Origin of the sequence: Okeania sp. KiyG1, assembly GCF_014132355.1 — a bacterium.
Taxonomy (GTDB): domain Bacteria; phylum Cyanobacteriota; class Cyanobacteriia; order Cyanobacteriales; family Microcoleaceae; genus Okeania.
The window spans coordinates 1-47663 of record NZ_BLZO01000092.1; the positions used below are offsets into that span (position 1 = coordinate 1).

Here is a 47663-nt window from a genome sequence, read left to right on the forward strand (position 1 = left end):
ATTTTTTCAATGAGGCTTGATTTAACTAGCACAACTCATTGGTAAATAAGGATAAGGAGGAGTAACATATTTGATATCTATTCCCGTCTGTGGATTCCATTTTTCGTTAGCAAATGGCAATTTTTCATCATCTGGTGATAAATCTTCTGCATTTACCCACTTTGTGATCATTTCTTCAGTAGGTAGTAATCCCTCTTTTTCTTCATCTTCTTTTTCAATATTAGGGCGTGGAGGATAAGGAATTGATACTTTGTAGTAAGGGGGATTAGGTTTATCTTGACCTGCCTTCTGAATCTCTTCTATAGTACCTATAAACTTATCCCAAACTATCTCAAAACTGTACAAACAAGATGCTTCATAAGTAGACAAAATAGGATTTAATACTCTTCTATAACTACCATCAACTAGAGAATAAGCTTGTCCACAGAACAAGAGATTCAAACAGATACTTCGCCAATTTTCTTGATATGGCATGATAATCGTCTGCTGTTCCAAAGTGCTAGATGCATGGTAATTTTGCCATTCCTGATGGTCTGGCAATCTATTAGGGCTAAGAAACAATTTTGTGATAATGTTATTTTGTAGATTTTCATTGAAGATGATGGCATTTCGTGCCACTGCTTGTACACTTTTGTCCTCATCCTCTAATATTGTCTTGTCTTGCCAAAATTTTTGTATGTCTTCTTCTGTTTGCCACGTCTTGGAAATCAATTGAGATAGTTTTCTTGATTGAAGAAGTCTTCGTATAGTAAAGTACTGATTCATAAAACTATCATTTGCTTTCGGAGATGTTGGCCAGGGCATTATTTCATCCATATCTACTCCCTCACTAGGCAAATAGTCTATATCTTCTCCTAGCTCTGGTAATTTTTCTTTTAAGAATTTTTGGGTACCTGTATATACTGTTGTCTTTATTTTTTGATTAACGTCATTACTTTTTGAACATTCAACATATTCAACTATAAGGATCTGATATTGCATATCTTCATTTTGATTTTGATATGCTTGATTTTGATTTTTATCCTTATTGGGGACGCAAGAAAATTTTTGATGATTAGTTAAAATGAAGGGAATCATAAATATTACTACCTGCTAAAATTTTTGTGGAATCATAAACTAAAAGTAAGTTGAAAACTTGGCATTGCACAATTACAAAATGATGCTTGAGTTCAATCTCCATCATTTAATTTCTGTACATAACTAAAAACAGAGTTAATTTAACTTACTTACTGTAAGTGATCAAAACATCTGGGATTATGTCAAACAATCTTGTTCACTATCTCCTGAGATAACTTTTCCTTAAGCTCCATAGCATTTTTAATAATATATGACTAACGATCCATGTCTGGATCATCTGAGCCAAATATTAAATTGTCAGAGCTGATAAACTGAATTATCTGAGTTAGATAAGCTTCAGAAGGGCTAACCATAATATAACATTGATAGTGACAAAATTATCGTCAGGCGATCGAGTTAAGTTTACCACTTTGCTTACTTATGGCTAATTTTTTTAAGGCTTAATTTAGCAAGTACAAGTCGGTGGTAAATAAGGATAGGGTGGTAAAACATATTCTATATGGATACCGTCTTTTGAGTTCCACTTTTTCTTTGCAAATGGGAATTCTGTTGATTTTGGTTTCCGTACTATATCTTGTGAATATGCCCAATTTTTGATTATATCGGCAGTTAGTATAGGTTGGAATACTCCATCCTCATCGCAATCTGCCTTTTCTGTTACATTAGGACGTTGAGGGTAAGGAATAAACACTCTGTAGAAAGGGGGTTCATTCTTTCCTACCTGCTTAATATCTTCCATAGTCCCTACAAAGCTGTTCCAAACTACCTGGAAACTGAATAAACAAGACGCTTCATAAGTAGACATAATGGGACTCTTTAATACTTCTATATATCGATCGCCTTTTTTGTAATAAGCTTGTCCACAAAACAACAAATTCAAACAGATATTTCGCCAACTTTCTTGATTTTTCTTGATAATCATTTGACGGTCAGATTTAGTTGCTGAAGATTCAGACTTAGTACGATCTGGCGGTCTATTAGCACTCAGAAATAGTTTCCTAATAATCTTTAATGTTAATACTTTCTCTTCCTTTATTTCAGTCTCTTGGTTACTACTAATTGTAGGGTCTACTAATGATTTTTTTTCATCAATGGTAGCCTCTATTTGATCGTCCCTGAGCCATGTCTCAGCAATCAATTGAGATAATTTTCTAGCTGCCAGAAGCCTCCGCAAAGCATGATATTGATTGATGAACATCTTATCATCTATGCTTTTTTTCTTAAACTTCATCACTGCCTTCATATCTAATCCCTCATGGGGAAAATTGTCTATTTTTTCATTTCCTATTCCTGGCAACTTTTCCTTTAAATATTTTTTAGTTCCTGTATATACTGTTGTTTTGATTCCGAGATGAGAGTTATCATCTTCTTCCACTAAAAGAATTTGGTATTGAAAATTTTCCCCCTGAGATAAATTTGGGGATAGAACTTCATATCCAGGTAATTTTTGATTATTGGTACTATCTAAATCGAAAGGCATCATAAATCTTACCGAATAATTAAGGTTTAAAGCCTCTCCTTTAAAGGAGAAACAAGAAAAAAATTTCCGTTTATTCAATCCTCTTCCTTTTAGGGAGAGGTAATTATTAATTATTAATTATTAATTATTAATTATTAATTGTTTAATACCTCCTCAAATTGTTATTTAATCATCAAAAAAGACCAGTCATTTCAGCGAACTGTTATAAGTTCTCGCTATCTCTAGCTTAAAACTTATAACTTTTCCTTAAACTCAACAACATTTTTTACCACATCTGGCTGATGATTAATATTATGATATAAGTTATATCATATTTTTGACTTTTTAATGTAAATTTTTGTATTCTTTGTCCAACCACCATAACCAATAGGGCAACCAACCACAACCAGATTCTAAAAATCCTACCTGCAGTTTTGACTGTAGTCCAGTAGGGTGCTTTAGACCGCTATCATAACGCACAATTAACCATTTTATCAATGTGTCAGTTCGCTACTACTTAAAAATTATTGGAATAAAGATTTAAGAGTTAAGATTTTTAATATTAGTTAAATTCACAAAATTGGAGAAGTATAAAGCTTACCAGAGAAGACGAAAATATTTATAATAGTATCAAATAATTGTCAAGTATTAATATATAATTATGCCCGCAAAAGACATTTTTCATGATGTTGTCAAAAACGCCTTAATCAAAGAAAGTTGGACGATAACTGATGACCCTCTTTTTTTAGAATTCGGAGGAGTTGATATGTATGTCGATTTGGGTGCAGAAAAACTTGTTGGTGCAGAAAAAGATGGAAAAAAAATTGCTGTTGAAATCAAAAGTTTTGTTCGACAATCCCTAATTTATGAATTTCATAATGCTTTGGGGCAATTTATTAACTACCGTACAGTATTAAGGAGAAGTCAACCAGAAAGAACTCTCTATCTAGCTGTGTCTGAAGATACTTATGAAAGTTTTTTCACTCTTATATTTGCTCAAATAGTTGTTGAAGAAAATCAAATAAAATTAATCATATACGATCCCAATAGGGAGGTAATTGTGCAATGGAAAAATTAGCTAAATATCGAGCAAATATCAAAAGTATTATTACCGACTATAGTCAATATAAACCATCTTATGGAGATATAGAAGTTCAAGTTGTTTTTGATGAAGAACGGGACCATTATCAACTTATAAATGTAGGTTGGCATGGTAATAGAAGAGTACGGGGTTGTGTTTTACAAATAGATATTAAAAATGAAAAAATCTGGATACAACATGATGGTACAAAAATTGGTATTGCTAGTGAATTGGTAGATTTGGGAGTGCCACCATCAGATATTGTTCTAGCTTTTCACGCACCCTATAAACGCAAATATACAGGTTTTGCTGTGTCTTAGAAACGTTTTGCTCCGCAAACAGCAGTTCAGCAATCAGCGTTCAGCTTTTTAGAGGATATCTGAAACGTTTTTGATACTGAATTTTGCCCCCTAGCCCCCAACTTTGGGGGAACAAGAGTCAATTTGCTTCTAAAAGTCCCCCAATTTTGGGGGATTTAGGGGGCTTAGATGTAGCAAATGGGACTTCTCAGACAACCTCTTAGAAGGGATCTTTTACCCCTCCTAAAATTAAACGACTTAAGTTAACGTGGGAATCTGCATCTATAATTTTGTATCCGTTCAGCTAGGTAAATCATACTTACAATCCTAAATCTGATTTTGCAACTTCAGCCATAGCTAATAATTTTTCCTCCCACTTTTTCCCTACATTATTTTGTTGTAAATATTCTGTCAAGGAACCGTTCTACTAAACTTACCCAAACTTACCCATGCGTGATTACATAAGCTTTGGAGTTAGCTTCCTGCTTCACAGAAGACCACTGACCGCAGTCTGCAACTTATCTTCTCCACAGGCTTAAATTCGCTTGGAACTCAAGCTACTGATACACATAGTTTTTCAGGTTGATAGCAGCATTCAAATCTCTATCAGTTTTAAAACTGCATTCACTACACTCATAAGTTCTCAAGTGTAACGGCATTTTCTGTTGATGCCCACAGTTTGAACATATTTGAGAACTTGGATAAAATCTATCAGCTATGACTAATTCACTGCCGTACCATTCACATTTGTATGTAAGTTGACGTTTAAATTCATAAAAACCACAGTCTGCTATGGCACTTGCTAGTTTATGGTTTTTGAGCATTCCACTTACATTCAAATCCTCAATTACTATGGTGCTGTGGTTTTTAGCTAACCATGAAGTGAGTTTATGTAGAGCGTCTACTCTGATATCGGCTACTTTTTTGTGGACTTTTGCTAGTTTTTTTACTGCTTTGCGTCTGTTTTTGGAGCCAATAACTTTTTTACTGACTGCACGTTGATGACGAACTAATTGTTTTTTTGCTTGTCTGTAGGCTTTGACATTGGCAAATTTACTACCATCAGAACAGGTTGCTAATGTATTTATGCCTATGTCTACACCAATAGTTTCTTCAACTTTTTCTGTTGGAGCTGGTTCAATATCATATTTAAAACTGATGTACCAACTATCTGCTTTTTTTGATATTCTGACATTTTTTACTCTGCAATTCGGTAAGATTTCGTATGTTTTTACTACTCCTATTCTGGGTAATTGTATGTAGTTCCCTTGAATAATCTTAATACTACCTTCTAAATAAAAATTGTCTTTTCTACCTTTTTCTTGAATTTTGGGAATCCACGGCTCGGAATAGTTAGAAAGTTTTTAAATGCCCTTTCTAAATCTCTTAATGCTTGTTGTGGGGCACATTTAGACACCTCATAATACCAAGGATTAACTGATTTGACTTCAGCTACTAAACGTTTATGGAGGGTGATGGCGCTTGGGCGTTTTTTAGTTTCTTCGTACTCTTTTATACAGGTTGCTAATCCCCAGTTATAAGCATGACGGGCTACACCTGCGTGTTTAGCAAGTATTGTTTTTTGGTAATTGTTAACTTTTAATTTGGTCTTGATTGATTGCATTTTAACTGGTAAGCCATAGAAAGAAAATAAAGTTTTTAGGTAGTTGTTTTAAGGAATATTATAATGTATTATAGCAGGTAATCAGCATATTTTTAATACTTCTTAACATTTGTCCAACTTTGTCCAATTATTCGGCTTCAGTAGTTAGCCCCATCCATTTGACTGTAGATGTAACTGAGTTGCAATTTGATGTTTGCAAATTGTGCGACGATAAATCATATCGGCACAAGTACAACCAGTATTATTCACTTCAGCAACGGTTCCTTTCATCGGATTTCTAACTACAGCACTAATACCAGTTAATTCGACTTCTAACTTTTCTAATGCTGCCCGATTATATCGTTCTAGAAAAGCATGAATTTCTGGATAAACAATCAAATACTTGCCATTTTCAGTATTAATATTTATGCCAGAATGCTGAAAATTATAACTTTTTATTTTACCTATATTACGCTGTTTAATTTGCAAAAAACAGAGTAAACAATTGAGAAATTGAGCTTTAGATAAAAAAGTGCTGCACCGTCCTTTTGATGTTCTATAAATTATTTGGGGAGTATTACTAACCCCAACAGTTTTTAGACATTCAATTTTAATTTCTAATGGTACTAATGGCTGAATTTCTGAAATTATTTCATTGGGAAAATGATTGGGTTGAATACCAACATAACTAACCATGATATAATCCTCTTATGACTTAATTTTTTGACCCAGGCACTCTATGAAATAGCTAATTCAGGTGAGTGCCTTTTATATTACAATTATACTTCAGTTTTTAGAAATCGACAACCTATATAAATCAATCCAGACAAAGAATAGAGGTATTACTACAAAGTTGGATAGTAAGGTTTTTTGAGGACACGGAGAGGGGGAGACACACCAGACGCGGGCGTTGCTGAATTGAAGTATGAATGCGCGATTGTTTGCTTCTGGTCCACGCCCCCTAAATCCCCCGTTCAACAAAAAGCGCAGCAACATCTGGCTTCCCCCTTTCCAAGGGGGACGGGAGGGGGATCGCGGGGGACTTTTAGAGTTTTATTCCCCCCAATTTTGGCTTGCTCGGCTAGCTCTGCATCATACCCATAATTAGCAACGCCCAGACGCGGAGAGGGGATGTCACCGTGTCACCGCGTTCCCGTGTCTCCGTTTCCTCATGGGGAGTACAGGAGTAGGGAAAATGGAACATTTTTGATACCTACAGGACTTCCGCAAATTGACTTTTAAACCACCATATGTAGGGGCGAATGGTATTCGCCCTCCCTATAACTAGAGTCTCTACGTAAGTCCTGACCTAATTAAGGGGATTTGATATAATTAGAAGTTACGCATAAGGTGCGAAAAGTTAGGATTTGAGATTGCTTTCTGTTCCGGAATGCTCCGCAAACCCTGTGGATCGCAATGACGGAAATATGTTGTACTGCGTAAGTCCTAATAATAACTACAGGAATTACGCATAATGTGAAAATATACGCTACTTGTAAGGGCGAATGCCATTTCCTAACGGAATGCTCCGCAAACGCCCCTACTGGATATGGTTATTTTGCGTAAGTCCTGAACTGATAACTGATAACTGTTAACTGATAACTGAAATGACCACAGCCATTAAACCAAATCTTCTTAGTGAAGACGAAGCTTTATCCTTATTAGAAACAACTGTAAAAAAATCTGAGGCAGAGGGTATTGTCGTCACTCTGAACAATGACGAATCATCCCTAAGTCGCTACTCAGAAAATCAAATTAGTCAGAATATTACTAAAACAAAATTTGAACTCAATATTACCAGTTATTTCGGAACTCGCAGCGCCACTGCCTCCACTACAGAATTAGACTCGGATGCCATTACAGCTACTATTCGCAGTTCGGAGGAACTCGCCCGCATTGCTCCACAAGACCCAGAATGGGTACCACTACTGGAACCTCAAGAATATGAAAAACGTACTCCCGCTTTTGATGAGTTGACTGCTACTATCTCCCCACTAGAGCGAGGAAAAATAGTACAACAAGTATGTGCTATGAGTGCCAATGCAGGAGTTGATGGCTCCGGAACTCTGAGTACAGATACATTTTTAGGGGCGATCGCTAACTCAGTTGGGTTACGCGCCTATAGTAAATATACAAGAGCAGATTTTAGTTTTACGGCAAGAATTGAAAATGGCTCTAGTTGGAGTCGTAGCACTGCCTGGGGAATAAACCAACTACCTACTGAAACTCTAACGGAGGAATTGATAAACCGTGCTTTTGCATCTCGCCAACCTAGAGAAATTAGTCCTGGTGTTTATCCTGTGATTTTCAGTGGGGCAGCTTTAGCCGATCTATTAATTTGGCTAATATTTAATTTAGATGCACGGGCGGCAGATGAGGGGCGATCGTTTATGTCGCGCACTGATGAAACAGGTAAACCAGTGGGCAACCGAGTTGGGGAAAAAATGTTTAGTCCTTTAGTGCAGATGCAGCGCTATCCAGGACATCCTTTGTTGCAGTTGGAGACTTTCTCTAATGATGGGTTGAGTAATCATTATCTGGAAGTGATTAAGGATGGTGTACCACAGACTTTATCTTATAGTCGTTATTGGGCAACACAAAAGGGTAAGCAACCCACGGGTTATATGTTTCCAGTGGTAATGGAGGGTTCTGAACAAAGTTTGGCTGATTTAATTGCCCAGACGGAAAGAGCTGTTTTGGTAAATCGTTCGTGGTATGTGCGTTATGTTAATCCTCGGACATTGGAGATGACTGGTATGACACGGGATGGTACTTTTTGGATTGAGGATGGTAAGATTGCTTATCCGATTAAAAATTTGCGGTTTAATCAGGTTTTGCCGGATATGTTGCGGGATGTGGATGCGGTTAGTCAAGTACAACGTTATGGTGATAGTGTTTTGCCTGGACTAAGAGTAAAGGCGTTTAATTTTAGTAGTGTGACTGATAGTGTTTGATTAGGAGTCAGGAGTCAGGAGGGAAGAGAATTTAGAGGTTGTCTGAGAAGTCTCATTTGCTACATCACTCGCCCCCGCGCATCCCCCAATTTTGGGGGACTTTTACCAGCTAATGGATTTTTTTTCCCCCCAGAATTGGGGGTTCGGGGGGCAAAATTCAGTATTACAGCGGTTTTCATTTGGGTAGACCACAGTAGGGACGTTCTATGGAACGTCTCTACAAGGTTTTGCTTGTGAAGATGTGGTTGATCAATTTGAAAAACGCTGTAAACAACTTTTCAGATATCCTCTTAGCTAAATCGCTCTTGAGCCTCACGTCATAATCTGTGATTTGACGTGAGATGAATCGGCGGTAAATTAATGGGAGGAGATGTCCCATTAATTTACAAATTTTTATGTTATCATCGAATTATGCTGGTTTGAGCTAATCGCCGTCAGTAATGAACCATGAAAATTTAATAGGATATGGGGTTGTTTGCCCGAATTCCTAGTCAACCGTGGGAAAACGTAAAATCTTATTGCGGAACTAGGTGAGCAGTTTTTTATGTGCAAAAAGAGCGGTGGGGCATCCCGTTTTTAAAGCTCGTGGAGTCCGACGGGATACCGGGACTGTGAAACGAGAAGCTCACACTATACCGTCAGGTTAGTGTGGGAGTATGTCACAAAGATGTCTGATAGACATCTCCAATAATACAAAATAAAATTAATTATTGTACAGAAATCATTAATTATTTCTGCCTACTACCCTACTTCCCTGCTCCTGAAAAAGACTTTTTCAGCAAACCCTAACTATGGAGACTTCTGGTGATATAGCAGATTTATGATTAAGATTAAGTAGGTAAGCATAAATAAACCCAACAAGTTTGGGGCGGGTTTTTAGGACTAAATTGAAAATATTAAAGCTTTCGGCTAAACCCGCCCCTACAATTTTTTTAACGTTTAATTAGAGCTACTTACTTATCATCTGTAAATCCTGTTTTACTTTTGTTATTTAATTACTTTTTATAGCCTTTAATTCTTGGCGAAATGCCTCTAATTTTTGTTTATCCTCAGCACTCATATTTTCCTTATTTTCCAACTCTAAAATCTTTTTAGCTAGGTCTAATTCCCGAACTGGATTCCAGATTTTATCATTTGCTTGAGCGAAGCCAGACCAACCATGAGGTTCGAGAACTTTTGCTTCTTTATAGTTATAGAAAAAGTTGCGAATTTTCTGTTTTAAATCTGCTGGTAAATCTTGACGATAAGCAATTGGGTCACTAGGAATTAAAGTAGAAGTCCAGATAGTTTCTATATTAGCTCTTGCTTTTGGATTTGTTTTTTGGAGTCGGTCTAAAGCTTCATTATTATTAGTAGCTACATCTACTTGATTATTGGCTATTGCTAAAGCTGTTGCTTCGTGACTGCCGGAAAAAATTAAGCGTTTAAATGCTTTTTTGGGGTCAACTCCGTTTTGAGCAAAAACATAGTAACTCGGTACTAAAAAACCGGATGTAGAGTTCGGGTCATTAAAAGCAAAAGTTAAATTACTTGCATTTTTAATCACATATTTATCGCCTCCCATTGCTTTAGCTTGAGCAACTATAGGATTATCTTTGTTAGTAATTAAATGAGAGTAATAACCTTTACCACCTTCTGTATCTACTACCTGGGCAAATGCTTCAGCTTTAGCACGTGCTGCTGCTTCAATATAGGATTTTCCTCCATACCAAGCTAGGTGGACATCCCCAGTTCGCATGGCTTCAATTACTGCTACATATTGAGTCACATAAAATGCTTTAACTGGTAAACCAATAGAATCAGAAAGTGCTTTGATAAATGGTTCCCAAATTGGTCTTTGATTACTTTGAGATTCAGTGGAAATAATGCCAAATTTTAGTACTTTTACCTGAGCTAATGTTTGGGGTGAGAAAGTTAAATTAGCTAATTTTGCTCCGGCTAAGGATAGAGCAAATAGAGATGAATTTTGAACAAATTTACGTCGGTCCATAGGGTTCTTTTCTCTGGAAGTATTAGTAGTTGTCAGTTATTTAAGCTATCAGCCATCAGCTATCAGCTATTAGTTTTGTGTTTTTTCAGAGACAGATTTGTCCGTTGATCGATTATCCTATATTAATGTTAAGTTTTGGTTAAGTTTATTTTAGAGAATTTTGGGTTAGAAATTAGCGATCGCTACGAGACAAATAATAGCCATGAAACAGCCCCCTAAATCCCCCAATCCTGGGGGACTTTTAGAGTTTTATTCCCCCCAAATTTGGGGTGCTAGGGGGGCTTGCATCATACCCGGAATCAGCCACGCCAGGTGATGGAGTTGCTCAATTGAAGTGTGAATATGCGTGGTAAAGCCCCCTAAATCCCCCAAGATTGGGGGACTTTTAGAATTTTATTCCCCCCAAAATTGGGGGCTAGGGGGCAAAATCATTTGAAGTATGAATGCGTGATTGTTTAGTTCTGGTAAAGCCCCCTAAATCCCCCAAGATTGGGGGACTTTTAGAGTTTTATTCCCCCAAAATTGGGGGGCTAGGGGGCAAAATCATTTGAAGTATGAATGCGTGATTGTTTAGTTCTGGTAAAGCCCCGAAATAGGATCATCTCAAGCCCCCTAAATCCCCCAAGATTGGGGGACTTTTAGAGTTTTATTCCCCCCAAAATTGGGGGGCTAGGGGGGCAAAATCATTTGAAGTATGAATGCGTGATTGTTTAGTTCTGGTCAAGCCCCCTAAATCCTCCAAAATTGAGGGACTTTTAGAGTTTTATTCCCCCCAAAATTGAGGGATTTTTAGAGTTTTATTCCCCCCCAAAATTGAGGAATTTTTAGAGTTTTATTCCCCCCAAAATTGGGGGGTTAGGGGGGCTTGCATCATACCCTACAGATGGTGTATAATTCAATAGTTTGCCTAATTCCAGATAATAGAAAATGCCATCCTACTCCCCTCTAGACTAAGGGGTAATTTAGATGAGTAATCAGGTAAGTACAAAACATCCGATCCTTGACTACATAATTACCATAAATATCTCTATCGATGAGCTTTCGTTGCAAAAGACTTTTCAATACTTCTTCAACTGAATACTTCATAGGAATCATCAAGTTTTCTACCTCAAAAGTAGCAGTTAGCTTTTCAAGTGTTACAGAATTATCATTTTCTGCAAGCACTCTCAGAACTTTTGCCTCATCAACACTGAGGTCAGAACACCACTTTTCAAAAATAGCATTTCCCACATCCCTGACAGTTGCTTGCAAAGCTTTCTCCCAAATGTCAATTTCTACATATCTTGACAGATGATTACTGAAAAGGTGATAGCAGAGTAATTGCATCTCGAATGGATGTCCGCCAGAATATTTTAATATATTCTGCATGACTTCTTGACTGAATGAAACTCCTGTTCCAGCAAGAGACTCTCGGATGGTTTCTTGAACTTCTTTTTCAGTTAAGGATGTCAGTTCGACTCTAGACAAAAAGTATCTAGAGACGGGATGGTGTTTTTGGACAGATGTTATCTCTACCCAATTTGTGGAAGTTGATGCCAAACCTACTAGAATTTTAGTTTCCATAAGTGAATCTGTTAGTGCTGATTTTAATGTCATCAAAATCTCTGGAACTGCTGCCAAATTTTCTAGGTCGTCAAGCAGGATAACAAATACATCGGTTTTTTCTTTAATGTCTTCCCATAGTTTGCTGAGAGTGTCTCGTAAAAAAGCTTTAGGTGATATTATGTTCTGGTTGTTCTTGTTGCGCTCAACTTTTAATCCAGTTCCTAGTATATTAATTTCCAGAGCGCTTAAGAATTCAAGCACTTTCTGAAACCGCTCAACAGGGTAAGGTAGATCGTGTAAAATACCTTCTACTATGATACGAGCAACATCTAGTAAATTTGAATCTGCTTGAATGGGTTCGATGGGAACAATACATGAAATATACCCACGACTTTGACATATTTTCTTATATTCCCTCAGTAATGTTGATTTACCTATTCCCCAATCACCAAGAATCAGGAAATGTTCTCGATATTTACTATAAATTGCTCTATTGAGTTTATCTTCAAAAAATTCGAGTTCCTGTGTTCTGCCGCCAAAAACAGTAGGTTCCAAACCTGTCATTGGTGTAAAAGGGTTTCCAACTCGCCTGATTTTCTCGTTACGAGTATCTATCGCTCTTTGAACTGCTGATACTAACTTATCTTCAACTGCTGTGGGAGATTTTTCTATAAAATCAAACACACCTTTGGTTAAAGTTCGCCTTGCTAATTCTACATTTCCATAAGCAGTGATCACAATAATAGGACGAAGTGGATCGAGGTCTACTGACTCATCTATTAATTCTAATCCTCCCATTTCTTCTCCAGATGAACCTGGTATTTTCAAATCAACAATTAGAATTTCAAACGGTTGAGTTCTTAGTTTTTTAAGTGCTGGGATAACTGAATCACATTCCTCTATTTCTATGGGCGATTTAGAGTCTAAATCCTGTGGTGTACTAAAATTCAAAGATTCTAATCTGATTCCACGTTTTAAAGACTTAACATATCTTTTGAGGGTATCTCTATTATCATCTACAATTAATATTCTCAATAGCATAATTAATAACTCCAAGAAAATAAAAATTTGTCAAAAAGTTAGATTTTAATTTATATATTTGTCTATATTTTATAGCATTTATCATCTTGATGAGGTAGATTTACGATCCCCCTAAATCCCCCTTAAAAAGGGGGACTTTGAAATCTCCCTTTAAGCAGTTCCCCCCTTACTAAGGGGGGTTAGGGGGGATCTAAAACTGTATCTCACAAATAGCATTTCTCATCAAGATGAGGTACATTTACGATCCCCCTAGCCCTTAAAAAGGGGGACTTTGAAACCTCCCTTTAAGCAGTTCCCCCCTTACTAAGGGGGGTTAGGGGGGATCTAAAACTGTATCTCACCAATTTGAGAAACGCTATATCAATTCAATTCTCATTAAAAAAGAGTAATAGTAGTTCCTTTTTCAGAAGATTCTAGTTTTAAATCACCTCCCATTTGATGTATGATTCGATTACTTAGATACAATCCTATGCCAGAACCATTTTTACTTTCTACAACTTCTTTAAAAGTTTATTTTTTAAATCATCGCTGATACCAGAGCCATTATCCTTAATAGATAAAGTAATTAATCCATCATTTTCATAACTGGCAAATATTTGGATTTTACTATCCGGTTTATATAATGCCTTTGTAGAATTTCCGATTAATTCAAACAAAATACTCTTGATTTGATCCGAATTTCCTAGAATAGTTTTACCCTTTATATTTTCTTGTATCTTGACTTCCATATCTATATTTGAAGGTAATCTGTTTCTAGACAAAGACTCAACTTCAACTATTAGTTTTTCAATCTCAATAGCTTCCATCTGTGGCTTACCTATATTAAGATAATCCATCAACTTTTGTAGACGAATTTGGCTATATTCAAGACTTCTTTGAATTAGTTCACATTCCTCTAAAATTTCCGGTGAGTTATTGGATAAGTAGCGAATTTCTTGGTTAGAACCTCCAATATTTAGAAATTCTCCTTTAAGACTATGAACTACATCAGCACAAATTATTTTATATATTTCATGTGTTTGGTCGCTAATATCTTGTTGGTTAGAGACCTCAACTGATAAAGAGTTTTCTTCTACTAAATCTAGTGCATCTGATTCACTATATTGGAGCCAATTTTTTGTATTTTTATCATCCTTTGTCTCTAATTCTTTAATTATATTTCCAGCCTTTTTAAGCTCATCTTTAAGTTCATCTTTTGTTTTACTATCATAATCTAGACGATTTACAAAATTATTTGTACGCTCCTCAGAATTATTTATTTTTTTAGCAGAATTAATAAATGTCCTAACTACATCCACAAATCCTTGATGATCTACTACTGGTTTACTAATATAACTATCAGCACCACTTTGCTTCAAAAAATATTCTCGATCGCCTGCCATTGCATGAGCAGTCACAAAAACCACAGGTATTAATGCAGTTTTAGGATTAGATTTCAACATTTGAGTAATTTGAATCCCATCAAAAGCTTTACCCTGATAAACACTACGAGCTAGAGAAACATCCATTAAGATAATATCAATTATACCTGACTCGGCTAAAAGTAGTACCTCCTCTACATTTTCTGTATGCAACGTACAATATCCACCGCGTTTCATCAGAGTTTTTAAAACCACACGAGCATTTACATAGTCATCTTCAACAGATAGAATAACCTCATTTTTCAAAATGCCTAATTTTTCACCCTCATTAATCAGGTGTGAGAAGTTTATTCCTAATCGTGCATTAATTCCTAATAGTGAATGAAGTTTTTTCAGACGGTTTATTTTTAAAATTGAATGCTCTTTAATTTTGCACAAATATTCTATACTGGCTTTCAATTTATTAAGATTAAATGGTTTGATCAAATAGTCATCTCCTCCCACACAAAACCCTCTTATTTTATCGAGTTTATCTGAGGGTGCAGCCACCATAATTATGATTAAATGTGGAACCTTTTTTTTTAGACTAACTGATAAATCATAAATATTATTATCCGGTAAATTTACATCTAAAATAATTAAATCGGGATTAAATATCTCTTGCAATGTTAGGCAAGTATCACCATCTTCTGCAACTTCAAGAATATATCCCATTTTTTTAAAAAACTAGCAAATTTACTTCGGATAGCAGGGTCATTTTCTACTAGCAATATTTTTTTTTATCTGTTTATTATTATCAGATTGCATAATAACAATAGTTTTATTGACGTGATTTTTGTTTATGTATTATTCCAACAATTTATAAGTACAAGACTTACGCAAATTGACTTTGAAACCACCATCTGTAGGGGCGAATGGTATTCGCCCTCCCTACAAGAGTTTTGATTTTAATTATGTGGTTAACTCATTTGAAACCACCATCTGTAGGGGCGAATGGCATTCGCCCTCCCTACAAGAGTTTTGATTTTAATTATGTGGTTAACTCATTTGAAACCACCATCTGTAGAGGCGAATGGTATTCGCCCTCCCTACAAAGGTTTTTGATTTTGATTATGTGGTTAACTCATTTGAAACCACCATCTGTAGAGGCGAATGGTATTCGCCCTCCCTACAAGAGTTTTGATTTTGATTATGTGGTTAACTCATTTGAAACCACCATCTGTAGGGGCGAATGGTATTCGCCCTCCCTACAAGAGTTTTGATTTTGATTATGCGGTTAACTCATTTGAAACCACCATCTGTAGGGGCGAATGGTATTCGCCCTCCCTACAAAGGTTTTTGATTTTGATTATGTGGTTAACTCATTTGAAAAGCGCTGTAAAATGTTTTTGCTCTAGGTATATCTAAAAGTTAGGTCGTATATAATAATTTAACACAAAAATATTTCCAACAACTAAACACTTTTAGAGAAGTACTATGAAACTTTCTTACATTGCTTTTCACGCCTATGTCTCATCAACGGGACTTACGCACGGACGCTAAATAAAGTGAGGGCGAATGCCATTCGCCCCTACATATAGCCTTTTCAAGGTTAATTTGCGTAAGTCCCGATAAAAAATAATGCAATTGCAACGGAAGAAAAACAACCTACGAAGCACTACCAATCACAATATCGCGCACCCGCACAGGTACACAACTATGAGTCATTTGCGCTAGCTGCATCGGTTCCCCTTTCCCACAAATATTCGTACCGCACTGCTCCCATTCAGAAGCACTTCCCACCGCATCAACACTATTCCAAAAATCTGTAGTCATCGAATGATAAGTCACATCTTTCAACATTCCCACAACCTTCCCTTTTTTCACCTGCCAAAACGCATCTCCACCAAATTGAAAATTCCGTCGCTGTTGGTCAATAGAAAAACTACCAGTACCATCAATTAAAATCCCATCTTCAGTATCAGCAATCATTTCGTCTAAAGTAGCAGTATGACTACCACCATCAGGACCCGCTTCTAACCCCAAATTCGGAATGCGTACCATGGGTACACTCGACCAACTGTCAGCAAAAGCACAACCATTACTACTACCACGTCCAAGTCGGTAAGCTGTTTCTCGGTCTGTGAGATAATCAACCAATATCCCATCCTTAACTACATACCATTCTTGTGACTTCACACCTTCATCATCATATCCCATTGTACTACGACCACCTGGTTGAGTGCGATCGCATTTAAAATTCACCCAGGGAGCAGCATATTGAAGTTTACCCATTTTATCGGTAGTGGCAAAACTGGTACCAGCAAAATTAGATTCATAACCATAAACCCGATCTAATTCGGTGGGGTGTCCAACAGATTCGTGGATGGTTAAAAATAGATTCGTTGGCTTTAAAATTAGAGTGGAGCGAATATCCGCAGGTCCTTTAGGAGCATAAACTTTTTCAATTGCTTCCTCAGCAACCCGTTCTACTTGACTCAATAGATCGGTGGGGTTAATATGCTCATAACCAATATTCAAAGGAGGTCGTTCGTAACTGCGACTTTGAGCATCATTATTAGCAATAGCTGTACAAGTAAACCCAGGATAACTACGGTAAATTGTTTGCTCAATTAGGGAATCATTTGTAGAAGCAAATATTTTCTCTTCTTTAGTCAACCGGAGAAAAGAAGCAGCTTTTTTAACTCCTCGCTCCTCATAACTCAATAACTTCTCATTCAAATTTAGAAGTAATTCTGCTTTTTCGCCAATAGGTACTGTAAAAGGGTCAATTTCAATCGGAGTAACATAACTATCGCGGTAGGTTTCCACAGGTACTAACTTTACTGGTGTCTGTTGACAGAGACGACTACCCTTAGCAATATCTACTGCTAGAGCAACAACTCTAACTACCTCTTCTAGACTTTGGCGATGACTGGCAGCAAAACCCCATGCACCATTGAGCAAAACTCTCACCCCAAAACCAGAATTAACCTTATCTTCTAATCTGTTGAGAGAGCGATCGCGAGCTGTTAAATTCTGAGAACGATAAATACATAAGCGAATATCCCCATATTCACATCCGGACTGACGAATTAGGTCTATTGCGAGGTTAGCTAATTCTGTAGTTTGAATCTTTGCTGGTGCTTGTACCATTGTATGTTAGTCTTAATTTTATCTAATTTATAGCAGGGAACAGGGAATAGGGAATAGGGAATAGGGAATAGGAAACAGGGAACAGTAACAAAAGCTTTTCTCTGTCTCAGGTTCATCATCAACATAAGTCCTAACCAACTCGTTCCTTGCTATATTTTATATGATGCGCTATTTTTGTCCAAAATTTGGCATCCTGTAACCGTAATGGTATTGATGGAATTTGGGATAAATTACCTAATAGACATCTCCTCCAAAAGAGGGAACAGGGAACAGGGATAAATAATTGATAATTTATGGATAAGAATTGATTTTATTTTTTATTATCGGAGATGTCTAATAATCAGGACTTACGCACGGACACTAAATAAAGTGAGGGCGAATGCCATTTGCTAACGCAAAGCTGCCGCTAACGCCCCTACATACCGACTCCCCCACTACCCAAAATGTGAGAAATTAGCTATGCCCAATCAATATTTATCTCCAAAAATCTGTTAAAATCAAAGTCTTTATTAAAGTTTATTGGATTAGTAGGAACACTGGTAATGAATTTCAGTGTTACTCGGCCAGTTTTTGCAGCCTTCTTAACAGACTGGTTTTTTGACTCAGATAATAATCAACTCCAGTTTACTCTCCCATCAGGTACAGCTCCTAGTTTTTCTTTGGAAAATAAACCAGCTCGTCTAATTGTATATATTCCGAATACGGAGGTTAGTGTAGATGTGACTGAGTTATATCCGGATGGTTTGGTGCGCCGAGTTAGTCTTTCTCAAGAGCAACCAGAACAAGCAAAAGTTATTATAGATTTTGCTCCTGAAGTGGTTATCTCTACTCAACAAGTACAATTAGAACAGGTCGAACCACAGGAAAATAGTTGGCAGTTAAGTTTGCTTATGGCTGAAGGGGAATTTTCAGAGCCATCAGAGACAATAATTTCAGACCGACAGGCAACTGAGCCAGAAACTACAGAGGTAGAAAATTCTCAAACTACTGAAGAAGAGGATAATCAAACTTCTACTCAACCAAAGCAAGATAGTGTAGGTTTGTTAGACACTGCTCCGGAAGAGGAATCTCCTTTACCCAACCCAGGGCCTTCTGCGGAGCCTTCTGTACCATTTTTGGTCATTCCCACTGACAGGCCAGGTAGGTTTAGGTCTCCAGTAGTAGATGCTTTGAATAATGAAAAGCCGGAAACGGAAAGTTCTGAGGTGATAGAAACACCCACACTTGAGACTAGAGAGGAAGAAGAGACGGCTATTTCACTTCCTCCAGAGTCCAGAGAAAAATCAAAATACAATACTACAGAATCAGTAGGTGTAATTACTTTTGGAGAACCTTTGCCTGGGTCATCGGGGCAAAAACAATCTGAAGATGATATTGCCATATTAATTGAGGAAGGAGAAGTTATAAGTTTAATTTATCCATCTCAAGATGTTACATTACCACGAGATATTGAGATACAGGAAGTTTTGCTGCTCAAAGAGGCGATCGTTGACGAATCTGGTAGAGTTATAGTACCAGCTAGAACCCCTGTAGTAGGTGGTTTTGATACTACCACTCAGGGAAGTAAATTTATCGCTAGGGCTATATATGTAGATGAGCGCTTAATACCTTTTTCTGCTGAATCAGAATTACTCCGAGGCCATCCTAATGTAAATGAAAAAGTTTTGGCTGCCAGTAGTGCTGGTGGGGGGTTAGGATTATTATTGTTGACGGGTTCAGGTTTTGGTTTTCTGGCAGGAGCTGCTCTTGGTGCTGGTAGTGTTGTTCTTGCTTCTCCTCGTTCTGTTACTCTAGAAGACAATAGTATCATAGAGGTTCGTGTAGTTAAGGATTTACCTCGTTCTAGGTTTTACGAGGATATTAGCAATTTTTAGGACATAGGGTGATGGGAGGATGGAGAGATGGGGTGATGGGGGAATGGGGTGATGGGGGGATGGGGATAAAAAAACACTAGAAACAAACATCTATTGCACAGTTTTAGGTGTGTCGCCCTACTAGACTGACACAGCTAATTTTATCTCAACGTTGGTTGAAGACCCGCGCTCTCCCGTTGGCGGAGGATGGTGGCGGCAGCTATTAGGGGAGTGTCGGGATGTTTGCGCAGCATTCCGGAGGAAAAACCAATCAATTTTGCGGTGTTGCCAATAGTGTGTTAACCTTAAATAAGGCTGCTGGGCTAGCAGTGTCAGTCTGTGGAGCGACCGTAAGACCAGAAAGAGGTTTGGCCTCGGAGGCAGGTGCTACGTTAGCGCAGCTCCTCTGTCAAGAGGAAACAGAAAGTCCTGAACCGTGAGGTTTAGGAATCCCGCGCTGTCTCGTGAGAGCAGCGTCGGGAGGATGTCAAGCAGAGCAATTATTGGTACGGGGGCGGGTTCACCAGGTCCTGGGTAAAACCGGGGCGGGTTCACCAGGTCCTGGGTAAAACCATTCAGTTAACGCGGAACCCGCCCCTACCGCGGAACCCGCCCCTACCCGATGCACCATTTTAGGTGTGTCACGCCACTACTACTGGATTAACTTCTCCCTCACTCCCCCACTCCCCACTCCCCTACTCCCTACTCCCCTACTCCCTACTCCCTTAGAAATTATTTTCAGGAGCATTTCCCCCTGGCCCTAATTGATCGGGTAAGAAGAGGTTTTGAGCACTATCGTTTTGATAGATACAATTAATCTCTGGATCGTCATTAATATTTCCGGTATAACCAAAGGTATTCATTCTATTTTTACAATCCCGTACTTGCTCATTGCTGAGTAAGTTTCTTTTCTCTAGAATTGACCAGTTATTTCTACGGATGACACACCCTGGTTTGATATTTGGTTGAGATACATATACGTTAAAAGGATTGAGAGTCAAGAAAACTCTCATATTCGTTACCATAGCACTAGCTCCAAACTGTACACAAAGTTCTGGGTTTGGTACGCTGCGATCGATAAATTCACGAGAGGCCACGTTTTGGGGAGTAAAATTAGCGGTGGAGCTAAAGGCAATGCCGATGCCAATACCTAAAACAAATACTCCTCCTAAAATTGCTATAGTGGCATAGTTGAATCTAGATGGTTCGGTGGTAGTTTGAGGTGTACGTTTCATTTCAATAATTTAGAATTTAGAATTTAGAATTTAGAATTACCTCTCCTTTAAAACGAAGAGGATTGACTAATCATGAAAATTTTTCTTCTCTTGGTCGAGGGATGGTGAGGAAACCTCGCCATCCCACCCTTCGGGAAGCTGCGCTACGACCACTTTTATCCTCTTAAAAGAGGAGGCTTTCAACCGCAATTTTTCGGTAAATTATAAATAAAGTTAAGTTATCGAGCTTCTTAGGCTATGAACAATAGTGGACGAACTAATTTAGAAATTTGTTGGTTAATACTATCATAATTCGCAAATTAGAGCGTTGGAGTCAAAATTTAAAAGTCAAAAGTCAGATAACCTCCTAATTTTGATTTTTTTGATTTACTTTGTTGAATAATGTTAAGTTTTATGTTATGATTATCTGAATGTATACTCATAATGTCTGAGTGTAGGCCAAAATATATATCAAATAATATTTAGCTATCTGTTGCCTGCTAAAGCTGAAAAAGATAGACTATCCATGACTTATATCTACAAAATGTCTGTCTATGTTTTTACAGCATTAATCTGTGTTATTATTACTTATGTCTGCTAAGACCAGAGGATTTTAGCAACGATTATGGAGTGTTTTGCACTCGACTTTTCATAAGGATGAAAACCCCAGAGGGAATCCTAAACTCAATGTACTTGAGGGGAACATTAACCTTCTTTGCCAGTAGACTTATGGACGGGTGAGTCGGAAAATTGCTTTTAGTCACCGATGAAGAGCGTGTCTAGGATTGTCTAGATTTTTAGAAGGTGAAAAGTGAAATAATAGGCAAATATTGTTCAACAAAGTTAAGTATATTTACTTTATGTCTAGCCTGAATATTGGTCTAGAGTAAGGTTATTATGTCGTATTAGTATTTTTTAAGCAGGATAGAGTAGTGTCTGTCGAGACTATAGAAAAGCGTTCCACTTCCACAGTCCGTAAACCTGCACCACGTTATCGTGTTTTACTCCATAATGATGATTTTAATAGTATGGAGTATGTAGTGCAGGCATTGATGAAGACAGTGCCGAGTCTAACTCAACCCCAAGCTGTCGATATTATGATGGAAGCTCACAGTAACGGTATTGCATTGGTGATTACCTGTGCTTTAGAACACGCTGAGTTTTATTGCCAAAATTTAAAAAATCAGGGACTAACTAGCACTATAGAACCTGATGATTGATTTGATTTTGACTTCTCTGTTGGTTAAAACACGAGAGATTTTAAGCGGATGTTCCGAATCGGGTTAAAACCACGATTCTCCAAGTTTCACACTTAACTGTCACCGACAATTAGTCAGTGGTGGCCGCTGATGAGCCACCTAGACGCTCTGACATACTGATGATTAATATCATATGCTTTGCGCTTACTTTTAATAATTAATCCTTTAAGAGTGGTTTTACTCAAAGAGCGAGCTATAAATCCCTATCTTTGCTGCCTGCTTGTCTGTTGCCTTGGTCTTGGTAGCGATTTATGTCCTACTAGTTTCCTTCCGACGGGAATTTCACCCCTACTAGCAAAGGTTCATCGGGACAAACCTTGTTCTTACTCCCATGAATATATTATCTCATATTTTGTGATATAGGAGATTAAAATTTCCAACTTGTTTTGATCCATCGGCTGAAGTCTGACGACATTTCAACTGCCAAATTCAAGGTAATATAGAAGCCGAGTTTCGACCTTAAGAAGCTCGGTTTCTCATTTCTGTAGGTGTTAGTAGTGCCTAATTTATCATTCGGCAAAATTGCAAAGTTTCCGGTTCCTATAAGAATAGGAATTTTTATTTTAACATTATTTCTGAGTTGGATACCACTGGCAGCACCAATATATTTTTTTGGACGAGATGCAAATTTGGCTAGTATATTGGCGATCGCTCTCTTATATATAGAGTTTATTATTTTGGTCCAGTTTTGGGGAAAGAAAGTTTATCAACAATCTCACCTACTACGTCGTTACGGTTTAGAAATAAGTAGGCGCAACTTTCAGAAATTTTTTCAAGGTTTAGGAATAGGTTTAGTTAGTCTGTTTGGTTTTTTTATTTTAGAAGCGCTCCTGGGATGGGTAATATGGCAGTCACCTTCAGCAAAGTTACCTCAATTTATTCTGGAAGGTTTCTTGGTATCTGTGGGTATTGGTTTTGCTGAGGAGTTACTATTTCGAGGTTGGTTATTGGATGAGTTGGAGCGAGATTACAAACCAAAAGTAGCTTTGTGGGTAAGTAGTGTTGTATATGCCTTACTACACTTTATTAAACCAGTCGCAGAAATTTTGCGGACTTGGTTTCAGTTTCCTGGTTTGGTGTTGTTGGGTTTAATTTTTGTTTGGGCAAAATGTGATGAAGAAGGAAGAAGGAAGAAGGAAGAAGGAAGAAGGAATAAGTGGATGGGGACTCAAACTCCAACCAATGAAGAAGAAAGAAGGAATAAGTGGATGGGGACTCAAACTCCAACTAATTATAAACACCGTTTAGATGGTGGGGTATTTAACCCAAAAGAAAAAGATAAATTGATTTATTATCAACAAGAATTATTGGGTTTGCCTATTGGTATTCATGCTGGTTTTGTGTGGGGTTATTACATTATTAATGTGGGTGGTTTAGTTAAGTATTCTAGTGTAGTTGGAGAGTGGATAGTTGGGATAAATGGTAATCCTTTAGCAGGTGTAATGGGGTGGTTTTTTTTAGGAGCGATCGCTTTATTTATTCAGCGAAAGTGAATTTGTATAACCTAGAATAAGGAGTCAGGAGTCAGGAGTCAGGAGTCGTATGGGAATAGTTTCAATAGCAGTTTTGAGCTAATAAATTCTATTTTTTTTCAAAGGGAGACCTCCTGCATTTGTCTTTTTTTCACGCTTATTATTCGTAACATTCTTTTTTCAAAATGGTATTAATCTAAAAATGGAACTAAAAGATAACTCTAATAATTCCGGAAAATCCAATCCACAAATCATAGCTTCTCGAACTTTTATTAACTGGTTAGAATCTGAAAAAATTAGTCTAGCATTTACAACATACCAAACTTCTAGATTACTTTTACTAGGAGTTAATTCCCAAAGTAACTTTTCTGGTTTTGAGCGTTTGTTCGATCGTGCCATGGGATTATATGCTACTCCAGAACGATTATATATGAGTTCAAAATATCAAGTTTGGCAGTTAGATAATGTTCTCCAAAAAGAGCAATTTTACAATGGTTATGATAAACTTTATATTCCCAGAATAGGTTATATAACTGGTGATTTAGATGTCCATGATCTTGTGGTTGATAATAATGATAGAATCATTTTTGTTAGTAGTTTATTGAACTGTTTAGCTACAGTTAGCCATAAAAATAGTTGTACTCCTTTATGGAAACCGCCCTTTATTTCTGAAGTTATTAATGAAGACCGTTGTCATCTGAATGGTTTAGCAATGGTAGAAGGAAAACCTACTTATGTTACTGCTGTTAGTTCTACAGATGTAATTGATGGTTGGCGAGATAAAAGAAGGGATGGTGGTTGTGTAATTGATATTGCATCAAACGAGATTATTCTGAGTGGTTTATCTATGCCTCATTCTCCGAGATTTTATCAAGGAAAATTGTGGTTATTGAACTCGGGAAGAGGTTTTTTTGGTGTAGTTGATTTAGACAAAGGTAAGTTTGAACAGATAACTTTTTGCCCTGGTTATTTGCGGGGTTTAGCCTTTTGGAAAAATTGGGCGATCGTGGGATTATCTAAACCAAGGGATATGACTTTTTTAGGTTTAGAATTAGATGAAAATTTATTGGCTAAAAATATAGAACCGCGTTGCGGTTTGATGGTAATTGATATTAATACAGGTTGTATAGTTGAATGGTTGCGCTTAGAAGGAGTAATTACAGAATTATACGATGTCCAGGTATTGCCAGGAATTCAACGACCAATGGCTTTAGGATTTCAAACAGATGAAATTAGTCGTCTATTGACTTTAGACCCAATGGAATTTCTTCTGGAAAAAGAATAAGTTAAATCTAATATAAACAGGACTTATACTAAATTAAAAAAGAATGTTACAAATAAACTGGCTAGTAAATAATTAATAATCCACCTAAAACCTAAAACCTAAAACCCAGCACCTAGTAGCTAAAACCTACCACCTACCACCTAACACCTAGAAAATTATTTGTAGCAAACATTTATCAAATTGGTATTAGGTCTTAGGTATTGGGTGTAATACCAAATTAAAAAAAGAATGTTACAAATAAACTGGCTAGTAAATAACTAATAATCCACCTAAAACCTAAAACCTAGCACCTAGTAGCTAAAACCTACCACCTACCACCTACCACCTAGAAAATTATTTGTAGCAAACATTTATCAAATTGGTATTAGTCATCAAAAATAGATTATGTATCAATTTCTACATCAATAAATTGTAGGAACAAACGGCAGTTTGCCCCTACGCACCGATCTAATCAAAGCCATAGATTAAAAAAAATCATAAATTCTTGCCAAAATATGGCCCAAATCTTGGCGATCGCCAGACAGAAAATATAAAATATTCGTAATTTCACTGAGCATAATAAATTATTTTTCGAGATTCTTATATGGTTTTTACGGATAAATGGCTTGGCCAATCAAAATCTACTTCGAGAACTAAATCCACTAAAAAAATGTTAGTTGTGATTGACCCCCGTGTGGAGAATAGCAGTCAGTTATTTGCGGGGGTTGGTTCTGATGCTCAAGTGGTTATGCTTGAACCCGACAAAAATGGTATTGAGCAAATAACTGTAGCGCTATGCAAATATTCAGCTCACAGTCTCCACATTGTTTGTCATGGTGCACCTGGAGTTTTGTTTTTGGGTAATATTCCTGTGAGTCGGGAAAATATTGATACATATCGTGGGTTGCTCCAAGAATGGGCGGTTGAGGAAATTTTGCTGTATGGGTGTAATGTGGCAGCAGATATGGTTTTTCCTGGTGTCTCATTGCTCGAAAGTCTCCACCAACTCACGGGTGCAAATATTGCTGCGTCAACCCATCGGGTGGGAAATTCTGCTCTAGGAGGCAAATGGGAATTAGAAACTCAGATAGGTGAAGTGACTTCTGGGTTGGCGTTTTTGCCGTCAGTTGTCCAAAAATATTCCGGGGTATTTGCCGTTTCCTTCGGTAATGCAACTAACTTTCCTGTAGGCGATCAACCAGCTGGTGCTGCGGTAGGAGACTTTGATGGGGATGGCAACCAAGATATTGTGGTGGTGAACTATCAATCAGATAACATCTCAGTGTTATTTGGTGATGGGAAAGGAGGAGTTACGGCAGCACCTTTGTTTGGAGTGGGAGATAGACCTGTTGATGTTACTGTGGGAGATTTTGATCGAGACCGCAACCAGGATATTGTAGTCACTAACTCAAGTAATGATACAGTTTCCGTGTTATTTGGAGATGGCAATGGTAACTTTAGTCCAGCTAGCAACTTCTTTGTTGGCGATCGTCCATTCGGTATTGCTGTGGCAGACTTGAATGGAGACCGTATATTAGATATAGTTACAGCAAATACAGAGTCTGATGATGTCACAGTATTGTTGAGTAATGGCGATGGCAGTTTTGCTAGTGCCCTAAATTTTGATGTTGCAGCAGATAATCCCTCCAGGTTAGCAATAGAAGACTTTAATGGAGATAGCAAGTTAGACATTGTAACAACGAATTACCTATCAGATAACATCTCTATACTTTTGGGCAATGGAGATGGTACGTTTGGCTTTCCTACTAACTTTGGAACGGGGGGAAATGCAGCTAATGGAGTTGCTGTGGGAGACTTTAACAGAGATGGCAACGCCGATGTGGTTGTAACTAATCGTGACTCTGCTAACATCTCTGTGCTACTAGGAAATGGAGATGGACGTTTTGGTTTACCTACCAATTTTCAAGTTGGAGATAATCCTGAATCAATTGTTGTAGCAGATTTTGATGGTGATGGTAAACAGGATATTGTAGTAGCTAATTTTGGCTCTGATAACATCTCGGTGCTATTGGGAAATGGAGATGGACGTTTTGGTTTACCTACCAATTTTCAAGTTGGAGATAATCCAGACTGGTTAGCTGTAAGAGACCTAAATAAAGATGGTAAACAAGACATTGTAGTAACGAACGATAATTCTGATGATGTCTCAGTCTTGCTCAATACCACTAGCCAAGCAAATCCTGGTACAGGAACTTCCCGCAACGACAACCTCACAGGTAACAACCGCAACAACAGAATCAATGGCAAAGGTGGCAACGATACTATCAACGGTGCAGGCGGTAATGACACCCTCATTGGTGGCAATGGTAACGACCGACTCAACGGTGGTGGCGGCAACGATAATCTCAATGGAGGAAGGGGGAAAGATACCTTGAGTGGAGGTAGTGGCCGTGATACTCTCATAGGAGGAGGGGGTAACGACCGACTTCAGGGTAACAGCGGTAATGACCGACTTAACGGTGGCGGTGGCAACGATAATCTCAATGGAGGAAGGGGGAAAGATACCCTGAGTGGAGGTAGTGGCCGTGATACTCTCATAGGAGGAGGGGGTAACGACCGACTTCAGGGTAACAGCGGTAATGACCGACTCAACGGTGGCGGTGGCAACGATAAATTAGAAGGAGGTAATGGCAAAGACACCCTAAACGGAAATCAAAATAATGACACTCTTGACGGTGGAGCAGGTGACGATATTTTAATTGGTGGTGGTGGTCGCGATCGCTTCTTATATAATACTAAGCGTAGCTTCCGACAACGGGATATAGGTGTAGATGAAATAAATGATTTTCTAGTAGGTCAAGACAAAATAGTCCTGGATAAAACCACTTTTACCCAACTCAATAGTCGCAGAGGAACAGGTTTTAGTGTGAGTAGGGAGTTTGAAGTGGTGGATAGTCAAAGGGATGCTGCCAATAGTAGAGCATTCATTGTCTACGATGAAAGCACAGGTAATTTATTCTATAACCAGAATGGCAACCAATCTGGTTTTGGTAGTGGTGGTTTATTTGCCACTTTGGATGATGTTCCACTAACTGCGTCAGATTTTCTGATTCAAAATTAAGGAATGAAATTGTAGAGGCAATCACCCTGTGGTGGCCATGACTAATAGGGGCAAATATTGGGACTTAAACAAAATAAAGCCTGAAAATAAGCCCAAATATATATAGGCAAAGGCTTTTACGTCACAAAGGCATAAATCCTGAATTACTAGGGGTTCTAGCCATTTTTAGGGCATCGACGTAATTCCTTTGTCTAGCGTGACTTTGACTCATTTTTTCGACCAGAAAATCTTTAAGTACCACTATTACCTGGAGCGCACTTTTTTAAACCCTAAAAATTATAAAACCTTTTATTATAGGTTTTTTATTCCCCTTGTTACCTGTTGCCTGTTGCCTGTTGCTTTTTGCCTGTGCACAGCGCTATATCTTGTCTATTTCTGGCATCTAAAAATTTTAATTGTTGATACAACGTCCCAATTTTATTTAACTGAATACCTGCTGCACCTGCCATTCGTAAGGGGTTGCCAATAATACTTTCTATTTCTAAAGGTCGTCGTCGCTCATAGTCAATTTTCATGCTAGTTAAATAAGGGTTTAATTTGTCAGTATGGTCTAACATATTTTGAATATAACTATCTGAAATTTCGCACTGACAACTTTTTGCACCTTCCAATACTTCTTGCATTATTTCTGTGATTAAGTTTCTAGTATTAGTATCTCCCATCATTTCATCAGTTCGAGCATCTAGAATTACTGACAAGCTATTATAAGGAATATTCCAAACTAATTTTTTCCATCTTTCTCGGAATAAATCTTCACTCAAATTAACTTGTATTCCAGCACTTTCAAAATCCTGGGAAATTTCACGCATTTTATTTGTAATACTAGCAGGTTGATAATTTTTGGCATATTTTCCGATTCTAATTAGACCATAATCTATATGGCGAATATGACCGTAACCTATTTTATTAGAAGCAAGATTACATACTCCTCCAATTACTCTTTCTTCTCCAATAATTTTGGCTATTTCAGGTTCTGCACCCAATCCATTTTGTAAGAGTAAGACAATGTTATTGTCTTGGCATAAAGGTGGGAGTAATTCTGGTAATAAATGGTTTTGTGTTGTTTTTAATGCTACGAGAATTACATCACATTTTGGCATTTTATTAGTATTGTTATAGGCGTTAATTTTAGGGAGGGTAAAGTCGCCATCTTTGGATTCTATGATTAAGCCATTTTTGAGAACGTGCTGATAATCACTATGCAGTAAAAAATGAACTTCTAATCCTGATTTTTGTAGTTTTGCACCGTAAAAACCTCCTAGTGCGCCACTGCCAATAATAGCGTAAGTATTTTTTGACATTTTATTGATCTTAAATTCGACTCTGTTTCTATTTTATTGTAAGCATTTACTATCGTAAACTAAAAGCAATAGCTAATAGCTGATAGCTGACCGCTGAATGCTTAGATTTTATTAAATTAGGAAGAATAAAGAAGGCTGTATAAATCAATTTTTTACTGGTAAAAATATTGTGTTATTATCAGGTCAATGAAAGTCTGCTTCAATATTATGGATAATACTTTTCAAGCTCTAGAGTGCGATACTGATATTTTGATGATTGGAAAAGATACTTTTACTGTTGAACGATTTAAGGAGTTGACAGTAGAAAAAATTCAAATTTCTTTTAAGGAACAGTTTATAGTACATAAGGCAAATAATAATTTTAACCAAAACATACATAGTTATAGTATGTTTAATCTTTTCAGCAGGAATATTATTAAAATAGTTGACAAATCTGTGGAATTTAAACTAGAAAATATAGAATTAATTTTTCCTCCTGAAGGTATGGAATGTAAGGTTTTAAAATTAGGTAATTCAGAATGGCAAACAGGTAAAATGAGAATTCATGTTATGGTTGCAGAGAGTTCAGTAAGAGTTATTAAATTAGAATTTTGTTATGACGAACCACCACAACAAGAATCACCATTAGACGATATTCGACAAAGAGAAAATTATCAACAACTTTTAAATAATCAATAAACTTATTACCAGCAAACTGGAAAACTGAAAAATTAAAAAAAGTATCTAGTACGACACTACTAATGATGCTGTAAGTATTATTTAAAATTTATTGATACAGTAGATTTCATCTACAGCAGTTTTCATTTGAATAGACCGCAGTAGAAATTTTTCATGGAACATCCCTACAAGTATTATTGTTTTTAATATGTGGTTCACCAATCTGAAAAGTGCTGTAAGTTAGGTACACCAGTAGCGGATAAAATATCTGCACCACAAAAGTTTTATTTAAACCCTATTATACCATTTTCAAAAAATATTGCTACATTGGCGATTCAAAGTATTAGGTGTTAGGTGTTAGGTGGTAGGTGGTAGGTATAAGAAATAAACAGTGAAGATTTTTCAATTCCGTTAAGCATCTATATTTTACTGTAACAATCTTTCTTTGATTTGGTATTATTAATGGCGAAGTATTAAATTTTTGTACTTCATATACTTGCATTTTGCTGTATTAAACTCAGCTCTATAATTATTTTATTTTTTCAAATTTTTCAACTTTAATTTTGCTATATGAATAGTCTTTCCATTATCCACTTTTAGATTTTTCCTAAAGCAAATCTTCCTGCCAATGCTTACGAAAATATAATACAGTAGATTCCACTTTACAGCACTTTTTAGGATAGTGAGGTACAGTTTATTAATTCTCTGTTGCCTGTTGCCTAAAGCCATAAAGTTTTGTACCTCATCAACTCCAAAACTGCTGTATACGAGGAATCTACTGTAATTTATATTTATCATTCCAGCTTCAGTTTCTAGAATGTTCTGAACAAAGAAAGATAGAAAAAAATAACAGGCAAAAACAGTACTAAAACTAAAGTTATAGTGTTGATAAAAGTTATAGCAGTCGAAGGAAAGGTTAGGACAGATAAAAAATTTAAAACTCAGACAAAGCAATATTTTTCCTTCTTCCCTCTTCCTTCTGCTGTATACCAATTCCTAAAAATAATGCTCTACTTATATTCATTGTTAATTTTTGAAGAACTAGGAAAACTAAATAACCATCTCCTCATTTCATCAGATAATTTTTGCCTACTTCTACTTTGAGGATGAATACAAACGTGCTTCGTAATAGCTCTGGCAACCCACTTTTCCTCTGTTTCTTTTAAAAATACTTGATAGGAAATTTCAAACTCATCATCTCCCCAACTTTTAGGTATTAATTCAATAGTTAACTCATCTCCACAAAACATCGGGCGACGAAAATCAACATTAGCATGAATAATAGGAATAGCAATTTCCTGATTACTAAAAAAGATTTTCAGATTAATACCAAATTCTACTAAAGATGCTTCATAAGCTTCATGGCAAATTGCTAAAACATTAGCAAAATAAACTACCCCAGCAGCATCGGTATCTTGAAAATGAACTATTCTTGTATAGTAAAAAGACATTTTATAGATATAGATTTAATAGTAATACCATTTCTCTCTGAAGTTACGCTTAATAAAAGATGATAATTATCAGAAAAATCAGGTCAGGGCAAAAATTATTAAGTGCATCGTTACAAAGAAATTATATTAGGTTGAATAAAGTTTTAGGTAATAGGTATTAGGTTCAATTGAAAATTCAACTCTAATCAGTTATAGAAACCGTAAATAAAGTCATATTTTCTACACTGATAACCTGACACCTACAACTAAAGTCCCGGTAGGGAGGATAAATCATATATTTAGGAATTAGGCATTTTTGAGTTCTAGAGACTAAATATTATCTATAACGTTATAGTTTTTCTCCCTATATGTTGATTTACCTAAATTCCGAATATCTATAACGTTATAGTTGTAAACACTACATATCTATAACGTTATAGTTTTTCTCCCTATATCTATAGTTGATTTACCTAAATTCCGAGTCGCCTACCACCTACAACTAAAGTCCCGGTAGAGAGGATAAATCATATATTTAGGAATTAGGGATTTTTGAGTTGTAAACACTACATATCTATAACGTTATAGTTTTTCTCCCTATATCTATATCTATAGTTGATTTACCTAAATTCCGAGTCCCCTGCCACCTAATACTAAAGTCCCAGTAGAGAGGATAAATCATATATTTAGGAATTAAGGATTTTTGAGTTGTAAACACTACATATCTATAACGTTATAGTTTTTCTCCCTATATATATAGTTGATTTACCTAAATTCCGAGTCCCCTGCCACCTACAACTAAAGTCCCGGTACAGAGGATAAATCATATATTTAGGAATTAGGGATTTTTGAGTTGTAAACACTACATATCTATAACGTTATAGTTTTTCTCCCTATATCTATATCTATATATATAGTTGATTTACCTAAATTCCGATCGCCTACCACCTGCAACTAAAGTCCCGGTAGAGAGGATAAATCATATATTTAGGAATTAGGGATTTTTGAGTTGTAAACACTACATATCTATAACGTTATAGTTTTTCTCGCTATATATATAGTTTATTTACCTAAATTCCGAGTCGCCTACCACCTACAACTAAAGTCCCGGTAGAGAGGATAAATCATATATTTAGGAATTAGGGATTTTTGAGTTGTAAACACTACATATCTATAACGTTATAGTTTTTCTCCCTATATCTATATCTATATATATAGTTGATTTACCTAAATTCCGATCGCCTACCACCTGCAACTAAAGTCCCGGTAGAGAGGATAAATCATATATTTAGGAATTAGGGATTTTTGAGTTCTAGAGACGACATATCTATAACGTTATAGTTTTTCTCCCTATATATATAGTTGATTTACCTAAATTCCGAGTCCCCTACCACCTACAACTAAAGTCCCGGTAGAGAGGATAAATCATATATTTAGGAATTAGGGATTTTTGAGTTCTAGAGACGACATATCTATAACGTTATAGTTTTTCTCCCTATATATATAGTTGATTTACCTAAATTCCGAGTCCCCTACCACCTACAACTAAAGTCCCGGTAGAGAGGATAAATCATATATTTAGGAATTAGGGATTTTTGAGTTCTAGAGACGACATATCTATAACGTTATAGTTTTTCTCCCTATATATAGTTGATTTACCTAAATTCCGATCGCCTACCACCTGCAACTAAAGTCCCGGTACAGAGGATAAATCATATATTTAGGAATTAGGGATTTTTGAGTTCTAGAGACGACATATCTATAACGTTATAGTTTTTCTCGCTATATATAATAGTTGAAGCAAAGGGTACGGACATATCAAAAGCTTAAAACTCAGACAACACAAAATTTTTCAGTCCTTCGCTCCTTTCTTCTTCCTTTTCTGAACAATGAACAATCACTACAATAAAATTGAGTATTGTTCATTGAACATTCATCAGAATTAATTTTGTAATTAAATTAACCCTTATTTTTAATCATCATTACATCAATAATATTAGTAGCAACTGCTTCAGAAATTTCCAAAGCATTATATAACTCATTCAAAAGTTGTTCCTCTTCTTCAGCAAGGTCTCCATCTACTAAAACCAAGTCTGTACTAACAGCAAAAACTGTTTCTCTTAACTCCTTTGGAAGTTTAGCAACTGCCGCATCAAACAAAGGCTTTATTTCTTTATTTTTAATCATACCAAGGAGACGGTCTTGCATTTCTGTTTTACGTTCTTTTGAATAATCACTAAACAGTTGCATACGAGAGAAAATATTATTAATACCTTGAGATTCACTCCTAGTAATAACACCATCAGCAGCAACAGCAATTAAGGCGATAGCTGCAAAAGCTTCTGCTGGTTCTAATTGAATATCAGTAGCTTGTATTGTTGTTGTTCCTTGATCGAAAAGACCCATTTTAGTTACCTCTTTAGTGATTTTTTGACCATCTCTATGTTGGGAAAATATTAGGTGTTATCAAGTAAGTTTTAGATTTAATCTAAAACTTAAAATTTACCGAATAATTAAGGTTTAAAACCTCTCCTTTAAAGGAGAAAAAAGCGGTGGAGGGATGGATGGGTTTCCTAACCATATCCAATCGACCAAGAGAACAAAAAATTATCCTTTTAGTCAATCCTCTTCTTTTCAAGGAGGGGTAATTATTAATTATTAATTATTAATTATTCATTGTTGAACACCTACTACCTTCTTCAATACTTCTCAAAAACTGCTAAATTAGCTTTGAGAAAATCAATAAATTGTCGTGCCGTTCGCCCAGAGCGACCATTATGTCTAGTAGCCCATTGTAAGGCTTGATAATCTAAATCTTCAGAATTTAGATTGATTTTTGCCTGTTTTGCCAGATGTCTAACAATTGTTAAATAAGTATCCTGGTTAGCAGGTTCAAAAGTTAAAGTTAAGCCAAAGCGATCGCTAAAAGAAAGCTTTTCTTGAACTGTATCCCAATTATGAACCTCATCACTATCTTTTGGGCGAGGGCGATCGTTAAAAAATTCTCTAATTAAATGCCTTCTATTTGATGTAGCATAGACTACCACATTTGTTGGTCTAGCAGTTAAATTACCTTCTAAAACTACTTTGAGAGCTTTAAAAGTATCATCGTCTTCTTCAAAGGAAAGGTCATCGACAAAGATAATAAATTTTTGTGGAACATCGCGTAATTTTTCTGTAATTAATGGTAAGTCTTTTAAGTTTGATTTAGCTACTTCGACTAAACGAAGATTGCGTTGACTATACTCATTTAATAAGGCTTTTATTAAAGAGGATTTGCCAGAACCACGACTACCATATAGTAATATATTCAGGGCTGAATATCCTGCTAGGAGAAATTCTGTATTTTTGATTAAGGTATCTTTTTGAAATTCATATCCGACTAATTCTTTTAATTCAACTGGGTCGGGGTAAGTAATAGTAAGTAGTTGACCGTTACGCCATTCAAAAGCAATTGATTGGGCAAATAAACCTGTGCCATTCTGATGATAATGAGTGGCTAAGGTTTCAATGGCATCTGCCCAATTTTCTAAGTTTATTAACTTGTCGTAGATAGCTTCTTTTTGTTTTGATTGTATTTCCCAAACAATGGGAGGTTTTTCTAATTTAGCTATTGTTTGTATCCACTGACTAATTTTTTTGCCACTACATTTAGAAAGGTTTTGTAAATTTTGCAAATCGTGTTTTGCTGCTGCGATTAAAGTGGGAGAAAGGTCAGTCAGTTTTCTTTGTTGAACTTGTTTACTAAAGGGATTATCATCGTTAATAATCTGATAAATTATATATTCTTGCCAGGAAATATTTATACTAGTAATAGCTCTAAACCAGTTACTATAAGCTTGAATACATTCAAGGTCATTGACATTATTTTTAGATAGAGATTGTAATAGTTGAATAAATGTTTCACCTACTGGGTTTTTCAGAACAGACTGATATAACAACAGAGATGCTATTTGCTTTTGTAAGTTGTGAATTTCGGCGATCGCTTGATAATCTAAACAAGACATAAAAAAAGGCAAGATAAAATAAGCAGTAGAAAACAGTGATGAAAGGTTCCGTTTTTTCTATTTCGGAATTTCTTGATAAATAATTTTTGAGTGATATATCTATTACTAATTTTATAAGTTTTTTTACAAATAGTAGAAGTAAGAAAGAAGGAATAAGGAAGAAGGAATAAATATTCAAACAAGGCAAAAAAGATAGATATAACTATCTAAAATTAACGATAGCCACTATTTTTAAGTATGTCTGATCGAGAGGCACTTTGTAAGCATTCAGCCGTCAGCTATTAGTTAGCCTCCTATGGTCGGAACTGCGAACTTCAGCTATTAATTTTGGGGAAGGTAAAAATAATTGAGAAATTGAGACAGAATAAAAGTTACTGTTCAAGTCCCCTTCCTAAACCTGAGAAGTAATGAATAATTACTAATTGCTGAAGAGCGTAGTTCCTCCGGAGGAGGCTAGCAGACTGCTAATAGCTGAATGCTTACGGTACTTTTTATAGCATTCTTTTTTTAAGCTGGTATATAATCTGGTAACTATAGAAATAATTTTACTCTCTGTAGTTACCAACAACTATTTTTTTACATTTACTTAAGTTCTGACTTTGGACGGAGAAATATTTCCTAAACTACTATAGTAATTGTATTTTTGTTGTGAAAAAAACTCTGGGAATTAGGGAAGAGGGAAAAGGAATCAGAGTTTTAGAGTTTTGATAATGTCATATTGCTATATAAAGTTTACAAAAGAAACCTATCTGGAAATATCGTATTAGGTTGAATGGTTGAAACGACTATCTTTAATCCTCATTTGAGCTTCGTTAAGCAATATTAAGTTTTGATAATTTTTCTGTCTATTTTAACAAGTAGTTACATTAATCGCTGTATAAATTAATTTGAGTTTTTAGAAGTTAGTAATAATGACTATGAATATAGCAATAATAGCAGCGATCGCCTATGGTATTTTAGCCATTGTTGGAGGTATTATCGGATATCAAAAAGCAGGCAGCAAAATTTCTTTAATATCTGGTAGTGTAAGTGGTTTTCTACTAATTTTGAGTGGAATTATCCAACTAATGGGTATGAATTGGGGTTTAATATTTTCTACAGTTATTGCAACTATTTTAGTAATTACATTCATTATTCGTTTAGTGAAAACTCGTAAAATGATGCCTGCTGGATTAATGATTTTTACTGGTATTGCTGCTGTAGCACTCATGGTTTATCAAATTAGTCTCAACAATTCAGCCACAATTTAATAGGGAAGAGGGAAGAAGGAAGAGGGAGGAAGGCTGAAAAGTCTAAAAAAAACTTAAATTTCCTCTATAGCACTACAATAATTGGTTAAGACATTTTTCAATCCTAAAATCCTTTTACAGTTTGCTATTCCCCGTTCCCTATTCCCTATTCCCTAGCGCGTAGCGCTATAGATATTCAATCTTAGGTTTACAGATACATCAAGTCCGGCAATTCCCGGCCAAAGTCGGGAAAACCATTCATAGCAACGTGACGACCACAACAATAAAGTGAGGACATGATATTGAATCCTACTAAAAATATTCATTGGACTCTTACCATCAGTAATTAATGCACTCTGAATATCAAGCTCCTGAAAATAACCTGACCTACATTTCTGGGCTAAACTGAGCGATCGCCGGAATGGTAAAATCTCTCAAAGTCTCAACTTTTTCCTGAAACTAAATCGCAATAATTTCAGCCATAAGTGAAAGGAGGTTAAATGAGAAAACAAAAAATTAGTTGAAAAACCCGAACATTAAACTTAAGAGGAAAATAGTTATTATTTCTGATGGAATTTTATTGCTGTACAGCTCAATGTTTCCTACTTCTTACTTCTTCGTTGTTACCGAAAAATTCAGGTATAAATCTTCTCCATTCATGGAGAAAAAGCGGTGGAGGGATGGCGAGGAAACCTGCGCCATATCCATCAGACCAAGAAAAGAAAAAAATCCTTTTATTTACAATGAAGAGGTAATTCTAAATTCGCGCATTCTAAATTCGCGCATTCTTTAATTACTATAGCTATTATTTCTGATGGAATTTTATTGCTGTACAGCTCAATGTTTCCTACTTCTTACTTCTTCGTTGTTACCGAAAAATCAGGTATAAATCTTCTCTATTCATGGAGAAAAAAGCGGTGGAGGGATGGCGAGGAAACCTGCGCCATATCCATAAGACCAAGAGAAGAAAAAAATCCTTTTATTTACAATGAAGAGGTAATTCTAAATTCGCGCATTCTAAATTCGCGCATTCTTTAATTACTATAGCTATTATTTCTGATGGAATTTTATTGCTGTACAGCTCAATGTTTCCTACTTCTTACTTCTTCCTTGTTACCGAAAAATTCAGGTATAAATCTTCTCCATTCATGGAGAAAAAAGCGGTGGAGGGATGGCGAGGAAACCTGGGCCATATCCATCAGACCAAGAGAAGAAAAAAATCCTTTTATTTACAAGAAGAGGTAATTCTAAATTCGCGCATTCTAAATTCGCGCATTCTTTAATTACTATAGCTATTATTTCTGATGGAATTTTATTGCTGTACAGCTCAATGTTTCCTACTTCTTACTTCTTCCTTGTTACCGAAAAATTCAGGTATAAATCTTCTCCATTCATGGAGAAAAAAGCGGTGGAGGGATGGCGAGGAAACCTGGGCCATATCCATCAGACCAAGAGAAGAAAAAAATCCTTTTATTTACAAGAAGAGGTAATTCTAAATTCGCGCATTCTAAATTCGCGCATTCTTTAATTACTATCGTCGCCAAAGCTTAATAGTTCTGTCTTTACTGCCACTAGCAATACTATTACCATCAGGACTAAAAGTAACCGTATAAATTTCATCTTCATGTCCGGTCAAGGTATTAACTAAAGCTCCTGTTTCTAAATCCCATATCTTAATATTATTATCCTTACTGCCACTAGCAATATATCGACCATCTTGACTAATATCAACAGACACAACTTCATCAGTATGACCAACAATAGTTTTGATTAATTCTCCTGTTTCTAAGCTCCAAATCTTAATAGTATTATCGTAACTCCCACTAACTATTTTTTTCCCATCTGGACTAATATCAACAGACCTAATTACTCCTTCATGTCCAGTCAATGTATTAATTAATTCTCCAGTATTTAAATCTTCAATTTTTATAGTTTTATCTGCACTACCACTAACCAATTTTCTGCCGTCTGGACTAATAGCAATAGAATAAACTACGTCTGAATGATCGGGGAAGCTAAAAATTAAAAAACCCGTTTCTAAATCCCAAACTTTAACTGTTTTATCCCCACTAGCACTAGCAATTGTTTGATTATCAGAACTCATAGCAACTGACCAAACGGGCGCCCAATGTTCAAATATGCGAAATAATTCTCCTGTTTCCAAATCCCAGATAATTACTCTCCAATCATAAGTACCTGCCACTAATTTAGTACCATTATTATTCACAGCAACTGACCAAATTGGAGAATCATCTCCAGCTAATGTGTTGATAACTTTTCCTGTAGGAACTTCTAAAATTTTTACCGTTGTGTCTCTACTTCCAGTAACTAAAGTTTTGCCATTATTACTAAATTCAAGAGCGCCTATAGAAGCATTAAACCTAGACAAATCTTCAACTTGATAATTCTGCCAATTTATACCTTGTTGACAATTTTTTAAAAGAGATTGAGCTTCAGAAAAAATGCTAGATTTTTCAGTAATTAGAGTTCCTTGATTGATACATTCTTCATAGTTGCGCTCTATGTATAAGTTTTTGACAAAATTTAATTTTGCCGATTCTTGTTCTTGCTGTTGTAATACTTGTTGTTGACGTAGTTGTAAATAGTTTTGGAATTTAAGATATCTATATATAGCAAAAATTATTACAATTAAGGTGGCGATAAATCCTAAAATCAACTGCCAGTTAAAAGATGATTGTTTGTTGTTACTGCTAAATATTTTTTAAATTTAGTAAGTAGAGATTTCGGCAAGACTCTGTTTTCTATTAATTCTATATCTTCTTGAGTTAGCCCTAAAATTTGCTGTAGACGTTCTAAATTCTGGCGAGTTTCTTGATTAAAAGGATATTCTTCCTGAATGGCAGTTTTTAATGCTTGTTCATATGTTTCTCCTTTCACTCGATATTTACGGTAAGGATTTAATACTTCATCCTCAATTATTTCCGTTTCTTCCCGCGAGAGTTCTAAACTTTCTCTAAGTTCATCTAAAATTATTCTCCCGATACTAGAAATATCTCCTCGATCGCTAGCCAGACGAATAACCTCTTGCCGATAAATTTCTTGATTATCTATAGCTAAACTGGGAAACTCATTAATTTTTTTAAATCTGCTATAACTTCTGCTGCTGACTGGTAACGTTCGTGAAAATCATAGCGCACCATCTTATCTAAAATATCTGCTAGAGGGGTAGAACAATTTGTTTGGTATCGCCAAAAAATCTCTTTTTTTTCACCATTTTCATTATCTTTTAGTTTTGATAATTCGCTACTAGGTAATCCCGTAATTGCCTGAATGCCAATCATTCCTAAAGCATAAATATCGCTACTAAATTGAGGATTATATTCAAATTGTTCTATTGGCATATATTCCATAGTGCCAATCCTAGCTGTAGGATTTTGCTGACCAACATTAATTTCTTTAACAGCTCCAAAATCAATTAAAACTAATTGATTATCCGATTTTCTTCTAATTAAATTAGCAGGCTTAATATCTCGATGAATCACACTATTTTCATGCACAAATACTAAAATTTCTAGGACTTCATTAAGGATTGAAATTACTTGTTTTTCAGATAGTGGTTTACCCGGTAATATTTCACGCTCCAAAGATTGACCAGCAATAAAAGATTGAACTAGAAAAAACTCTCGATCTTCTTCAAAATACGCAAGGAGTTTAGGAATTCGATCGTGTTGAGAAAGCTTTTCTAGCATTTGTGCTTCTTTTTGAAATCGATCGCGAACGATATTAATTAATCTTTGATCGTAAATACTTGGTTGTAGATGCTTAATAAAACATTGTGCTTCTCCAGGACGACGAATATCTAGGGCCAGATAAGCATGGCCAATTTCCCCTGATTCAATAATTTTAATAATTTGATAGCGTCCATCTAAAATATTACCAATCATCGTTATTATGGTAGAGCCTTTTTTAGTTGATTATGGCATGAAACAATTTACTTATCTTGACATCTACAATTGAACAAATAGTTTGAATTAAGTATATTTTCCTGATACCAAAACTGAAAATTAGAAGCTTAATTGTAGTCCTTAAGCATTAATTGATAGAGATATGTTACTCCAGAACACAAATTAATTCCGATTTAGAAGTGTAATATATAAACCAAAATAATAATTTTGGCCACTCAAAACAAAAGCACAATTTTAACGGTGCTATTATAGATAGAAGCAAAGCTAAAATCAGGTATAGGGAGTTAAGTGGATGAGTCATGAAATAATAGCAATCAAGAGACCTGTTAGGCCAAAACAGCCTATTGATCCAAATTCTCCGAAGGAGGAGCTTCAGGAACAAACTGAGTCAAAATTAGAAAAACCAATTCCCACAAAAAATAGCCTTTCATCAAGAGCAAAAGGTACAAATGAAAGACAATTAAGAAAACCTATAAGTAAACCAGAAAGACCTAAAAAACCAGGAAAGCCAAAGCTAAAAGAATCTATCCAACAAGTTACCAATGCTAATGGAAAAGTTTTTACTTCGGGGGATAAAATTTTAGTATCAGCACCCTGGAGTGGTATGGTAGAAGCTGAAATTACGGGTTTTTATAAAAGTCCTGAAGGTTCAATCTGGGCAATTTTTCTTCCTCAAGAATCTCTACCTAAGTGGAAGTGGGAAAAAGGTTGTATCCGGGCTGAATTATTAAAACAACCATAATTAAGGCAAGACAAATATTAAATTCAGGATAATTTAGCATCTAAAAATCCTAAGAAATATAGCAGGATGATTTGGGTTATTTAGAAAATATCCTGAACAAAACTAATAGGGAACAGGAAAAAAATCTCTTGAAGAAACAGAGTGGGGAGAGGATATCTTTTACTCTTTTCTCCTGTTCCATCAAGATTCAATCAAACTAAATATAACTCTATACTAAATCTGATTTAGATAGGTTACTTCTTAAGGTAGCAAATAAAGATTTATCCAAATAGTATAACTCAAACTAATAAATTCTTTAAAGCGCTGAAAGTGTCAGTTTTTCTGGAGTTAATTCTTGAGCAAATCGGAAAACAAAATTTTCTTGTTGTTTAGTTTTTATTGTGTATTGACGAGTTTGTCTGACCTTAGCGATCGCTTCTACTGCAGAATAACCTAAAGCTACTAAACAACAAGCAGCAACTGTTCCGGTACGTCCCAATCCAGCTTTACAATGAATTACTACTATTTGTCCTTCTTTTACTACTTTCAAAATATAGCAATATGATTTTAGTTGTGAGATATTGGAGACTTTTGCTTTAGGGAATAGGGAATAGGGAATAGGGAAGAAATGAAGACATAAGAATAAGATAACTGCTATATCCTATACTTTAAAGGAACACCTCAATTCTCACATCTGATTCCTGATTGCTATATTGTTAATTAGATGAATAAACTCATCTATTGAGGTAGGAATGCTTCGATATTTAATGGTAAATCTGATATTTTTTATTCCTTGTGCTTCTGCTACTTTTCCCTGGTCAGAAATTTGTATGTCTTCTAATTCATGTTCTTCTAGAAGTGTTATTAGTATATCTATCTCATAGTCTAACCGTAGTCTTCAACAATTAATAATTAATAATTAATAATTACCGAGAATTTGTGGGTATGCGCCTACACTTTTAAGGGGATAAAAAAAGAGAATTCTGTATTTTCTTGCCTCCTTATTGCAGAGGTACTGATAACTGATAACTGTTAACGCAGTTCCTCCGGAGGAGGCTAACTGATAACTGAAATGACTTCTCCTTGAAAAGAAGAGGATTGACGCGGAGCATGAAATTTTTTTCTTTTTATCCTTTAAAATAAAGGCTTGAAACCTTAATTATTCGGTAATAAATCTTTATTCAAATCTCCATCCCAATCCAAGTGCATACCGAAATTTTTCTGACCGATAAATTGTGGTGTAAAACCTCCTATTTTAAGGGGATAAAAAAAGAGAATTCCGTATTTTCGTAGCCTCCTTATTGCAGAGGTAATGATAACTGATAATTGAAATGACTTCTCCTTGAAAAGAAGAGCATTGACGTGGAGCATGAAATTTTTTTCTTTTTTATCCTTTAAAATCAAGGCTTTAAACCTTAATTATCCGGTAATAAATCTTGATTCAAATCTCCATCCCAATCCAAGTGCATACCGAAATTTTTCTTACGGATAAATTGTGGTGTAAAAACTCCTATTTTAAGGGGATAAAAAAAGAGAATTCCGTATTTTCGTAGCCTCCTTATTGCAGAGGTAATGATAACTGATAACTGAAATGACTTCTCCTTGAAAAGAAGAGCATTGACGTGGAGCATGAAATTTTTTTCTTTTTATCCTTTAAAAGAAAGACTTGAAACCTTAATTATTCGGTAATAAATCTTGATTCAAATCTCCATCCCAATCCAAGTGCATACCGAAATTTTTCTGACCGATAAATTGTGGTGTAAAAACTCCTATTTTAAGGGGATAAAAAAAGAGAATTCCGTATTTTCGTAGCCTCCTTATTGCAGAGGTACTGATAATTGATCAATAACTGATAACTGAAATTACCTAATAATTAATAATTAATAATTAATAATTAAATAATTCGCGCCTTGAAGCCTCCCTTTTAAGGGGAAAAAAGAAATAATATTTCCTTATATTCAATACTCTCGGTTTTAACCAGAGGTAATTATCCATTATCCATTAATGAATAGGAGCTAAGGTCATACCAATTTTACCCTTTAAATTCACTACTTCTGGTGTTAAGAAATCGACATTAATGGGGTAATTGTCAGAATTTTTGAGTTGTTTAATAATTTCTATATTAGCTACAAATAAGGATTGCTATAGTTAAAATTAAATTTAATAAATTTTACCTAAAAATTAAGGTATAAAGCCTCTTTATTCATGGAGAAAAAAGCGGTCGTTTTGCTACGCAACATATAAAGCGTAGCTTCCCATAGGGTGGGATGAGGAGGTCTCGGAGCAATATCCAATCGACCAAGAGAAGAAAAAAATTCCTTTTAACCCAATCCTCTTGTTTTCAAGGAGAGGTAATTCTAAATTCGCGCATTCTAAATTCTAAATTCTTGAAAGGTCATATAATTTTTTAAACCAGTTAATAAATGTTTGAGCTTGGGGATGTTTTGGATTTAATATTCTTTCCATCACAGCATTATGTAATTGGCGACCAGGAGGATTTTGCCAAGCTAACCATGTATGAATATTAGCTTTATCAGTGTGATTTTCTATGAATGGCGCACCTTTATTTTTAGCTTCCATAACAACTGTTTGTGCATAATTCCAAAGTAGTTCTTTTTCGTCAGGAATTATATAAGTCAGAAATGTTTCTAACATTCCAGACATTTTATTGTCTGGCATCATCCACACTCCAAATTTAACACCAGAATTAGTCATAAGAATTAGACCTGTTTCTGGTAAATTTTCAGGAAAATCAGGAATACTTGGTAAACAAACATTCCTAATATTTTGCCATCTATCCTTTGAATTATCATCTGCATCAACTATTAGACCTAATGCAGAAAGTCCAGATGCTTTTAACTCTGTAGAAATTACATTTTTATTTAGTAGTTTTTCTATACCATCACAAGATTCAATATATACAAATGGTTGTTTATTTTTATATTCCCAAGGAATATCATTAGCTTCTATCAAATATGGAATAACTCTTTTATCCTCATCACCCTCTACTAAAAGTTTATTTCTGGGAGGAACAGATTTTTTTGCCATTACTAACGTACCTCTATGTCACGTTGTGCAGCAATCACAATTTCAGGTTCTGTGAAAACTACAGAAGTATTTTTATTAGCTTCTATTCTGTGAATTGTAATTTCTTCGCCCTCTAAATCTTCATTTTGAATAACATCAGCAAGACTACTCCAACAATCACTATTATGAGTAGTAGCAAAGACTTGAACATCTAATTTTTTCGCTGTTTTCCAAATAAGTTTCCACATATCAGACATTGTAGAAAAATGTAAACCAGTATCAATTTCATCTACAAGTAATACTCCACCTTGAGCAGAAACAAGAGCGATCGCTAATGCTAAAATTCGCCATATTCCTTCTCCCATACTGCCAATAGGTATAGGTTTTTTTTGGTCAGAAACTTTTACTAGAAACCCACCTCTTGCTCCTACAATTCTATTATTAGAACCGTATTTTTCAGGACCTATTGAAGCAATACGTTCAATTTTAGGTTCAATAATTTGCAGTGCTTCTAGGGTAAATGTTTCCTCTGGTGTTAAGACAATTTCATCAAATAATTGAGTAATTTCGTTAATATCCAAAGATAATGGTGTAATAAATTGAGATTTTGTAGCTGCTTTTGTAGCTTTTATAAATTGCCTTAACATAGTAATATCTATACCTCCATCAGATGATAATGGGTATCCTATTCTCGACAAATTAGATATAACTTCTTTTCTTTTCCAATCAAGCACAAAAAAATATCTTCTACTTTACCTAGTACATCACTAATTTCTTCTGAATTATCAGATAAAATTTCTTTTATATCATAATTAAATTCTCCTAAATCATCTAATTGTTCATCCAATTTATTCCGTGAATCTGTTTGTATTGAAGCAACTATATTTTTATGATTTTTATCATTAGTTCCTACTATAGAAAATTTGCTTCCTAGTGAAATTTCACGCCCATAGAAAAGGTGACGAATATCTAGCTCTTTATAGTCTTTTTTCCAGAAAAATTCTCCTCTATCAGACATTATTTTTTGAAGCTTTTCTGGTTGAAAAAGGAATATAAAAGTTGAATAGCCTCTAAAATAGAAGTTTTCCCACTATTATTCATGCCAACCAACAAATTAACTCTGCCAAGGTTTTGAAGTTCAAAAGATTGGAAGCAACGAAAATTATTTATAGTTAACGATTTCAACATATTTATTTCCTGTTCATATATATTTGAAAATAAAAAAATTAATTTTAAGACGATAGTAAATTTTCAACTTTTTGTTTGAGAATAGGTAAATCTCAATTACACCAATTTAATCAACTTAGGCTACACTACTTATCTTATACTGAAATGCGAAATAATTTTCGTAAATTACTGTAGGGTTAAAATTTTGAGGCGATAAAATCTTACTTTTGACTTTTGACTTTTGACTTCCGTAAAAGCGTTAAAGTTTTGAGGCGATAAAGTCTTACCTTTGACTTTTGACTTTGAACTTTTGACTTGCGCAAATTAGTCTAGGGTTAAAATTTTGAGGCGATAAAATCTTACTTTTAACTTTTAACTTTTAACTTTTGACTTCCGTAAATTAGTGTAGGGTTAAAGTTTTGAGGCGATAAAATCTTACTTTTAACTTTTGACTTTTGACTTCCGTAAAAGTGTTAAAGTTTTCAGGAGATAAAGTGTTACCTTTGACTTTTGACTTTTAACTTCCGTAAAAGCGTTAAAGTTTTCAGGCGATAAAGTCTTACCTTTAACTTTTAACTTTTAACTTTTGACTTCCGTAAATTAGTGTAGTAGACTGACACAGCTAAAACTGTGCAATAGATTTTTATTTCTAGTTGTCTTTATCTCTTCTACTCCCCTACTCCCCTACTCCCCACTCCCCCACTCCCCTACTCCCTAATGCACAATTTAAGGTGTGTCGGTCCAGTAGGGTTAAAATTTTGAGGCGATAAAATCTAACTTTTAACTTTTGACTTCTGACTTTTGACTTCCGTTATCGCTACAAACAACTAAAGTATAAATTCAACCTGAATCTGCTAGCAAAATATTTCGGCAGATATGAATGCCTAAATTGCCTCTGTTGCATAAATTTCTAATTTCAAAAGCATGAGCATTTTCAGCTCCAATAGCAACTTATATTTTGGCTGCGGGAAACCAAAATCTGTAATCGTAATCTCCTACTCAGCAATAAGCAATTAAATCTATTTCTTCTGGCTGAATTTTGGCTTGAACGATCGCCGAAATTGCGACAGATATTCCATATCACCAGGATGTTCATTTTCGTCAGCAATTGATGAAAATTAGAGGTAATTATTAATTGTTAATTGCTGAAGTGCCATAAAAAATTGGACACGAGTCATTTCAGTTATCAGTTATCAGTACCTCTGTCTACCTTTTTGCGCAGCATGACCTAGGAAAGTAAAGTGAATTGAAATATTGAACTTTATTTTTTTTCATCCCCTTGAAAGAGGAGACTTGAGACCTTATTTTTTTGTCAGGATGGACAACTCTATGCTACTTTCACCCGTCCTCTCATAACAGAACGTAACAACCTATCAACACTGCGACGGTCTTCTTCACTGAGGGACTCATCCAATATAGCAGCCAGAAGACCATAACGGTCTGATTGAGTTAGAGGACATTTGTCAGCAACAGAAACCATGATTTCGTTAATTGCACCGGGGAGTAATTTAATTTGAAGCATGATGATTAACCTTGAACTCTACACTTTTATCATCTTCTGTTTTTATGATTATGGTGGTGACTTGCAGTTGGAGTAAAGAGTGATTTTTCGGTATTGTCAAGAGTGAGTTACTCAACTATGACAAAGTGAAGTAGATAAGTAAATTTCGTGACTAATATCACTATTAATTACCTTTTTGACAGAGAATATTTGAGAAAATACAACTGAGTTATTTTTAGAGCTGATTTATAAAGTAAATCTTAAGCTAGTACGGTATTTTAGTAAAATTGGTAATAATTGACGAAACTTGAAATTGAGTTGATATTTAACAAAGTTACCTGTATTTTTTCTACCATAATTAGAATGAGTTTATGAACAGATTAACTCGCGATCAAATCATCACTATCATTGGAATTTTTGTGGCAACTTTTACAGCAGTGATAGTTGCTTTGATACCTGCATTTTTACCTACACAATGGAAATGTTTTCTAAGAAATAGATATTATGACCAAGAATATCAGGAATGCAAACCAAAACTGCCTGTTTTTCAAGAAAATAATGGTTGTAAACATTACTATGAATTAGTAGAAGAAGATATATCTTGGACAGAAGCAAATAGTAGAGCTAATAACAAAAATCATAGAGGAATTCCAGGACATTTAGTAACAATTATTTCACAAGAGGAACAAGAATTTATTGAGAATAGCCAAAATTTACGTCAATTGGATAAGAATAACAATGGAGAAGAAGTGTTTGTTAGAGGTAAACTAAAGAGTGCTTGGATTGGTGCTAGTGATGCAAGAAATGAGGGTATATGGCAGTGGGTAGTAGGACCAGAAACAGAAAACGGAATAACATTTTGGATAGGGAAATCCGATGGAGAACCCATCAATAATGAATACTCTAACTGGCGTGACAATATTCAACCAGATAATGGCAGAGAGGGTGAAGATTATGGTCATATATCCTTATATTCTCAGGAAGGTTTTAAGTGGAATGATAATGATGTTA

The 47663-nt window shown here is 35.6% G+C and carries 37 protein-coding genes and 3 pseudogenes; 14 read left to right on the forward strand and 26 right to left on the reverse strand.

Features of this window, described 5'->3' with window-relative positions:
* Positions 1-21: 21 nt before the first annotated feature.
* From SAGCYANO_RS21755 to SAGCYANO_RS21765, 3 genes are all read right to left on the reverse strand, one after another.
* Complete coding sequence (locus tag SAGCYANO_RS21755; RefSeq protein WP_202221982.1) at positions 22-1077, reverse strand: hypothetical protein; 1056 nt, start codon at positions 1075-1077, stop codon at positions 22-24.
* 445 nt (positions 1078-1522) lie between these two features.
* Positions 1523-2560 (reverse strand): hypothetical protein, encoded by a 1038-nt coding sequence (locus SAGCYANO_RS21760; RefSeq protein ID WP_202221983.1) that lies wholly within the window; start codon positions 2558-2560, stop codon positions 1523-1525.
* A 321-nt stretch (positions 2561-2881) separates the two neighbouring features.
* Positions 2882-3034: a hypothetical protein gene (locus SAGCYANO_RS21765; RefSeq protein ID WP_202222016.1), complete on the reverse strand. Its 153-nt coding sequence runs from the start codon at positions 3032-3034 to the stop codon at positions 2882-2884.
* A 163-nt stretch (positions 3035-3197) separates the two neighbouring features.
* Between SAGCYANO_RS21765 and SAGCYANO_RS21770 the strand changes: the two genes are divergently transcribed.
* Together SAGCYANO_RS21770 and SAGCYANO_RS21775 are read left to right on the forward strand one after the other, a co-directional pair.
* Entirely contained in the window at positions 3198-3614 is a 417-nt protein-coding gene (locus SAGCYANO_RS21770) for a XisH family protein (RefSeq protein WP_202221984.1), read from the forward strand.
* The gene (locus tag SAGCYANO_RS21775; protein WP_202221985.1) at positions 3602-3937 is read left to right on the forward strand and encodes a XisI protein; all 336 of its coding nucleotides are present in this window, start codon (positions 3602-3604) and stop codon (positions 3935-3937) included. Before SAGCYANO_RS21770 ends, SAGCYANO_RS21775 begins: the two co-directional genes overlap by 13 nt.
* Positions 3938-4473: 536 nt before the next feature.
* Here SAGCYANO_RS21775 and SAGCYANO_RS21780 read toward each other — a convergent pair.
* The 3 genes from SAGCYANO_RS21780 to SAGCYANO_RS21785 all read right to left on the reverse strand — a co-directional run bounded on the left by SAGCYANO_RS21780 (position 4474) and on the right by SAGCYANO_RS21785 (position 6215).
* Positions 4474-5253, reverse strand: a complete 780-nt coding sequence (locus SAGCYANO_RS21780; protein ID WP_307785952.1) for an RNA-guided endonuclease TnpB family protein — start codon at positions 5251-5253, stop codon at positions 4474-4476.
* Complete coding sequence (locus SAGCYANO_RS45260) at positions 5208-5540, reverse strand: helix-turn-helix domain-containing protein (protein WP_237396493.1); 333 nt, start codon at positions 5538-5540, stop codon at positions 5208-5210. Before SAGCYANO_RS45260 ends, SAGCYANO_RS21780 begins: the two co-directional genes overlap by 46 nt.
* A 144-nt stretch (positions 5541-5684) precedes the next feature.
* Positions 5685-6215, reverse strand: coding sequence for a hypothetical protein (locus SAGCYANO_RS21785; RefSeq protein WP_202221986.1), 531 nt, complete (start codon positions 6213-6215; stop codon positions 5685-5687).
* 911 nt (positions 6216-7126) lie between these two features.
* Between SAGCYANO_RS21785 and SAGCYANO_RS21790 the strand changes: the two genes are divergently transcribed.
* Positions 7127-8473, forward strand: coding sequence for a TldD/PmbA family protein (locus SAGCYANO_RS21790; protein WP_202221987.1), 1347 nt, complete (start codon positions 7127-7129; stop codon positions 8471-8473).
* 991 nt (positions 8474-9464) lie between these two features.
* On the opposite strand, the gene phnD is transcribed toward SAGCYANO_RS21790, so the two are convergent.
* From phnD to SAGCYANO_RS45270, 5 genes and pseudogenes are all read right to left on the reverse strand, one after another.
* Entirely contained in the window at positions 9465-10463 is a 999-nt protein-coding gene (gene phnD, locus SAGCYANO_RS21795; protein ID WP_202221988.1) for a phosphonate ABC transporter substrate-binding protein, read from the reverse strand.
* Between the two features lie 945 nt (positions 10464-11408).
* Complete coding sequence (locus SAGCYANO_RS21800) at positions 11409-13049, reverse strand: response regulator (RefSeq protein WP_202221989.1); 1641 nt, start codon at positions 13047-13049, stop codon at positions 11409-11411.
* A gap of 375 nt (positions 13050-13424) precedes the next feature.
* Positions 13425-13529, reverse strand: a pseudogene (locus SAGCYANO_RS50570) (ATP-binding protein); the annotation flags it as partial.
* A gap of 794 nt (positions 13530-14323) precedes the next feature.
* Positions 14324-14716: pseudogene (locus SAGCYANO_RS45265) on the reverse strand (response regulator); the annotation flags it as partial.
* Between the two features lie 150 nt (positions 14717-14866).
* A pseudogene (locus tag SAGCYANO_RS45270) lies at positions 14867-15124 on the reverse strand (response regulator transcription factor); the annotation flags it as partial.
* A 200-nt stretch (positions 15125-15324) separates the two neighbouring features.
* Here SAGCYANO_RS45270 and SAGCYANO_RS21815 point away from each other — a divergent pair.
* Positions 15325-15672, forward strand: a complete 348-nt coding sequence (locus tag SAGCYANO_RS21815; RefSeq protein ID WP_202221991.1) for a hypothetical protein — start codon at positions 15325-15327, stop codon at positions 15670-15672.
* Positions 15673-16057: 385 nt separating this feature from the next.
* On the opposite strand, the gene SAGCYANO_RS21820 is transcribed toward SAGCYANO_RS21815, so the two are convergent.
* The gene (locus SAGCYANO_RS21820; protein WP_202221992.1) at positions 16058-17545 is read right to left on the reverse strand and encodes a TldD/PmbA family protein; all 1488 of its coding nucleotides are present in this window, start codon (positions 17543-17545) and stop codon (positions 16058-16060) included.
* Between the two features lie 542 nt (positions 17546-18087).
* Here SAGCYANO_RS21820 and SAGCYANO_RS21825 point away from each other — a divergent pair.
* Both SAGCYANO_RS21825 and SAGCYANO_RS21830 read left to right on the forward strand, forming a co-directional pair.
* A complete protein-coding gene (locus SAGCYANO_RS21825; protein WP_202221993.1) occupies positions 18088-19419 on the forward strand; it encodes an AMIN domain-containing protein in 1332 nt (443 codons plus the stop codon).
* A gap of 218 nt (positions 19420-19637) precedes the next feature.
* A complete protein-coding gene (locus SAGCYANO_RS21830) occupies positions 19638-19838 on the forward strand; it encodes a hypothetical protein (RefSeq protein ID WP_202221994.1) in 201 nt (66 codons plus the stop codon).
* A gap of 285 nt (positions 19839-20123) precedes the next feature.
* Here SAGCYANO_RS21830 and SAGCYANO_RS21835 read toward each other — a convergent pair whose 3' ends face one another.
* Positions 20124-20633 carry a DUF3172 domain-containing protein gene (locus SAGCYANO_RS21835; protein WP_202221995.1) on the reverse strand — a complete coding sequence of 170 codons (510 nt, stop codon included), beginning with the start codon at positions 20631-20633 and terminating at the stop codon, positions 20124-20126.
* A 911-nt stretch (positions 20634-21544) separates the two neighbouring features.
* Here SAGCYANO_RS21835 and clpS point away from each other — a divergent pair.
* The 4 genes from clpS (at position 21545) to SAGCYANO_RS21855 (ending at position 27689) form a co-directional block, all read left to right on the forward strand.
* Positions 21545-21832, forward strand: a complete 288-nt coding sequence (clpS, locus tag SAGCYANO_RS21840; protein ID WP_202221996.1) for an ATP-dependent Clp protease adapter ClpS — start codon at positions 21545-21547, stop codon at positions 21830-21832.
* 536 nt (positions 21833-22368) lie between these two features.
* Positions 22369-23364: a CPBP family intramembrane glutamic endopeptidase gene (locus tag SAGCYANO_RS45275; RefSeq protein WP_237396494.1), complete on the forward strand. Its 996-nt coding sequence runs from the start codon at positions 22369-22371 to the stop codon at positions 23362-23364.
* Between the two features lie 181 nt (positions 23365-23545).
* Positions 23546-24628 (forward strand): TIGR03032 family protein, encoded by a 1083-nt coding sequence (locus SAGCYANO_RS21850; RefSeq protein WP_202221997.1) that lies wholly within the window; start codon positions 23546-23548, stop codon positions 24626-24628.
* Between the two features lie 583 nt (positions 24629-25211).
* Positions 25212-27689 carry an FG-GAP-like repeat-containing protein gene (locus tag SAGCYANO_RS21855; protein ID WP_237396495.1) on the forward strand — a complete coding sequence of 826 codons (2478 nt, stop codon included), beginning with the start codon at positions 25212-25214 and terminating at the stop codon, positions 27687-27689.
* A 314-nt stretch (positions 27690-28003) separates the two neighbouring features.
* Here the strand turns inward: SAGCYANO_RS21855 and SAGCYANO_RS21860 are convergent, their stop codons facing one another.
* Positions 28004-28990 (reverse strand): putative 2-dehydropantoate 2-reductase, encoded by a 987-nt coding sequence (locus SAGCYANO_RS21860; RefSeq protein ID WP_202221999.1) that lies wholly within the window; start codon positions 28988-28990, stop codon positions 28004-28006.
* Positions 28991-29197: 207 nt separating this feature from the next.
* Here SAGCYANO_RS21860 and SAGCYANO_RS21865 point away from each other — a divergent pair, with 207 nt between their 5' ends.
* Complete coding sequence (locus SAGCYANO_RS21865; protein WP_202222000.1) at positions 29198-29668, forward strand: KGK domain-containing protein; 471 nt, start codon at positions 29198-29200, stop codon at positions 29666-29668.
* Positions 29669-30657: 989 nt separating this feature from the next.
* On the opposite strand, the gene SAGCYANO_RS21870 is transcribed toward SAGCYANO_RS21865, so the two are convergent.
* From SAGCYANO_RS21870 to SAGCYANO_RS21880, 3 genes are all read right to left on the reverse strand, one after another.
* Positions 30658-31098: a thioesterase family protein gene (locus SAGCYANO_RS21870; RefSeq protein ID WP_202222001.1), complete on the reverse strand. Its 441-nt coding sequence runs from the start codon at positions 31096-31098 to the stop codon at positions 30658-30660.
* Positions 31099-33033: 1935 nt separating this feature from the next.
* The gene (locus tag SAGCYANO_RS21875; RefSeq protein WP_202222002.1) at positions 33034-33480 is read right to left on the reverse strand and encodes a tellurite resistance TerB family protein; all 447 of its coding nucleotides are present in this window, start codon (positions 33478-33480) and stop codon (positions 33034-33036) included.
* 293 nt (positions 33481-33773) lie between these two features.
* On the reverse strand, positions 33774-35081 hold the full coding sequence (locus SAGCYANO_RS21880) for an ATP-binding protein (protein ID WP_202222003.1): 1308 nt from the start codon (positions 35079-35081) through the stop codon (positions 33774-33776).
* A gap of 917 nt (positions 35082-35998) precedes the next feature.
* Here SAGCYANO_RS21880 and SAGCYANO_RS21885 point away from each other — a divergent pair.
* Positions 35999-36331 carry a TMEM14 family protein gene (locus tag SAGCYANO_RS21885; protein ID WP_202222014.1) on the forward strand — a complete coding sequence of 111 codons (333 nt, stop codon included), beginning with the start codon at positions 35999-36001 and terminating at the stop codon, positions 36329-36331.
* 1510 nt (positions 36332-37841) lie between these two features.
* On the opposite strand, the gene SAGCYANO_RS45280 is transcribed toward SAGCYANO_RS21885, so the two are convergent.
* The 3 genes from SAGCYANO_RS45280 to SAGCYANO_RS45290 all read right to left on the reverse strand — a co-directional run bounded on the left by SAGCYANO_RS45280 (position 37842) and on the right by SAGCYANO_RS45290 (position 40215).
* Positions 37842-38987: a WD40 repeat domain-containing protein gene (locus SAGCYANO_RS45280; RefSeq protein WP_237396497.1), complete on the reverse strand. Its 1146-nt coding sequence runs from the start codon at positions 38985-38987 to the stop codon at positions 37842-37844.
* Positions 38984-39208: a hypothetical protein gene (locus tag SAGCYANO_RS45285; RefSeq protein ID WP_237396499.1), complete on the reverse strand. Its 225-nt coding sequence runs from the start codon at positions 39206-39208 to the stop codon at positions 38984-38986. Before SAGCYANO_RS45285 ends, SAGCYANO_RS45280 begins: the two co-directional genes overlap by 4 nt.
* 176 nt (positions 39209-39384) lie before the next feature.
* The gene (locus SAGCYANO_RS45290; RefSeq protein WP_237396501.1) at positions 39385-40215 is read right to left on the reverse strand and encodes a serine/threonine-protein kinase; all 831 of its coding nucleotides are present in this window, start codon (positions 40213-40215) and stop codon (positions 39385-39387) included.
* Positions 40216-40528: 313 nt separating this feature from the next.
* Here SAGCYANO_RS45290 and SAGCYANO_RS21900 point away from each other — a divergent pair, with 313 nt between their 5' ends.
* Complete coding sequence (locus SAGCYANO_RS21900) at positions 40529-40978, forward strand: hypothetical protein (RefSeq protein WP_202222005.1); 450 nt, start codon at positions 40529-40531, stop codon at positions 40976-40978.
* A gap of 295 nt (positions 40979-41273) precedes the next feature.
* On the opposite strand, the gene SAGCYANO_RS21905 is transcribed toward SAGCYANO_RS21900, so the two are convergent.
* From SAGCYANO_RS21905 to SAGCYANO_RS21935, 6 genes are all read right to left on the reverse strand, one after another.
* Positions 41274-41615 carry a dual specificity protein phosphatase family protein gene (locus tag SAGCYANO_RS21905; RefSeq protein WP_307785953.1) on the reverse strand — a complete coding sequence of 114 codons (342 nt, stop codon included), beginning with the start codon at positions 41613-41615 and terminating at the stop codon, positions 41274-41276.
* A 1721-nt stretch (positions 41616-43336) separates the two neighbouring features.
* Positions 43337-44005, reverse strand: a complete 669-nt coding sequence (locus SAGCYANO_RS21915) for a DUF3226 domain-containing protein (protein ID WP_202222008.1) — start codon at positions 44003-44005, stop codon at positions 43337-43339.
* Positions 44006-44007: 2 nt separating this feature from the next.
* A complete protein-coding gene (locus tag SAGCYANO_RS21920) occupies positions 44008-44718 on the reverse strand; it encodes an ATP/GTP-binding protein (RefSeq protein ID WP_237396502.1) in 711 nt (236 codons plus the stop codon).
* Entirely contained in the window at positions 44670-45002 is a 333-nt protein-coding gene (locus tag SAGCYANO_RS21925) for a hypothetical protein (protein WP_202222009.1), read from the reverse strand. Before SAGCYANO_RS21925 ends, SAGCYANO_RS21920 begins: the two co-directional genes overlap by 49 nt.
* Positions 45002-45172, reverse strand: coding sequence for an AAA family ATPase (locus SAGCYANO_RS21930; protein ID WP_202222010.1), 171 nt, complete (start codon positions 45170-45172; stop codon positions 45002-45004). Before SAGCYANO_RS21930 ends, SAGCYANO_RS21925 begins: the two co-directional genes overlap by 1 nt.
* Positions 45173-46478: 1306 nt before the next feature.
* Positions 46479-46673, reverse strand: a complete 195-nt coding sequence (locus SAGCYANO_RS21935; RefSeq protein ID WP_202222011.1) for a hypothetical protein — start codon at positions 46671-46673, stop codon at positions 46479-46481.
* A gap of 350 nt (positions 46674-47023) precedes the next feature.
* Between SAGCYANO_RS21935 and SAGCYANO_RS21940 the strand changes: the two genes are divergently transcribed.
* The coding region (locus SAGCYANO_RS21940) for a lectin-like protein (protein WP_202222012.1) at positions 47024-47663 on the forward strand (640 nt) is incomplete at its 3' end.

Coding starts and splice junctions, on each gene's coding strand:
- SAGCYANO_RS21915 (WP_202222008.1), bottom strand. CDS start 44,005: ATGGCAAAAAAATCTGTTCCTCCCAGAAATAAACTTTTAGTAGAGGGT.
- SAGCYANO_RS21835 (WP_202221995.1), bottom strand. CDS start 20,633: ATGAAACGTACACCTCAAACTACCACCGAACCATCTAGATTCAACTAT.
- SAGCYANO_RS45260 (WP_237396493.1), bottom strand. CDS start 5,540: ATGCAATCAATCAAGACCAAATTAAAAGTTAACAATTACCAAAAAACA.
- SAGCYANO_RS21760 (WP_202221983.1), bottom strand. CDS start 2,560: ATGATGCCTTTCGATTTAGATAGTACCAATAATCAAAAATTACCTGGA.
- SAGCYANO_RS21770 (WP_202221984.1), top strand. CDS start 3,198: ATGCCCGCAAAAGACATTTTTCATGATGTTGTCAAAAACGCCTTAATC.
- SAGCYANO_RS21860 (WP_202221999.1), bottom strand. CDS start 28,990: ATGTCAAAAAATACTTACGCTATTATTGGCAGTGGCGCACTAGGAGGT.
- SAGCYANO_RS21870 (WP_202222001.1), bottom strand. CDS start 31,098: ATGTCTTTTTACTATACAAGAATAGTTCATTTTCAAGATACCGATGCT.
- SAGCYANO_RS21830 (WP_202221994.1), top strand. CDS start 19,638: ATGTTTGCGCAGCATTCCGGAGGAAAAACCAATCAATTTTGCGGTGTT.
- SAGCYANO_RS21925 (WP_202222009.1), bottom strand. CDS start 45,002: ATGTCTGATAGAGGAGAATTTTTCTGGAAAAAAGACTATAAAGAGCTA.
- SAGCYANO_RS21850 (WP_202221997.1), top strand. CDS start 23,546: ATGGAACTAAAAGATAACTCTAATAATTCCGGAAAATCCAATCCACAA.
- SAGCYANO_RS21865 (WP_202222000.1), top strand. CDS start 29,198: ATGGATAATACTTTTCAAGCTCTAGAGTGCGATACTGATATTTTGATG.
- SAGCYANO_RS21775 (WP_202221985.1), top strand. CDS start 3,602: ATGGAAAAATTAGCTAAATATCGAGCAAATATCAAAAGTATTATTACC.
- SAGCYANO_RS21785 (WP_202221986.1), bottom strand. CDS start 6,215: ATGGTTAGTTATGTTGGTATTCAACCCAATCATTTTCCCAATGAAATA.
- SAGCYANO_RS21755 (WP_202221982.1), bottom strand. CDS start 1,077: ATGATTCCCTTCATTTTAACTAATCATCAAAAATTTTCTTGCGTCCCC.
- SAGCYANO_RS21885 (WP_202222014.1), top strand. CDS start 35,999: ATGAATATAGCAATAATAGCAGCGATCGCCTATGGTATTTTAGCCATT.
- phnD (WP_202221988.1), bottom strand. CDS start 10,463: ATGGACCGACGTAAATTTGTTCAAAATTCATCTCTATTTGCTCTATCC.
- SAGCYANO_RS21875 (WP_202222002.1), bottom strand. CDS start 33,480: ATGGGTCTTTTCGATCAAGGAACAACAACAATACAAGCTACTGATATT.
- SAGCYANO_RS21935 (WP_202222011.1), bottom strand. CDS start 46,673: ATGCTTCAAATTAAATTACTCCCCGGTGCAATTAACGAAATCATGGTT.
- SAGCYANO_RS21900 (WP_202222005.1), top strand. CDS start 40,529: ATGAGTCATGAAATAATAGCAATCAAGAGACCTGTTAGGCCAAAACAG.
- SAGCYANO_RS21800 (WP_202221989.1), bottom strand. CDS start 13,049: ATGCTATTGAGAATATTAATTGTAGATGATAATAGAGATACCCTCAAA.
- SAGCYANO_RS21815 (WP_202221991.1), top strand. CDS start 15,325: ATGGTATTCGCCCTCCCTACAAGAGTTTTGATTTTAATTATGTGGTTA.
- SAGCYANO_RS21930 (WP_202222010.1), bottom strand. CDS start 45,172: ATGTTGAAATCGTTAACTATAAATAATTTTCGTTGCTTCCAATCTTTT.
- SAGCYANO_RS45290 (WP_237396501.1), bottom strand. CDS start 40,215: ATGATTGGTAATATTTTAGATGGACGCTATCAAATTATTAAAATTATT.
- SAGCYANO_RS21790 (WP_202221987.1), top strand. CDS start 7,127: ATGACCACAGCCATTAAACCAAATCTTCTTAGTGAAGACGAAGCTTTA.
- SAGCYANO_RS21855 (WP_237396495.1), top strand. CDS start 25,212: ATGGTTTTTACGGATAAATGGCTTGGCCAATCAAAATCTACTTCGAGA.
- SAGCYANO_RS21825 (WP_202221993.1), top strand. CDS start 18,088: ATGAATTTCAGTGTTACTCGGCCAGTTTTTGCAGCCTTCTTAACAGAC.
- SAGCYANO_RS21820 (WP_202221992.1), bottom strand. CDS start 17,545: ATGGTACAAGCACCAGCAAAGATTCAAACTACAGAATTAGCTAACCTC.
- SAGCYANO_RS21880 (WP_202222003.1), bottom strand. CDS start 35,081: ATGTCTTGTTTAGATTATCAAGCGATCGCCGAAATTCACAACTTACAA.